Source organism: Kitasatospora sp. NPDC029367 (genome assembly GCF_055569135.1).
The window spans coordinates 56869-113636 of record NZ_JBVHYH010000012.1; the positions used below are offsets into that span (position 1 = coordinate 56869).

The following is a 56768-nucleotide window of genomic DNA, read 5'->3' on the forward strand; positions in this document are numbered from 1 at the left end:
CAGTTCGTGTCTGGCCGGTATCGCCGACTCCTGTCTACGAGAGAAACGTTAGACCCGCCCGTAAGGAATGTCTACTCCGGCGAGTATAGATTTTGCGGCATTCGGGTGTGAGGTAATCTGCCGCTGCGCGGCGGCGGCGACCCCCGAGCCGCCGCCGCGCAGCGGCAGAAGGACCCAGCGACACCGCGCAGGGAGGCGGGAATGGAAGAGCTGGTGCCCGCAGTACCGGAGTCGGCCCGGGACGGACAGGCGGACCTGATCGAGGCGATCATCGAGGCCGTGCACGACGGCGACGACCGAACCGTCCGCCGGCTGCTGGCCCGTTTCGCCGAACTGGCCACCATCGCCGACCTGTACGCCCTGCGCGACGCCCTCGACACCGCCCTCCCATCCAGCGTCCACGGGTAGAGGTGACTCCCACCAGAACGCACTCGCGACCCTGCCCGACCAGGCGTTCAGGTCGACCCTGCACCTGGCGTGGTGGCCGCTGCGAATGCGCGGTGCTGCCCGTTGGGCGACGCACGGTACTGGTGACGGCCATCGCCTGGTCCGAGTCAAGCCGCGGTGGCGTCGGCGCGGCCGAACAAGGGCGCGTAGCCGCGGGGAAGGTCGGCGAGGAGAGGTCGTGCTCCGCCGTCCGGTTCCGGCACGGGGGCCCATTCGCGCACCGCTGACAGCCGGGCAACCGCCGCCGAGGGCCTGCGGTTCGCTCTGAACCGGATCGCCGTCAGTACTCGGAGCCGCTTCGCAGGTAGGTGCCCGCGACCTGGAGCCACGCTCCGGGGCTGAAGCACGCCTCGATCCGGTGTGGCGTGTCCTCGAAGACCCGCAGGACGCGCAGTGCGCCGCTCGGGTGCAGGTCGTACTCGAAGGTGACGCCGTCGTCCGTGTGGTCCTCGTACTGCAGGTCCAGCGGCCCCTTCGACGGCTCCGCCGGTGCCCGGGCGTCGGCCGAGAGTTTCACGTAGACGGACATCTCTGCGTCCCGCCTTTCCTGTCTGCCCGAGGAGCCCGGCCCACGAGGCCGTCCCTCAGGACGCTTCGGCCGGTGGTTCGGGACCGGTGCCGGTGGCGATGAGGATCTGCCGCGCGGAGTCGGTTCCGTCGGCCTCGACCGCGCGGGCCATCGCGGCCAGGGCCGCTTCCTGGCTCGCCTGCGGGGGGACGACGAGCAGGCTGAAGTGATCGCGGTCGCCCCGCGTGATGATCACGGTGTCGTCGCCGACCGGGTACCGGTCGATGTGCACCGACCGGCCGTCGACGACCAGGCGGGCCGGGACGTCGTCCCAGGCTTCCGCGTCCAGCCCGACGCTCGCGATGGGCCCGAGGTGTTCGGTCAACGCCCTGACCAGACCGGGAAGTTCTGCGCGGATGTCCCGTGAATGGGGCCACCACGCGCCGTCGAGCGCACCTTCGCGTGACTGGGTGGTCTCCAGGCGCAGCAGGACCGTCCCCGGCTGCGCGGCCTGCCGGAACCGGTCCGGCAGAAGCCCGCGGTGCGAAGCACCGGTTTCGTCCGACATGGCTCGCCACCTGTCCGTGGACGCGGGCCGAGCCCGCTGAGCGAGACCCGCCCCTCAGGGCGCGGCGGCTCGGGCCGCCCCGACATCTCCACGGTACTCCGCCCGCGCCGGACCGATCCGGCCGCTCGGGAGAGCCGCGGCGGGGGTGCGGGCGTCTCAGCGCCACTCGATCAGGAACAGGGTCGCGTCGTCGCTCGTACGACCGCCCCGTTTTGACACCTCGGGTGCTCGGCGCCGCCGCTGTGCTACACGTGGAACGGGACGGTCGTGACGACGACCTTCGGCAGGGGGCGCAGCGCTCTCCGTAGCCTGGCCGCGAGACGGTTGTGCAGGAGGCGGTGGCGCCAGTGCCGTACGACGATCTCCGGGAGGATGACGGTCAAGGTGAGGTCCGGGCGCTGGTGGTGCAGCGACTCGATGTAGTTGACCAGCGGTGCGACGATCGCGCGATAGGGGGAGAGGACGATCTTCAGGGGTAGGTGGTCGCCCCACAGGTTCCAGTACGCGCGGAAGCGTTGGGCCTCGTCCGCGCTGGAGCTGATGTGGAGCGCGAGGACCGGCTGCTGGAGCGAGGCGGCGTAGGCGAGGGCCCGCATGCCGGCCTGGTCCAGGGTGGCGATCGGCACGATCGACAGGGGGTGGATCTCCTCGGGAGTCTCCTCGCTCTCGGCTTCAGCCGTGGTCTCGAACGTTGCTCCGGTCGCGGTGCCGGGTGTCCGTGCGGTGCCTCGTGCCGTGTGCTCCTCCGAACTCGGCGGTGTGACCGTACGGCTGGGGACTTCGACGGCATGCGGATGCAGGGCGGTCGCCGCGCCGACCGTGTCGTAGTGGTGCCGGATCCTTGTCGTCACGAGGACGAACAGTCCCACCGTGAGCACGGCGAACCAGGCGCCCTCGGTGAACTTGGTGATGCCGGCGGTGATGAGGACGACCGCCGAGAGCAGGGCGCCGGTGGCGTTGAAGGCCAGGCTCTTGCGCCAGTGGCGGTCGCGCAGGCGCCACCAGTGAACGACCATGCCGGCCTGCGACAGTGTGAAGGCGAGGAAGACGCCGACGGCATAGAGCGGGATCAGAGGGCCGGTCTTGCCGCCGAACGCCGCGTAGATGGCGGCCGCGGCGACCGAGAGCAGGATGATCCCGTTGCTGAAGGCCAGACGGTCGCCCAGTCGCAGGAAGATCCGCGGTGCCTGGCTGTCACGGGCCAGCAGGAACAGGACGCGGGGGAAGTCGTTGTAGGCGGTGTTGGCCGCGAGGAGCAGGATCGCGGCGGTGGAGGCCTGGGTGAACACGTAGCCGAAGCCCGAGCCGAAGGTGCGATGGGTGAGCTGCGACAGGACCGTCTCCCGTGAGTTCGGGACGATGCCGTCGAGGTGGACGAGTGTGACCGTGCCGGCGAACAGTGCGACGAGCAGGCCGACCATCCAGGTCAGTGTCGTGCGGGCATTGCGCCACTCGGTCGGCTGGAAGGCCGGCACCGCGTTGGAGATCGCCTCGATGCCAGTCATCGCCGTCGAACCCGAGGCGAAGGCACGCAGGACCAGAAGCAGGCTGACGCCCTCGGTCGCGGTCAGCTGTGGTGTCGCCGCCGGGTGGAAACCGCGGCCGGCCGCGTCGAACAGACCCACGGCGACGAGTGCCAGGACCGCGATCACGAAGGCGTACGTCGGTGCGGCGAACAGCGCACCCGCCTGCCGCACACCGCGCAGGTTCCCGGCGAGCAGCATAGCGATCACGGCGATGCCGATCGGCACGACGTCGCCTTGGAGCGAGGGGATCGCAGAGGTGACCGCCGCCATGCCGGAGGCGATCGAGACCGCGACCGTGAGAATGTAGTCGGTCATCAGACCGGCAGCGGCCGCCAACCCGGGAACGCGGCCCAGGTTGGCGGTGGCGACGATGTACGAACCACCGCCGTGCGGATAGGCACGGATCGTCTGACGGTACGACACCCCGACCGCGAGCATCAGGAACACGATCGTCACGGCGATCGGCACCGAGTACCGCAACCCGGCGGCACCAGCCAGGACGAGGACGCCCAGCATCGCCTCGGGCCCGTACGCGACCGAGGAGAGCGCGTCGGCGGAGAGCACCGGCAACGCCACCAGCTTGCGCATCCGCTCATGCGCGATCGCGGTGCTCCTCAGCGGAGCCCCGAGCACCACGTGCCGGACCCCGGTACCGACCCGGCCGAGCCGGGAAGTCCGGGTGTCCTCGCTGGTCGCCTCAACCGCAGGCGGTCCTCCGCCAACCGCGGCGACCCGCACGAAACGACCGAAGCCGACCGGCCGGATCTCCGAAGGAGCGGGATAACGACCGAGATCCGGATCCACCGGCAGCGCATGCCGCCATGCCTGCGGATCCCCGGCAACCCGACCCCACTCAAGCCCCACCCTGCGCAACACCCCGAGCTGCTCCGCATCGAGCGCCGACAGCAGGGCGTCGGGGCTCGGTGCGCCGCCCTCGCCACCTCGACTCGTATCCGACACGGCACACAGTGTTACGCATGGCGTCCCCTGCCGGGGGCAAGGCGCACGCAGGCTGTCTCGTGCTCGGAGCGCAGGGCTGTGCCTCGCTCGCCTCACCCGGTTCTGGACCGGCGGCCCCGACTCGGCGTGTCGCAGGCACCTACTGCGAAGCGGTTCCCCGTACTGGCGGACTACCGGCGGGTCTCAGCGGTTGGAGGAGCGGCCGCCGTGCCGGAACCGGACAGCGGAAATGGCCACGGCGATGATCAGTACGGCAATGCCGATGAACAGCAGGTAGATCAGGCCGTGGATGGCCACGCCGACGATGCCGAGCACGATCGCCAGGATGATCAGGAACAGCACCAGTGCCATCGTTCGGGCTCCTTCGATGCGTGCGCGGGTATCAGAGTGCCAGGCGGCGTTCACCGCTCGTGCCCGGCGCGTAGTCCAGCTTGTAGTGGGCGAAGATCGCCGCCTCGTGCTCGGCCGGCAGTACGCCGTCGATGCCGATCCCCGCGCCGTCTTGACCTGGCTCCTGGGCCAGACCCTGCAGATAGCCCGGGCCGACCCGCCCGTCGGCGAGAGGAACAAAGACCAGGCGGCGGCGTGTGGGCAGCCCGACCGTGACGGTAGCGAACGCCGGCCGATCCGTCGCGGTGTCGACGTAGACGGGTTCCAGCGTGCCGATCTTGTGGCGGTCGGCATCCACCGCGTCGAGGGCCGCGCCATTCCCGGATGTCAGCCGCTTCGAACATCGGCAACCACCGATGTCGGTGGGCACTTCCCATTCTCCCTCCGGCGTGTGCCGCCGCCATCTGCCCGGTGTGCCGGCAGGGCGACTCGGTACGGCCACCGGTCGGCGATCAGGGTCCGGGTCTGGGAGGGGCAGCACATGGTCGGCGAGCCCCAGGCCGGGACCGAGTGGTCACGCAAGTAGCCGGAGCAGCCCGCAGCCGGCCGGGGGAGGAGGGCCGGGGCCGACGATGGTCGGTGTGGTGTGTCCGTTGGTGAACGGAGTCACCCGTCTGCCCGCGGGTCTGCGGTCGGCGCGCCCGCGGCTGTCAGGAGGTCGGTGCCGGTGCGGGTGTTGGCCGGGTCGGACGCCGCTGTCATCAGCCACTCGGCGGCGGAGGCTTCGGCCTCGGGGGGAATCACCAGGAGCTCCAGGCGCAGAGGTGTGAAGGAGCACACGATCACCTCGTCCGCGTCCTGCTCCTGTTCGAACCACCCGACGTGGATGACGTGGCCTGCGACCTGGACGCGTCGGGGGATGACCGGCCAGTGCGTCGGATTCACGGTGACACGGGTGACCTTCCCCCACGTGGGGTCCAGTGCTGCCGCCAGCGGGGGCAGCTCGCGCAGGAGATCGTGCGAGCGCGGCCACCATGCTCCGTCCAGCCGGCCGCGCGTGGCGCCCTCGGGTGTCAGTGACAGGCGGACCGTCGGCCCTGGCCCAGGTGGCTGGGTGGCGGCGGGATCGGGGGTCGCGGTCATGTCGAGACACCTGCCTCGGCTCGTTCGTGGACGGCCTCGTGCTACCGCCAGGGCGCCGCAGAAGTCTGCAGCTCGTGGACGGTGCGCTCTTCCACCGTACTCCGGCCGCAGCCCCGCCCTCCGGGGTGAGCAGGGGTGGTCGATGGGCGGGGTGAGCAGGGGTGGTCGATGGGTCGCCGCTGGTCGACCTTCGTCTCGAACTCCGCCACGCACCCCGGTCTGCCCGTAGCGGTCCTCTCCGTCGGCCGACTTCATCGCCTGGGCCCACGCGGATCGGCGTACGACTCACCGGCACTTCGCGACACCTCGGCCAGGGTGGATCCTGCGACTGTGAGGCGAGGCGCAGGAAATCTCTCGAGTGGAATTTCTGGTCAAACGCCAAGCGGAGGAATTTTCAAAAATTAACTTATGTGCATGGTGGGATCGAATTCTCGCAGTAAGGAGTATCCTGGAAAGTACCGGAAGAAGTTACCGGTAGGACGATCGCGAGGAGGCGAATATGCAGATCACTAAGGCAGGATCCCTGGCTGTGCGACTCGTGATCGAAAAATTGTCCGCCTTTTCGGCGGGAAAGATCACAGAGTGAATGGGGGGAAGGGCGCAGATTCAGATCCTGCTGCCCCGGTCGGCGTTACGCTCATGCAGGCCGGAAGGCCGTTCCCCGCAGCGATGCGGGGAACGGCCTTTTTCTGCGGCGGGGCCGCGTGTCATGGTTCGGTGGAGGACCGCCTTTACCGGCGTCCGGCGGTGGCGAAGTTGGCGGCGCACATGGTGGCGACTGCTCTGCTGGCATCCCGGCCGGCAGGGTGTCCTCGGCCAGCACACCTACGCGTCCCACCGGCTGCGGTTCGCGATCAAGGGCGTGGAGAACCTGGCCGACTTCGAAACACGGATCGGGAAGGACGCACAGGCCGAGGCCGACGGCATGACCACCCCGGAAAGTTCGAGGGTGACAAGGCCTGGCTCGTCGGCTCCGAGAACCGCAACCGCGGCTCCCTGCCCGCCGACATCTGGCGCGGCACCGCGGCCGGACTCGCCGACTGCGGAGCCCTGGCGGTCTACCCGACCGGTGGTTGGTGGAAGTCCCACAACAGATCCGACCGCGTCGGCCAGCCAGCCTCCTACGACCTCCTCGTGTCCCTCACGACACCTGAGATCGAGACGGACCTCTACACACCGGCCACAGTACGGCTCGATGTGCCGATCCCGACCGACCTGGTCGCGCGAGTGGAGACGACCTCCGGAATCCCCGTGCAACTGCCCCTGACCTGGTAGACGACGGGAGATCGGTCGATCCCGTGCCCCAGACACCGCCGGGCAGCTCATGTCTACGCTGCCCGGCGCACTGGTGGGTCCCGTCCTGCTCACGCCGCCTGTCCGAAGTTGCGACCGACGGCGGGGTCCGTCTGGCGGGCTGCCTGGGCGTCCGCGTGGTCGAGGGCGGCGGAGAGCGCCTTGACGGCTTCGTCGGCGGAGTCCTTGAGGAGGTGGCCGTAGAGGTTGATGGTGATGGCGAGGGTGGAGTGGCGCATCGTCTTGGAGACGACGGCGACGGGGATGTCGGCGGCGATCATGATGCTGGCCGCGGTGTGCCTCAGGTCGTGCAGGCCGATCCTGGGGAGGCCGGCTTCGGCGGTGCGCTTGCGGAGCTGGTCGAGGACCCACTGAGGGCGCAGCGGCGTCCCGTCGGGGCGGGAGAAGACGAGCCCCTCCAGGCGCCGTTCGGGGTGGGCGGTCATCTGGAGGGCGGCCTGGCGGTGGAGGGTGGCCATCACTCTGGGGGAGAGGCTGATCCAGGCGCGGCTGGCCTCGGTCTTGGGCTCGCCGAAGTGGATCCCGTTGTTGTTGACGGCGGCGAGGGTCCAGCGGACGTAGAGCTTGCGGTCCATGAGGTGCACGTCGGACCAGTGCAGGGCGAGGATCTCGCCGCGGCGCATGCCGGTGCCGAGCATGACCTCGAACAGGTCGGTGAGCCGGTCGCCGTAGTGCTCCGAGTTGTGGCGCAGGAACGCCGCCGCCTCGTCCGGCGTCCAGCAGGTGCGCTCGACGGCGCGGGGCCTGGGCGGGACGGAGTGCTTGGCCGGGTTGTACCGCAGTCGCCACGAGCGCACCGCGTGGTTCAGGGCGTTGCGCAGCGTGGAAACGACCCGGTAGACGGTGACCCGGCCGCGGCCGGCCTTCTGCTGGGCGGTGACCCAGGCGTCGATCTGCTTGGGGCGCAGGTCGGGGAGCCGGTAGTGGCCGAAGGCGGGGATGAGGTCCCGCTCGACGCAGTCCTCGTAGCCGGCGTAGGTGTTCGGCGCGAGCACCTCCTTCTTCGCCGCCAGCCACTCCCGCAGGAAACTGGCGACGGTGGTGCGGCGGTCCTCGTAGACCCCGCGCAGCTCACCGTCCAGCACCACCTTCATCTCCCGCACCGCCTCCGCCCGGGAGGCGAAACCGCCCCGACGGCGAGTCCTGCGCTTCCCGTCCTCCCTGGCCAGGTCGACGCAGTACGTCCACCTCCCGTGATCCGCCTCCTCCAACAACCGCACACACCACGGACCCAACTGCTTCCCGTGCCCGTCCGAGCAGCCACACCGCCGGTAGACCCGGCCACGCTGCGCACGCTGTCCCATGAGCTTCCCTCTCTCGGATTGGGTGATCCCGGGACCAAGAGTCGCTGCCCTGTCGGGCGTGGCGGCAGAGCGTGTGGGAGGGGGCGCGAGGCACGTCAGAACCAATCGGCGATGACACGCTCAAGACGACACACCGCCTGGAAGATCACCATCCGTAGCCGATGGGTAGTCGACCTTGATTCGCCCTCTGCGAACCCGCTGGCCGGTGGCGTTGCTGGTGGATCGTGGGGTGCTACGACCCGCGGTTGCTGAAGGCCCGCCAGATTGGTGTCACTCGCCGTGACCGGAGCCCTGGGGACCGCTTGGGGACCACTTTGGGACCACGCGCAATGAGCGCCAATGAGCGCCCATGGGCGATAACGGACGCTTGTGCACGAAGTGAACGCTGACGGTGCCTCACTCCGCACGATCCCCTTCGATCGGTCGGGCATGTCTGAGACCTCCAACGCCCATTGAGAGCAAGGCAGTTGAGAAGCAGAGGAGCCAGGACCTTAAGGTCCTGGCTGGCGACACTACTTGAAGCACTTGACTGGGGGTCAAGGGGTCGCAGGTTCAAATCCTGTCGTCCCGACTGTGAAGTCGGTTGTGAGAGCGGGTACTTGGGAAACCAAGGGCTCGCTCTTACTGGTTTTCGGGGCCCGTTTTTGGTCCTGGGCGGGTCCCAAGATGGTCCCCAGGCTTGGCCGCTGGTGCGTCGCCACCCGTTGCTCCAGCGGCTCGTATGCGGGTTGTTCTTCGAATCAAGGTGAAGTGCGCCGGCCGCGGGTCAAGTAGGTCAAACTGGTTCATATCGGGTCATTTCTAAGGCCCTTCTGGCGCCTCTGCTTGCCGCGGAGTGACTCGGGCAGCCTCGGAGCGGCTTGTCAGCGGCCATTTCGAGGCGATGGCAGTAACGGTGTGTTACCAGCGGCGGGTGATCTGGCCGTCGCGTTGGAGCTTCTCGAGGTGATGGGTGAGGGCTTGGCCGGCTTCCAGGATCCGGAGCACGTCGGGGTGGAAGTAGCGCTGAGTGGTGGCGATGAGCCGGTGTCCCGCGATTTCCATGAGGATGTGCGGAAGGATGCCGGCGTCGGCCGTCCAGGTAAGGCCGGTGTGGCGCAGATCGTGGCGTCGTAGGTGTTCGTAGCGGAGGTTGCGGGTGACCTCGTTCCAGTTGGTAGCGTCGCGTAGGACGGCGGTGCTGATGCGGCCGCCGCGCGGGCCGGTGTAGAGGCGGGCGTCGGGGTCGCCGCGGGTGGCCTGCAACCGGCGGGCGATGAGCGGGCGCAGCGGCTCGATGATCGGGATGAAGCGGGCGATCCGGCCTTTGGTGTGTTTGTCGACCAGACCGCCGGGTGCGGGGGTGGTCTGCCGGCGGCAGGTCAGGAGCCACTTGCCGGTGTCGACGTCGCGGGCCCGAACTCCGGAGACTTCTCCGATGCGGGTGGCGGTGCAGGCACTGTGGACGACGACGTCGCCCCAGCCGCGATAGTGGTTGTACGAGGCTTCGACCAGAGCGTCGGCGAGTTCGGTGAGGGCGTCCCAGTCGCGCAGTGCGAGGGTGCGGGGGTCCCACAGATTGTCTTCGGCTTGCTGGAACTGGTGCTGCCAGCCGGTGATGTGGGCGGGGTTGCGTTCGAGGATGCCGTCCACGATGGCCTGCTCGAAGGTGCGGGAGAGCACGGCGAGGGGTGGAGCGGCTGCAGCCGTCGGCGATCCAGCCGAGGACTGCGGCGGTGATGAGGCCGGTGGTGATCAGGCGCAGGGGGAGGTGCCCGAGCTCGGGCTCGATCCGCAGACGCCAGCCGGCGAGGTAGGGAACATGCGTGGTGGTTTCCAGGCCGGTCAGGATTGCCGCGAGGCGCAGGTTGACGTAGTCGGCCAGCGGTATAGAGGCCAGGGGCGGGAGGACGGGACTGCCGGTGGCGTCGGCCAGGATGGTCAGCCAATGGGTGACCAGCGTCGGGTCGAGCCCGTTGCGGACGGCTTCCGCCAGGAAGTTGCCCAGGCCTGCGTTTGAGCGGGGGCGGCCTGGGTGGGCGGCTGGCCGTGGTTGATGGGTGGGCGTGCGGCCCGGCGGCGGGTGGTCGGCGGAGCTAGGTGGTCGGCGGCAGTGATCTTGTTGAACGGATCCGGGACGGGAGGCTTCCAGTAGGTGTTGAAGTACTCATGAGTCATCGTTGCGCCGGTCTGCCTTGACTCGATGATGCCGTCATGGTGTCATCGCCTCATGCTCTACGGTGTGCCCACGCTGCACCACATCGACCAGGCCGTTCTGGCGGAGATCGGAGAGATGCGGGACCGTCTGCGTCTGCATCTGCGCACCCCGCGCCGCTGGGAGGGGCAGCTGCGCCGTAACCTCACGGCGCGGGCGATCGCCGGCTCGAACACGATCGAGGGCTACGCGGCGAGCGTCTCGGACGTCGAGGACATCATGGTCGGCGAGGCGCCGATCGATGCGAACGACACCGTCACGGCCGAGATCGAGGGTTATCGGCAGGCGATGACCTACATCCAGCGCCTCGCCGACGCGGGCGACGACTTCGCCTACAGCAAGGGCCTGCTCAACGCACTGCACTTCATGATGCAGGGCCACCACCTGATCAAACGGCCCGGCTGGTGGCGTACCGGGCCGGTGTACGTCACCTCCGCCGAAGACCCGACCATCGCTGCCTACACCGCCCCTGATGCCCAACAGCTGGCGGGCCTGACCGGCGAGCTGGTCGAGTGGCTGAACGAGGGAGACCTCGACGCACCGGGTCTGGTGCGCGCATCGATGGCGCACCTGAATCTGGTGTCGATCCACCCGTGGTCGGACGGCAACGGGCGGATGTCCCGCGCCCTGCACACCCTTGTCCTGGCCCGCGAAGGGATCATGGCGCCGGAGTTCTCCAGCATCGAGGAATGGCTCGGCCGGGCCCGCAACACCTACCGCTACTACGACATTCTCGCCGACGTCGGCGGCCCGGTCTGGACCCCCGACCGCGACACCCTGCCCTGGATCCGGTTCTGCCTGCGCGCCCACCACCAGCAGGCCCAGAGCGTCGAGCGCCAGGTGACCACCACCCGCGAGGTCTGGACCGCCCTCGACGAAGCCGTCGAGCAACACGGCTGGCCCGACCGCATGCTCTACGCCCTCTACCCCGCGGCCATGGGCAACCGCCTGCGCCGCGCCACCTACCAGGCCGACGCCGAGCTCAGCGAACAGCAGGCCCAACGCGACATCCGCGAACTCGTCCGCGCCGGCTGGCTCGCCGCCAAAGGCGAGGCCCAGGGCCGCTACTACACCGCCGGCCCCGACCTGCCCGATGAGATCACGCGCGGGGTTCGTGCGCCCAGGCCACTGCGCGACCCCTACGCGTGATCCGGCAGGCGCGGGGACGCTCGATCTCACCAGCGTCGGCCTCGGGTCTTTCCGCTGCTCGGCCGGTACGCGTCCTTCACGATCTGCGCGAGGTCGTCCTCGCTGAACATTCGATGGCTGCCGATCTGCCGGTGTGGGACTCGACCGGCGGCGGATTCCGAACGCAGCCAGGCGACGCCGACGCCGAGGCGTTTCGCGGCTTCCGTGACGGAGTGCAGCAGGGGTTCGTCGCTCTTGGGCTTGTCGTCGCTCGAGCAACCTGTGGGCGTGTGCTGGGGCAGCCCGGTGGGCAGGTTGAGCGCCTTCGCGGCCTCCAAGGGGCTCAGGTGATCCAGTCTGTGCATGCGCTCGATCGGCGTTCCTGCGCCGTCCATGGGCAGCCCTCCGTAGTTGTCAGAGGATGTATCGTTCCCGCCACGCAATGCTGCTGTCCGGGGCTGACCGAGCTTGGTCGGCATATGCATGAGGGCGCCCGCTCATGGTTCCTGTTGGCTCGTTCTCCAGCGAACCCTATTCGTGGCTGGTCGTGGAGTGGTCAGTGGTGTACCTGCCCATGACGCACTGGCCGAGCGGTCACGTTCTGTGGTCGATGGGTGGTTGACGTGGATGGCGCTGCGATCGCTCCGCAGTGGCCTCTTGCCGTGCCACCACACCTGTTCGAAGCCCCATTGCCTACGGCCTCTCAACCTGGCGGAACCAAAGCTGACTTGATCGGAACGGCCCTCCGTAGCTACTCACGTGCCCGTGTGACCGGACGGTGCGCCCGTGTGCCGGGGCGCTTCCACCGGGGGCCCAGGTACAGTGGCGGTAGCACCTGGTCCGGACCGCCGGTAGCACCGGCGGAACCAGCTACGGGCTCACCGACTTCATCGCCGTCCGGGGGAACGTTCGCAGCGTGCCCACCAGCGGAACTCCAACGTCAGCGCACGCTTGCCGTGCTGTGCGCCTTCCTACATCGGAGCTTTCCGCATGCCCGACCACCAGGTCAACGCGGTTCCAGGAGACTTCTTCTGCGAACACACATCCAGCAAGAGCCGGGTCATGGCCCTCGTCAGCCACGCCACCGGACCCACCTCGCTCCAGGCTGTACTGACCTGCCGCGACAGCGATCTCGCGCACCGAGCAGCCCAGTTGCTGCGGAAGGCGCTCACCTCCGCCCCAAAGACCTGGCGGGCGGTGTCGATGGAGCAACTCTGCGCGCAGCTTCCGGACGCTCCGGCCGCCTCCCTCCGGCAGGCCGTCACGCACGCGCTCGCTCGGACCTGGCCCGCGGTTGCCGGATCGCTCATCGACTGGCGCGGGCTGTCCGAGGACACCGCGCAGGGCGCGGGAGACGAGGCCGACGACGGTGGGCACCAGGAACGGGAAGTCCGAACGCCGTACGACGCGCGCCTTCGCGAGCTTGCGGGCCCGGTCGTGCAGATCGTTACACTGCGCGAGTACCACGTTTACGACCCCGAATTGCTGGTGAGGACGGCTGCGGCGCAAGGCTGGGCGCCGTTGCCGGCGGAGGAACTGGATGACGACGACCCGAACGACGTAGTCGGCGCGGTCATGTGCCTCAGCAGTCGCGACGAGGTGATCGACGGCGCCGACAACGTCACCGACCAGAGCACCGGCCACCGGCTGCGGGCCGAGGACGGGGACGAGGTCGCCGACTGGAGCCCCAAGCCCGTGACCGCTGAGTTCGGCGCTGGCTGGCGACTCTCCACCCAGGAGGCCAAAGGCCGGACCATCAGCACAGAATGGGGGGAAGTCCCGGACTTCGCAGCGCTGTTCGCGGCGACCGAGCATGACTGCGACGACGAGGAGTGCGACGACTGCGCCTGGCGGCTCACCCCGCGTACCGCTGACCTCCTGCACAGCGCGCTGTGCGGCCTGGCCGACCAGGCATACGACGACGCGGAGGCATTTGGGGACGAGCCCGTCACGGTCGAGGACAAGGGCGACTGGGAGTTCTTCGCCCGGTTGCCCAAGCTCACCCACGGCTGCGACCTGCAGTGGCGCCGCCGCATGGCCAGGGCCCTGGACGACCTGACCGACGACCTCGAACACGGCCGCTGGCCCGAACCGACCTGCACCGCTGAGGAACTCGCCCTCCACCTGGCCCTCCGGGAGGCACCGAGTTACCTCGACGAGGTCGAGGACAATGAGGAGAGCCTGCACCGTAAGCTCCCCGTCCACGACGACGACTACGACTTCGACACCTGCAAGGACCTGTTCTTCCAGGACGCCGACGTGCTGATGCTCTACAGCCCCCGCTTCGACGGGATCGAGGACCCTGACGACGACGCGAACCGTCGACTCGGCATCGGAGACCTGCGCCCGGCAGCGTGGTTCGAGTCGTTCGACAACGTCGAGGCGCGCGACCCCGACCGCGGCTTCCGCCGCTGACCGGGGCCACCGCCACCTGTGGGCCGGAAGGGCGGCTGAGCCGTCGGTCCACAGGTGGTCACACTCCTGTGACTGGTGTGACAGTGGGCCTCATGGCCGGACCAGCGCAAGCCCGCTGGCTTCCAGCACGGCTGCCTGCCAGCGGGCAACAGCCTGCCCGGCGCACCTTGTCCTTGGCGGGAGTTGCGCGATTCAGAGCGATCGAGGCTCTGGGGTCGGTGGGACAGCCGCTGTCATCTGGGGAGCGGGCGGCAGGGCAGGTCTTCTCAGCCCGACCCTGGATTCGCGCCACTCTGGGGCCGCTGCCTCGTGCCGTGGTCGGGCTTCCGGCAGTCGAACAGCACGGGCCTGCCCGTGGTCGAAGACTGTGTATGCGTCGACATACCTGCCGTGCACAGGATTCGAACGACGGCGGGGACGCGCCGGCGGCAGGTCGGCGCTCCGGGAGGGCGGGATCCGGTCGATGTGCACGATCGGCTTGTGCGGCGTCACATTCCGTTCGCATCCTTTCGTGGCGCGGCCCATCGCGTGAGGCCGGACGAGAGGTGAGACATGGGTGCTGCCGAAATCGACGTGATGGACCTGGCGACACGGGCGTCCGAGGCGCTGGCCGTGGAGGTGGCACGGTCCGGGTGGGGTCTGGTCAAGGAGCGGATCGCTCGCTTCCTGACGCGCCATGAACCCGAGGCCGCGGAGCGGCAGCTGGCGGACCTCGATGCTGCCGCGGAGAAGGGCCCGGACGGCGACGGAGCACACGATGCGCTCCGGGCACAGTGCTTCTGGCAGCTTGGAGCCTGTCTGCAACGCAACCCCGACGCGGTTGAGGAACTGGAGCAGCTGCTCGTCGAGCTGGGGGACGGAGGCAGGACAACGGGCTCCGTGATGAACGCGAACGGCAACACCGGCAGCGTCGTCATCCAGGCAAGCGGCAACGTGAGCACGGGGCAAGGTTCCATCGCTGCCTCAACTTGGCCTAAGCGGTGACGGTGGAACAGCCCTTGAAGGAGCCGGGCCCTGGCACGCCCGGAGTCCAGCGCGCCGACGGCAATCACCGGTCGGTGATCGTCCAGGCCCAGGCCGCCAGCGGGGCCAGCGTGCTCGCCGTGGTCAACATCCATGAAAAGGAACTGCTTCCGGTTCACCCCGTCGATCCGTCGGTGATCTCTGCGGTGCGGCAGGCATGGGTCAGGACGAGCCGCGACGGCACGGAGGTGCTCGCCGCAGAGCAGACCCGTGATGTGCTCCTGCGCGAAGGCGGTCTGGCGGTCGTTGGCGGAGACGGCGGCGACGGGCGTTATGCCATCGCCGTCCGGTCCCTGGTCCTGCTGGAGAAGCCGCGCCGCAGCGAAGGAAGACCCTCGCTGCGGCTGTGGCAGATCACACCGGACTGGGATCCGCCGGACACCAGCCTGCTCCCGATCGAAGAGAACTGTGGGTACTTGCTGGACGTCTCTGCCGAGATCGCCGACTGGCCGAAGGAGATGCCCTCGAAGCTGGGCGACTACGGTCGCCGTCTCGCGCAGGTCGGTTCCTGCCTGGTCGTGATCGCAGGCCGTGACGGCTGGCCCACCATGGGCCCTGAATCCGCGGTGCTTGTGCGGGCACGGCCGCCGGCCCCTCTGGACCTGGTGAGATCGCACCTTGGGCTGTACCACCGCCGCCCGGAACTCCTCGAGCGGTTGCAGCCCGGACATGAGCCCCAGGAGCACGAGCAGGACCTCGCCCATCTCGTAACCAAGGGCATGCATCCGGCCGACGCTGCCGAACTCGCCCGGCTGCTCGCCGACGCGGTAGAAAGCGAGGAGAAGCTCTCAGCGGCCGTCGAACGGTTCACCGGCTGGAAGGACTACATCACAGGCTTCTTCGGCCGGACCGTCGAACGCCCGGAAGATCGCGCACTGCTCCTGGCCGCGGTACTCCTCGAAGGCGCCAGTCCCTCTCAGGTGCACCAGGCGGCCCGCGACCTGCTTGGGGACTCGGACAACAACAGCGTGCGCGACGCATTGTCGGGCCTGGACCTGGGGAGCCGCCTGCGTGAGGCAGGAGCCAACGTCAGCGACAACAAGGTCACCTTCACTCACCGGCCCGGCTACGGCTACGCGGTCCTCAAACACATCTGGACCGAACTCGCCAACACCCAGAGCCACATCAGGCAGTGGATCGCACGGATCACAGCCACGGGCGAGATCGGGGCCGACCGGCTCGGCACCATCGCCGACCTGCTGGCGAAGCTGGCGGCCGAGTACAACGACAGCAGCGTGCTGCCCAGCCCCACGACCCGGGGCGGCGGCGCCCCCGCCGCACTCAGCCGTGGTAGCGCCGCCGCCCTCATGCTGTCCTCCGCCGCCCGGCACCCTGTCCTCGGCGCGGGAGTGCGCAAACAGCTGCGCGAGAATTGGGCACCGAGCCGGGACCAAGAGGTCGCCAGGGTCGCCGCACTGGTGTGCCAGGGTGCCTTCGCCGAGCAGTTTCCTGGCCAGGCCCTGGTACGCCTCCGCCACGTCCTCGCTCGCGACGTGGAGGACCAGGCCAACGAGGAGGCCGGACAGGCCATTCGCGCCCTGGTGAGCGAGCACGGCAAGCTCGCTGTGACCTGGGCGGCGGTCAACGACTGGATCGGACCGCCGGACAGCAGCAGCCCCGCCAGGGCCGGCCGCTCGCGCGCCGGCCGGCGCGCGTTCCTCGCCTTGGCGGACCTGACCACCGACCCGAATCCCACGGAGCTCCTGCTCGCCGCAGCCCGCCATGACGAGTCCGTCACCGACGAGATCGTCGCGGCCTGGAATGCCACCCTGCCCGACTCGTCACTCGCACGCACCTGCGAGAGCAGCCTGACTGCTTGGGCCGAGGCCAGCATCGACGGACCCCTGCCGGCCGACCAAGTCCTCGAGCTCATCGAGCGGGTCGTCAGCGGCCGCATCAGCCTAGACCCGGTTGCCGCCGTCGTCATCGGCCGCGAGGTCAACACCGAGTCGAAGGCCATGCGCGAGTTCCGTCGGCGCCTGATCAGCCGCCGCTTCCCCGCCGCCCGACCAGAGCCGTCGTGAGAAGTGACCAGCCGACCCGCGCACAGCGGCGGGAACTACGGCGCGCGGTGACCGCATTCCCGGCCGTCCTGCCCACCCAGTACCCGGACATCGCTTTCACCGCCGAGATCACCGCCACCACCTACCCCGACCAGTTGCCGGGCCACGACACGGCGGGCCTCGCGCGGCTGGTCCGCACCACGCTCCGCCGCGCCGCCGTGGATGCCGCCGCCCGGCTGGACCCGGCCGACCTGCCAGGCGCCCAGGATGCGTTGGCCGAGCACCTGGCCGGTTGCCGCCCGCTGCCCGGGCACCCTGACGTCATCCTGCAGGCGCAGATCACCGCGGTCCTGGACCCCACGGCCACCGAGGCCACCGCCGTACTGATGCGCGCCCGCCGCAGCCAGGCACTGGAGGACACCGTCTTCCTCCAGGCGGCCAGAGCCCGTGCTCACGCACTCGCCGATCCGGCGATCCTGGCCGCCGCCCTGACCATGCCCGGCACGGGAACCTGGGCGGAGCACCTCAAGGACTTCAAGTTGACCGACGAGAGCGCCAGGACCAACTTCATCAAGGCCCTGACCAACCTGTCGCAACTGCTGGCGACCGCCCGGGCTCCGGCCACCGGTCCGGCCGACCTTCAGTTCCTGGAGATCCTGCGCACGTTCTTCTCCCGCTTCGAGCAGCTGCACCAGCGGCGCATGCTCCTCGCCTTCACCTCCGACTACATGCGCAAAGCAGGCCACCGCGACCTCGCGGACGGTCTCGACGCGCTCCTCGAGCCACCTGGCCCGGCCGACCCGGCGGAGGGATCTGGCCTGTCGGAACCGGCAGGATGAGAACCACCGTCCTGCGCTGGGTGCTTGCCCCGCGAACCAGCTGGTGCGCCTGGCGCCTCACACGGGCGGCCGGCGGACAGATCGACTTCGACACAGCCTGGAGGGCCGTCCGGGTCAGGCGGCACCCCGACGAGACCGAGTTCCGCGCTCATGGCCACCGGCCTCCCAAGAAGCCTCCGGATCCGTCTGCGCGGTCGGCCCGGCGGCGAAGCCTCGACTGACAACACCCGGCGCTCCTGTGCGAGAGGCCCGCAAGCACCATCGCGTACGAGAGGTCGGCAAACTCATTGGCGAGCGCGAACCACCAACCCCGTCACGGTGACGGGTCGGCATCGGCTGAGGAAAGGGGCGCCCTGGCCGAGCGGGGCACCGACTACGGCGTTCGTCGGCCGGCGGGTGGCACCGACCAGATACTGCCCGCTACGGCTCTCCATCATCGCTCGAATGAATGTGGACAGGTTAATAGTCGGGTGGAGAGCATTCGGGTCCCCTTGCCGCGCTCGCGACGACCGCTTGGGAGGTGTGTTCGGGCGGTCAGAAGCGGAAACCGAACAGGCCGCCGGCCGCGTGCTCGTCCGTGAGGACCGTGGTGTTCACGTAGGGGGCGGAGTCGAATCCGAGCCTGGTCGCCTTGTCGAGGTCGTCGGTGTTGAGGGTGACGATGTACTGCATGTTCTCTTCGCCGGCGACCTGGATGGCGAGTTCAAGTGCGGCCTTTACCTGGCGCGCGTCGACGCCGTCGTAGAGGTGGCTGTCGTGGATGAGGAAGTCAGGTCCTCGTCTGTGGTGGTGGGCGATGACGGCCAGAGTGAGGTCGAAGCAGAAGATCACCATGTTGCCGATGCCGCGGCTTCCGTCGCTGTCGATGCGCGGTGTGACGCTGATCTGGTTACGGGTCGCTTCGATGGCGAGGAAGGCGTCGTTCACGGCCTGGCGAAGCTGCCTGCGGGTCGCCTCGCGTGCGGCCAGTTGTCGGTAGCCATCAGCCAGGCGCCAATCGAGTCCGAGCAAGAAGGCGAGGTTGGTCGTGGCGTCGGCCGCGGACTGCTTGGAGTGGGTCCGGCCAGCCTCGTTGAAGCCGTGCGACGACACCCGGCGCGCTAGGTACGAGAGGAGGGTGCGGCCGCTGACCCCGGGGTGGTCCGGCCCCATGCCGAACAGGTTGCGGTCGATGAGCTGGTTCCACGCACCGTCAGCGGCTGGGTGATGCCTGGCCAGTCGAGGTCAAGCTGGAACGTGATCGACTTCAGGGGACGCTTGGCGAAGGGGCTGCGGGCATCAGCACGCGCACCGAGCAGGAAGTGGACGAGCTCGATGATGCTCGACTTGCCGGCGCTGTTGCGGCTGTCGGTCGTCGCCGAGGTGTTGGTCCTGTCCGCGAGGACGAGGTTCAGGCCCGGAGCGAACACTACCGTCTTGAACCGGGCGTCGTCAGCGCTCAGCCGGCGCAGCATGTGCACTCCTCGCGACGAGCAGGTCGTGGCGCAGCTCGACCACGCCCATTCCGTACAGCACGTCCAGGGCCAGGACGAACCAGCTGAACGACAGCGGCGAGTTGTGATCCTTCTCCTCGCGCCAGGCCTTGAGCCGTGCCCACGTCTGATTGACGGTTCTGGGTTCGTTGAGCTGGTCGGAGTGATCACCGGATTGCCCCTGTGAGTTCGGCCGGGCTCCAGCCTGCCGGTGGCGCCTCGAAGATGTCACAGCGGAAGAAGAAGTGCGCCAGCACGACCCATGCCGCGCGATGGCGGCTGGGTGGCTGGGCGGCGTTGCCGATCACGTACATCTCAAGCTGCCACAGCACGTCCTCCGGGTCGGCGCACTCCTGGCGAACCTGCTCGTAGTAGATGCGGAAGCCACGCGCGACCTCGTCCTGTTCCAGCTCGCGGATCCCGCCAGCGTAGAAGGCCTCTACCAGGTGGACGCTTCGCAGGCCGAGTTTGAGGCTTTCACGCGATTCTGAGTCGAGCTGGTTGTAGCTGAGCTTGTCCGCGTGCACTTGTGGAAGTTCCATGAGTGGATCGGCCTGGGCGCGCAGCTGGGTGAGGTGGTTCAGCAGGGGGACGAGGTCCTCCAGTCCGACGCCGTAGGCCATCGGTCTGACCGGGATCTCACACGCGAGCACGTCCTCGGCAACGACGACGTCGAGCTGCATCAGCTCCTGCCACAGCGCCCGGCTGCCCAGCTCCTCGAAACGCAAATCGGGGTGGTCGTTGCGGGCGGTAGCGACAAGAGTCGCCACCTCCGGATGCACGCCGCGCCGGTCGTTGTGTACGAAGACGAACGTGGTGAACTGGCCGGAGCGCTGTCTGCGTGCGCTTGCGAGGTCGTCCTTGAACTTCTTCTTGATGTCCTTCGCGCTCACTGTTTGCGGGCCGTAGCAGGCGTAGAGCCGGTTGCTGTTCAGCATCAGCCCATCTGAACCCTGATCGCCCACGTTGCCGTGCGTCCGTACGGCCAGGAATCCCGGGTACCGCCTGCATGACCTTTTGGAAGAAGGTCTCGAAGGCGGCGCCGTCGAGGTCGGCCATGAGGTCGAGGAACTTCAAACGGGCGTACATGCGCTGCTCGAAATTCACCGATCCCCCTCACATCAAGGTCGTCATCGTAGCTTCGCGGGATCACGCCAGGGAAGGGAAGCGCAGCCCCCAGACCCGGCAGGCCGCGCCGACCGCGGTACACAGCGAGCCACCAGCGCGGTCGCCCGTTCAAGCGAGCGCCCCTCCTCGTAGAACGGTGCTGGGGTTCTGGCCGGAAGGCCGGCCGTTGCCATCCAGCGGGGTTGTGAGGCGCTGAGGAGGTCTGGAGCGACAGCGACAGCCGCATTCTCTGGGGCACGCAGGCCAGGCCCGAGACAGCCGACCGTCTTGACCTGCGCACTCGGACCGGCGCGGTGTTGTCTACGGCCAGCCTGCTTCGGGGCGGCCCGGGGCTGTCATCGGGAGGTGGGCGGCTTTGGCCATGCTGATCCCTCTGCTGCGGCGGTGAGGATGTCGCCGAGGCGGAGCCAGGCGTTGGGGCCGGAGGGGCTGATCGGGCTGTCGGCGAGCCGTTGCCAGGCGTTGTCGTCGTTGCCGAGCGTGCCGACGACCAGGGCGACCACGGTGGGGTGGATGCTGTCGTAGTGGTTTCCCCTCGCTTTGAGCGCGGTCCAGGCGGGCATGGCGAGGACGGTTTCGTTGCGGCAGTCGGGCAGAGCGAGAACGTGCCGGGCCCAGGCTTCGCGGTTGGCGGGATTGCCGCCCAGCCTGCTCCGAAGTTCGTGGGTCAGGATGTGGACTGCCTGCTGCGGGTTCGTGTGGCGAGCGAGGACGTCGGGGAAGGAGCGGTTGTGCCCGTAGCCGCTGTGCGCGAACGACAGCAGTGCCTTCTCGACGAGTTCGTCGTCGGCATGCCGGTCGAGGTACTCGTCGAGGACGTCCGCCGTTACGGCGGAGAGGGCGCGGGGCGTTACCTGCGCGGGATCGCCGAGGGCCGCGCGTCGTGTGGCGGGTGTCTGGGGGAGCGGGTCGGCGACGATCCGGCTGATCGCGGTGATCAGTTCGGTGAACTGTCGATGGTCCTCCTGTGCCGTGTAGTCGTAGGACCTGGGACGGGCCTGGCCGCGGCGGGCTTCGTGGATCATCGACTGGACCGTCTTCTTGACGGCAGGTGTCACCTCGGGCAGGTGGAGCAGCATGGCGTGGACCCAGCGGAGGTCGGCCGCCCGGCTGACGCCGAGGGAGTCGTTCGGCTGCCAGGTGTGGAGCGCCTGTACGGCCACGTCGGCGAAGCGCCGTCCCAGTTCGGCGAGTTCATCCGCCGGCGTGAGCCAGGTGTAGGGATCGCCGTACGAGGGCTTGGCCTCTGCGGGGTTGAGCACCAGACGCCACGGCTCCTCGGCGGCGTGGGAAGCCCAGAATACGGCGGCGCGCACGCCCCACCGGGCCCGGCGACCACTGTCCTCGAGATAGTGCTCGATGTGCTCGCGGTCCTCCGCGCTGAGGGAGGCGAGTTCGGCGGCGAAGCGCTCCCGGGCTTCCTCCGGTGAGGACCCGTCCTGGACGGCGCGGCACACCCGGGCCGCCAACCTGGCCTGAGCGAAGCGGTCCAGGTCCTGCAGGGCGATCCGCTTGAGCAGGCCGGGCTCGACCATCCACGGCACGCTGCCGAGCAGCTGGTCCGTGATCACGGGATGGGCGTCGGTTCCTTCGGTGCCGACGACGAGTTGGGAGTGCCGGTCGGGGTGGCGCTCGAGGACCGCCAACCACATGGTTCCCCAGGCGGCGAACGCCTGCTTGAACCGCTTCCATCTGGCCTCGGAGCTCTCGTTGTCGTGATTGCTCTCGTCTGGTGCATCGGGGAGCAGAGAGATCGCGGTGTCGAACACGTCGTCGTGGAGGCGTTCCGTCCGCAGGACGAGCTGGGCCGGTGTCGGTTCCTTGAGCAGGGCCGGTGTGATGAACGGACGCTCAGGCACGCGCCTGCGCAGTTCAGCTGCGACGGCCCTGCACAGGACGGGCGGTCGGCGGGCGGTACCGAGCGAGCCGAGCTGGTTAGCCGTGCACTGTCGGAGTGCGCTGTCCCGAAGGGCATCCCCGCACGCGGGATGGGCAAGTGCGAGAGCCACCAGCTCGATCGCCGTCCCGACCATGTAGTCGGGCTCCGACTCTGCCTTCCGCAGGCCGTTCGTCACCGCTGCTTCCAGGAGCCAGTCAGGCGCCTCGCCCCGGAACGGTTTCGTGAGCAGTGCTTCGAGGAGGCGCGTGTACTGCCGGTCGTCCGCCAGCGCGCGGGCCTGCCCGGCAACCATCCGGGCCGCAGCCGACCCGGCGTCGGCACCGGCTGCGACGGCAACCAGGAAATCCACGGGCAGCCGTGAGCTGGTGGTGGCCATGCCGCACATCCCTCCTTGAGACACGAATGGTCAGGCTCATCCTGCTCCATGTCTCGGACAACCGGGTCAACAGGCTGGGGGTCAAGGGGTCGCAGGTTCAAGGCCTGTCGTCCCGACCGCGAGTTTTCGCAGGTCGGAGGGCGCTTCCATCAAAATGATGGGAGCGCCTTTTTGTGCGCGTCGCGGGGTGGTGGTCGTGGTCGCGCCCTGGCCGGTCTGGGAACGCAGCCTGATGGCAGGTGGCGGTGGACAACTCGCCGTAGCCAGGCTGGAGTTGGGGCCGGGTGGTCAAGCGTGGTGCTTCGCGGTCGGAGGAGCTCGGCCCTCCTGAGGGGGTGACCTGCTGTCGTCGGCTTGACGGGCGCCGTACGCGATCTTCCTCGGTGGCGACTGATTCGCACCGGTTAGTCCCGATTTCTGGGTCGGGATCCTCGCTTGAAGTCCTGTCGAGTGATCGTTGCGCTGCGACCACCACGCGATCACCAGAGGCCGGGCGTGGTTGCTGAGCTGCTGCTACCCCTTGAGAGCGCGACAAGGAGCTCACTTCGCCCGTCGCTGCGCCGAGGGCCGCTGGTAACCGCTCGGGTCGCGGCGGGTGAGGCGCGATTCGCTCTTCGTCTTTGTGCTTTTCGGTTGCCGCGATGCTGAACCCGGAAACGCGCAGGCTTCGGTTGGGTCAGATCTTTGCGGCCGATGTTCCGTTGGGGTTGTTCCAGGAGCTGCCGCTGTCCTGCTTCCGGTCGTCGTCCGGCCTGGGAAGGCTTCATGGCGGCGCGGATTGCGGGCAGCTGCGATCCGCGCCGGCGGTTCACCGTCTGGAGATGCCGCTGATGCTCGCGGTCGGGGAGTTGTGCACGCATTGCGCGTGGCCGCTTCCGGGTGAACATCCGCCAACCCCGCCGGATCCAGGGACCGATGGTGGGCCGGCTCTGGTCGGCCCGGGGCCCGGCGGTCCGTGGCTGGTGCAGGAGGCGTGGGCCTGCTGGCAACAGGAGTGTGCTGGCGGCTGGGACGGGCTTGAGGTGGGCAGGGCTGCGGTGATGGCGGTGGTCTACGAGGCGTTCGGGTCCCGCCGGCGGGGTCGCGGGGAGGCTCTCGATGCGCTGGATCGCCTCGTTGATGACTGGAATGCCCAGGCGCGTGCTCTGGCCGCGCAGCACGCGGCGGTTCCTCGCCGTTCGGTCACGGTCGATCTCCCGCCGCTCGACCGCGCCCACGGCGGGGAGGGGGAGGAGGACCGGCTTCCCCGGTGGGAGGCCGGTGTCCTCGCGGTGTATCAGGTGGCTGCGCACTGGTCGGCCGGCAGCGTTGATCTGCTGGTGCCGGGGCCTGTCGTTGATCAACTGCTTCGCAGCGGTTCCCTCGCTGTGGAGGCAGAAGATGGTGACTGCCTGGGCTCGTGATCACCGGATCGCGACCCCGTGCGAGCGGCACTCGCTCGGGCTTGGAGCTGACCGTGCCCGGTCCGGCTCCAAGCCCGGCATGCGAGAAGCCCTGGCGCCCGGAGCCCGGCACTTCGATTGCTAGGCAGCGCGTCCGAGGTGGTGAGGACGGCCGGAGTCGAGGTCGGCCTCGGCTTGTGCGAGGGCGTCGGCCAGGGCGTGGACCGCTTCGTCCGCGGCGTACTTGAGCAGGTGCCCGTAGATGTTGATGGTCGTGGCCAGGGTGGAGTGCCGCAGGGTCCTGGAGACCACCGCCATGGGCACATCAGAGGTGATCATGATGGTCGCCGCAGTGTGCCTCAGGTCATGCACCCCGATCCGGGGCAGCCCGATCTCGGCGGTGCGCCGCAGCTCATTCAGGACGTGCTGGGGCCGCAGCGGCGAGCCGTCCACCCCGGCGAAGACCAGTCCGTCCAACGGCGCGCCCGGCGGGAGCAGTGACTGCTGGTGGTCGGCCTGGCGCCGCAGGGCTTCCATGGCCCGGGCGTTGAGGCTGACCCAGTTCAGGCTCGCCTTGGTCTTCGGCGGTCCCAGGTGAAGTTCGTTGTTGTTGACCGCGGACAGGGTCCAGCGGACGTACACCTTGCGCTCCATGAAGTGCACGTCCGTCCAGTGCAGACCGAGTGCCTCACCGCGCCGAAGACCGGTTGCGAGGATCACCTCGAACAGGTCCCCGAGCTGATCCGCGCAATTCTGGGCGTTGTGGCTAAGGAACCGGCGGCCTGCAGCGAGGTCCAGCACAGCCGCTCGGGCGAGGCCGGCCGCGCCCTGATGGCGCGCCGGGCCGGGTTGTAGATCAAGCGCTTGCCGCGCACGGCCGGGCCGAGCGCGCTACGCAGCACGGAGCCGGCTCGGTACACGGCGACCGGGCCGCGTTCGGCGGAGAGTTGATCGGTGCTCCACTTCTCGATGTGTCGGGCTTTCAGTTCGACCAGCCGGATCCGCCCGAATGTGGGCAGCAGGTCCTTGTGGACGTACGCGTGGTAGTTCGCGTAGGTGGAGGCCTTGAGGGTCTTCTCCTTCAACGCCAGCCACTCGAGCAGATAGGCACCCACGGTGATCTTCGGGTCGTTCGAACACTCCGATCCGCTCCGCGTCCAGCACGATTTCCAGCGCGTGCCGCGCGTCCTGCTCCGAGCGGTAGCCGCTGCGGCGGCGGGTCTTGCGTCCCACCTCCGAAGACGGCACGTCTACCGTGTACGCCCAACTCCCGCGCCCTGCTTTGGTTTGCAGCGCCGGACACGAGGATCCCAACTGCCGTCGGCTCTCGTCACGGCAGCCACAGCGGCGGTAGACACGGCCACGGGTGGGACAGGTGCTCATCGTGTTCTCCCTGCGTCAGGTGATCGTGGTGAGACAAGTGCCCACCAGCCAACAACTCATGAGGAGAACGCGGCCGGCGCGCGAAGCACGGCGCGGCCCCCAGCGCGCAGATGGCGATCGTGTCGGGAGAGCGACATCGCTATCTGCTTCAAAGCGCTGGTTTGATCGGCCGAGAGGTCAGATGCCACCCGGCCGAGCCAGCTGGCATCGGGTTCCACTTTGGTGAGCCAGATCGACCAGCGGTGGGCCGCCGACCGGACGGGGAGCGGGGCGTGGGTGCCCCGCTACCGGGTGGTGCTCAGACGCGGACGTGCAGGCCCAGGGCGATCGCGATGGTGTTCATCGGCAGGGTGGAGCGCATGATGCTCTCGATGGTGAGCACGGCGCCGTCCGGGGTGCGGCGGGCGAACTCGACCAAATCGGCGGGGTGGAACGCGGACGCGCCGCCGCCGATGGCGACGTAGTTGAGGTTGAGCGGGCCGGTGTAGAGGTCGGCGCGGATCAGTCGTTCGACGATCTCCAGGCTGGGGCAGGTTGGCGAGCATGAAGTGCGGCTGGATGCCGTTGGCGGTCAGCCGCTTGAGGTGCTCGAGGTAGAAATCGGGGCCGGAGGGCGAGCGCGGTGACCGAGGCGCGCGCCATCGCCCGGCACCCTGCATCGTGGCGATTCGGCCGGTGCAGGAGATGCGCCAGCCTGCAGCCCACGTTCCGGGGGTCACCTCCTACGGCTCACCGCGCGTGACCTCCGAACTGCGGGAGGCCGGCGTTCGGGTCAACGAGAAGAAGATCGCCCGCGTGTCCCCTGTCCTTGTTCGGTGTGTGAACCGCGCCCTAGGGTTGACGGTCATGGAGCTCACCCCTCGCCTGCTGGAGCAGTTCGTGGTACTCGCCGAGGAGCAGCATTTCGGGCATGCCGCCCGGCGCTTGTCGATGAGTCAGCCACCACTCAGTCAGGCGATCCAGCGCCTGGAACGCGGCCTTGGAGTGCTGTTGCTCGAGCGCACCAGCAGGGGAGTGCGGCTGACGGTGGCCGGGGCGGCCTTCGCGGCCGACGCCAAGCGGATGCTGGAGGCGCAGGAGGCCGCGGTGGCTCGGGTCCGTCGGATATCCAAGGGCGTCGAGGGCACGGTTCGGCTCGGCTACGTGAGCAGCCTGGGGTACTGGCACCTGCCCCGGTTGCTCGCGATGGCCGCCCGGGAGTTGCCGGGCGTGCGGTTGGATGTCCGTCAGCGGTCGTCCGCCGAGCTGTGCGAGCAGGTCCGGCAAGGGGTGGCGGACCTGGCGCTGGTCCGGCTGCCGGTCTCCGACCTGGCGGGTCTGGAGGTGCGGGAGGCGGCCGAGGAGAGCACCGTGCTGGCCGTCCCGTGCGACCATCCACTCGCCGGGGCCGGGTCGGTGCCGCTCGCCCGGCTGCGGGACGAGGAGTTCGTGACCGCCGCGCAGCCGGCCATGCCCCGGATCCGGGCGCTGATCGAGGATGCCTGTCGCAAGGCCGGTTTCGAGTTGCGCACCCGTGCCCAGGCCGAGGACCTGACCAGCATGCTCGGCTACACCGCGGCCGGGGTGTGCGTCTGCTTCGTCCCGGAGCGGGTCGCGGCGCTCGGTCACCCGATGATCCGCTTCGTCGCGATCGAGGGCGGCGACCGGTTGGTGACCACGGTCGCGGCGCTGAGCCGTCCGAACGCCGATCCGGCCGTCGCCACTCTGCTGGAGCTGATGGAGCGCCACCGCCCCGAGATCGAGGGCCCCGCAACGGTGCGCCCGCAGGAGGAGGCCGACGCGCCGGACTGTGGTCACCAGATGAGCTCCGATGCGCCCAGCGGCTCGGCGGTGCGGGACAGGCGCGGTGCCAGCGTGGAGTAGCGCACCTGGGTCGGCAGGTAGCACACTTCTCCGAACGGTCCCCGCACGGTGACCAGTTCGGCCTGGTCGTGCGCCGGGTCGGGGGCGGGCAGCTCGACCACGCCCGCGCGCTGGAGCAGCCCGAGGTCCTGCACCCACATGCAGACCTTCGCCAGGTCGACGTGCACCCGGTAGCTGCCGCCCTCCCGGGCCCGGCGGCGCAGCGCTTCCAGCGCGCCCGCGGCCCCGAGCACTGCGGCTAGGTAGTCGTTCAGAAGGTAGGTCGGGGGCAGCCGGGGAGCGTCGACCGAGCCCTCCTCGGCTGCCAAACCCGTGGCAGCGGAGGCCAGTTGGTCGAAGCCGCCGCGTGCCGCCCACGGCCCTTCGGTTCCCCAGCCGAGGAAGTCCAGCACAACCAGTCCGGGCCGCTGCTCGGCCAGTGCCGCCGGGCCGAAGCCCTTGGCGTCCAGACCCAGGTAGTTGCAGACGTAGAGGTCGGTGCCGGCCAGCACGGACCGGAAGGCGGCGGCCTGAGCCGGGTCGAGCAGGTCGCAGAAGGCGGCCCGCTTGCCGATGCCGGTCTCGACGATCATCCCGGTCGGGTCCGGATGGTCGGGCGAGGACATGTGCAGCACGTCGGCGCCCAGTTCGGCGGCGATCCGCGCGCCGATCGGGCCGGCGATCACATGGGTGTTGTCCAACACCCGCACCCCGGCCAGCGGCAGGTCCCGGTCCGCCGCGCCGGACAGCTTCGGCGGGAACGCCGAGAACGGCTCCGGCGCGCTCTCCCCGATCTTCTCGATCCGGATCAGTGGGCCGTCCTGCAGCAGCCGCCCCTGTGGATGCCGCTGCCATTCCTCCCGGGTGCGCACTGCGATCGCGGTGCCGCCCAGGGTGCAGATGGCCTCCTCCAGTTCCAGCGCGTCCCACTGGGCGATGGCGGCGGTGATCCGCTCGCGGTCCGGCGGGCAGTCCAGTACCCGGCAGGCGGTGTCACGCAGGTGCGGGTAGGAGAGGAGCAGGTAGACGAACCGGCCGTCGGCTGCCCGGTAGAAGTCGCTGTTGCCGAGCAGGTTGGGGTCCTCCTGCAAGCGATGGACCGGCACGCCCCGCATCCGGGTGAAGAACACCGCCATCAGCTGGCGCACCGCCGCCGTCACCGAGACGGTCACGTCCTGCGCCGCGCCGCCGCGCTCCCGGTGGAGCGCGGCGGCCTCGGTGCCCAGGGCGGCCAGGGCAGCCGCCGCGGCGTCGCCGATCCGGTGCACCGATGGTGTCACCGGGTCAGCCCCCTGGATCCTCACGGTGCCGCCCGTGTCCGCCGCCGTGATCCCCAACTCGCGGTACAGGTCCTCCAGGGCCCGGTACGCCGCACTGGTCCGCTGCGCCTGATCGATTGCCATGTCCGACTCTCCTTCCGGAGATGACGAGCCGCGCGTGCCGCGGCGGCCGACCCGGTCGGGCGGCCTCCACCAGAACAGCCGGTCCGGCGCCGCACCGTCCAATACGGATTCCCCGAATCACCGATATCCGTGCCCATATGACCCGAGCCGGCGCCGCGTGAATATCCTCCGCCCTATCGATCCGGCGCCCAACTCGTATTGGACGGTGCCGATTCCCCGCGGGTTTCCTGGATTGCGGAACGAGGCGACGCGGCCCGGCCGCCCGCCCTTCACCCGACATTTCAGGAGGTACCAGCAGATGACCCAGGAGCCCAGCGGTCCGTCCGGGCGAGGACTCCTCGCCGGAGTCCGCGTCGTCGAACTGGCCAGCGTGATCATGGCCCCGTACGCCGCCCAGCAGCTCGGCGACCTGGGCGCGGACGTGATCAAGGTTGAGCCGCCGACCGGTGACATGACCCGCCACTACCCGCCGCTGCGCCACCCCGGTATGGGCGGCGCGGCGCTCAACCTGAACCGCAACAAGCGCAGCGTCGCCATCGACCTCAAGGCCCTGCACGGCCGCGACGCCCTGCTCGCCCTGCTGCGGACCGCCGACGTCTTCATCACCAACCTGCGCCCGCAGGCCCTGACCCGGCTGCGCCTGGACTACGCCGAGGTCGCGGCCGTCAATCCCGGCCTGATCTACGCCAACGCACAGGGCTTCCGCAGCGACAGCAGCCACGGCACCCACGCCGCCTACGACGACATCATCCAGGCGACCAGCGGTCTGGTCTGGCTCAACCACCAGGTCTCCGGCCAGCCGCATTACGTGCCGACCGTGCTGGCCGACAAGATCTGCGGCATGCAGATCGCCCAGTCGGTGCTGGCCGCGCTGCACTATCGGGACCACGGCGGCACCGGTCAGCACATCGAGGTCCCGATGGTCGACACCATGCTCGCCTTCAACCTGGTCGAGCACCTGGGCGCGGCCAGCCTGGAGCCCGACGGCGCGTTCGGCTCGACCCGCTCGCTCAGCCCCGAGCGCCGTGCCCAGCGCACTGCCGACGGCTGGATGTGCATCCTGCCGCAGAGCGACCGCAACTGGCGGGACTTCACCGCCTTCGTCGCCCGTCCCGAACTGGCCGACGACTCTCGCTTCGCGACCGGCCCCGACCGGGCCCACCACGCCGACGACCTCTACCGGCTGATGGCGGAACTGACGCCGAACCACACCAGCGCCCAATGGCAGGAGTTCTGCGATCAGGCCGGCATCGCCGCCGCCCCGGTGCTCGACCTGGAGTCCGCCGCCACCACCGCCTACGCCCGAGAGGGGGGCCTGCTCTACGAGGCCGACCACCCCACCGAGGGCCGCTACCGGGTCATCGGTCGCCCGGTCCGCTACTCGGCCGACCCCGAACCGCCGCTGCGGCCCTGCCCGGCCATCGGCCAGCACACCGACGAGGTCCTCGGCCAGGCCGGCTTCGACCCCGCGCTGCTGCACTCCGCCAACTGACCCGATCCACTGGATTTCCCGAGACCGAATCCCCATCGACCATTCCGGAGCGAACCATGCCCACAGCGACAATTTCCCCGCTCGGATTTCCCGAGGCCGTCCTGCCCGAATCGGCCCGGCAGCTGCGCCTCGATGTACGCGACTTCCTCGACGAGGAGCGTGCCCGGGGTACCGTGCTCGGCCGCCCCGACTCCTGGCTGGCCGGCTGGGACCCCGCGTTCACCCGCCGCCTCGCCGAACGCGGCTGGGTCGGCATGGCGCTGCCCACCGAGTACGGCGGTGCCGGGCGCGGTTTCCTGGAGCGCTACGTGGTGATCGAGGAACTCCTGGCCGCCGGCGCCCCGGTCAGCGCGCACTGGGTATCGGACCGGCAGGCCGGCCCGTCCATCCTGCAGCACGGCACCGAGGAGCAGCGCCGCTTCTTCCTGCCCCGGATCGCCGCCGGTAAGTGCTTCTTCTCCATCGGGATGAGCGAGAAGAACAGCGGCTCCGACCTCGCCTCCGTCCGCACCCGCGCCGAACGCACCGCAGGCGGGTGGCGGCTGACCGGCACCAAGATGTGGACCGGCGGCGCCCACGCCAACGACTACGCCATCGTGCTGGCCCGCACCGAGGAAGCCGAGGACAAGCACGCCGGCCTGAGCCAGTTCATCGTGGACCTGCGCGCCCCGGGCGTGCGGATCGAGCCGATCCACCTGATGAGCGGAGAGCACCGCTTCAACGCCTTCCACCTGGAGGGCGTCCACGTCCCGGAGGCCATGCTCCTCGGACAGCAGGGCGACGGCTGGAAGCAGGTCACCGGCGAACTCGCATTCGAACGCAGCGGGCCGGAGCGCTACCTGTCCACCTTCCCCCTGCTGGTCTCCCTGCTGCGCGAGCTCGACCGGCGCGCCATGACCGCCGAACAGCTCACCCAGGTCGGCATCCTGACCGCCCGCCTGCACAGCATCCGCCAGCTCTCCCTCGGCGTTGCCGCTGCACTGGACGCCGGCGCCTCGCTCGATACCCAGGCCGCCCTGGTCAAGGACCTCGGCACCCGCCTGGAGGGCGCGCTGGTCGATTCTGTCCGCAGCATCCTGCCCACCCCGGCCGACCCTCACGCCACCCCCGGCAGCCACGCCGAACTGCTCGCCTTCGCCCTGCTGCACAGCCCCGGCTACACCCTGCGTGGCGGCACCAACGAAATCCTTCGCGGCATCATCACTCGTGGACTGGAGCAGCACTGATGAACACCCACACCATCGACACCAGCGCCCCCGCCGTCCCCGCCGACGACTACGACACCACCGCCTTCTTCGCCGACCCGGACGCCATCGCCACCGTCACCAACACCGCCGACTCCCAGACCGTGCCCCTCCCCACCCCGGACGCCAGCACCGCCGAACTCCTCGCCGCCGTCCATGAAGCCGGCCGCCGCACCGTCCCCGCCCCGTTCGCCGAGACCGCCCTGGTCGCCCGCCCACTGCTGCGCCGTGCCGGCCTGTCGGTGCCCGAGGGCCCGCTCACCTACGCCATCGCCCCCCAGCTGACGATCCGCCACGCGCACCCGGCCGCCTCGGCCGTCGGCTCGGCCGGCAGCGCGGGCGAGGACGACACCCTGCTGGTCGCCGGGACCCTGCGCCGCGTCCCCTGGGCCCGCACCGCGACCGCCGTGGTGGTGCTCGCCAACGCCCCCTTCGGCCCGGTCCTGTTCACCCTCACCCCGGACCAGGCAGTCCTCGCCCCAGGCGCCAACTTGGCCGAGGAAGCGCGCGACGACCTGCACCTCGCCAGCGTCGAGATCCCCGCCGCGCAGGTCCGTCGGATTCCCCGCGAGATCCTCGAGGAGGCCGAGTTGCGGGCGGCACTGGCCCGGGCGGCCCTGATCGCCGGAGCCGGCCAGCGCTGCGTCGAGCTGACGGTCGCGCACACCACCGCGCGCACCCAGTTCGGCCGCCCGCTCAGCCGCTTCCAGGCCGTCAAGCAGGAGGAAGCGAAGCTGATCGAGGAAGCCGCGCTGGTCCGCGCCGCCGTCCAGGCCGCCGCCGTCCCGCTGGACGCCGGCCCCGCGGCTGCCCGGTTCGCCATCGCCGGCGCGAAGACCCAGGCATCCGCCTCGGCTGCCGAGATCGCCCGGATCGCCCACCAGTTGCACGGTGCCATCGGCATCACCAAGCTCCACCCGCTCCACCTCGCCACCACCCGCCTGTGGTCCTGGCGCGACGAGGACGGCGACGAGACCACCTGGGCCGCTGGTCTGGCCCGCACCCTCACCGCCGACACCCTCTGGGCCGCGCTCACCAGCACTCCCTGACCCGATGTCAGCGGCCGTATATCGCCGCGCCGGCGAGATGGACGGCGCCACCTGGCCCGGTCCGTCAAAGCCACCGCCCTCACCGCCGAGCCCTGCTCCCTCGTCCCATCGCCTCCGCCGCCGACCGGCCCGACCCGGTCGGTGACGGAGCAGCGCGGTATCCGTACGGTTCGACGTCCCGATCCCCAGTAGCCCTCGGAAGATAGGGTTCCGTCCATGGAGTTCCAGGTCCTCGGCCCCGTGTCGGTCAGTGGGAGCGATGGGCCGTTGCCGCTCGGGCCCGCCAAGCGGCGCAGCCTGCTCGCGATGCTGTTGCTGCGGGCCAATGTCGCGGTCTCCGTCGACACACTCACCGAGGCGCTGTGGGACGACGAACCCCCCCTGCACGCCCGCACCGTGATTCAAGGCCATGTCTCACGCTTGCGGGCACTGTTGGCGGGCGTCGACGCATCGGCGTACGGCGTCGAGCTGAGCACGCGCGGCTCCGCGTACCACCTGGAACTGCCGGAGACGCTGCTCGACGCCCACCGCTTCGAGGGTCTTGTGGCGCTCGCCCGTCGTGCCACCGACCCCGGTGACAGGGCCGCGCTGCTCACCGAGGCGCTCGACCTGTGGCAGGGCCCCGCGCTGGCCGGCGCCTACCCGTCACCGCTGCTTCGCTCCGCCGCGCACACCTTGGACGAGGCGCGGCTCGCAGCGGTCGAGCTGCTCGCCGACACGTACGTCGTGGGCGGTGAACACGAGCGCGCTGTCCAGCTGTTGCGGCCGGAGACCGGGGCCCATCCGCTGCGCGAGCCGCTGGCCGCCCGGCTGGTCGAGGCGCTGCACCATGCGGGGCGTTCCTCGGAGGCCCTGGACGCCTACCAACGCGCCCGCCAGGTCCTCTCCGACGAGCTCGGCGTCGCTCCGGGCGCCGAGCTGACCGCCGCCTTCACCCTCGCCCTCGGCCCCGACAGCGCCCCCGTGGCCCGGGCCGATGCGCCCCAACCGGCCCTGGAACCAGTTCAGTTCCGGCCCAACCTGCTGCCTCGTACCCCGCGCGGATTCCACGGCCGCACCGCCGAGAGCGCCGCGCTGACCGCGGCCGCGGCCGGACCTGACGGGCCGGTCGTCGTGGTCACCGGGCCCGCCGGGGTCGGCAAGACCGCACTGGCCGTGTGCTGGGCGGCCGGCCGGCACTCCGACTTCCCTGATGGGACGCTCTACGCCGATCTGCGCGGGTTCAGTGACACCTCGGACCCCGAACCGGCCGAGCTGCTGCGGGAGTTCCTCGTCGCTCTCGACGTTCCACCGCGCCGGATACCCGAGTCGGCGGACGCCGCCGGTGCCCTGTTCCGCTCGCTCACCGCCGAACTGCGTCTGCTCGTCGTCCTCGACAACGCCCGTACCTCCGCCCAGGTGCGCCCGCTGCTGCCCACGGGACCCGGCTGCGTCACCGTCGTCACCAGCCGTGCCCGCCTCGCCGGTCTCGTCGCCTCCGACGCCGCCCGCGTCCTCGCCCTCGACGTCCTCGCCACCGACGACAGCGTGGCCCTGCTCACCCGTCTCCTCGGCGAGCGCCGCACCGCCGCCGAGCCCCAAGCGGCTCGCCGTACGGCCGAGTTGTGCGGTGGGCTGCCGCTCGCGCTGCGGGTCGCCGCCGCTCGGCTCGTGGAACTCCCCGCCCTCGGCCTCGCCTCCCTCGCCGACCGGCTCGCCGACGAGCGCCAGCGGCTCGCGCTGCTCGCCGTCGAGGACATCGGCGTCGCCTCCGCGCTGCGGCTCACCACCGCCCACCTCCCCGTCGACGCAGCACAGCTGTTCACCGCGCTCGGCCATCACCCGGGCACACACGTCGACCGGTTCAGCGCCGCCGCGCTCGCCGGCACGACCCCGCCGGATGCGGCCCGCGCCCTCGACTGCCTGGTCGCCGCGCACCTGCTCACCGAGACCGCCCCCGGCTGCTACGTCCTGCACGATCTGGTCCGGCTCTACGCGCGTGGCCAGAGCCATGACCCGGCCGCCCGCACCGCGGCCCGGCTGCGCCTGTACGACCACTGCGTGGCGACCGCGCTGTCCGCGTCCGAGGCCGCGGAACCGGGCGGGGAGCCCGCCTTCATGCAGCCTCATGACTTTCAACAGCCGCCCGCAGTACGGGACTTCACCAGCCGCGAGGAGGCGCTCGGCTGGTTCGCCGCCGAACGCGACGACCTTGCTCTGATCGCCGCTGCGGCCCGCGCCGAGGACCGGCCCGAGCGGGCCTGGCGGATCGCCGTGACCCAGTGGCCGCTCGTGGTCTGGCGGGTCCTCGCCGACTGGGCGCCCACCCTGGAGGCCGCCCTCGCCGACGCCCGCGCCTGCGCCGACCCCTATGCAGAGGCCCGCGTCCTGACCCTGCTCGGCTGGGTGCTCGCCGAGGAGGGCCGCACCGCCGAGGCCGTCCGGCACCTGCGCGTCGCGCCCGAACTCGCGGCCCGCGCAGGCGACGTACTCGGCGAGGCCACCGCCCTGGTCAACCTCGCCGCGGCCCTCCCCGACGACGAACCCGGCGCCGCCGAAACTGCCTGCACCCGAGCCCTCGCCCTCGCCACCGAGGCCGACGACGCGCACACCCGGATGCTCGCGCTCCAGCACCTGGCCCGCATCCACCTCGGCGCGGGCCGCCACCGGCAGGCGTACGAGGCGGCCGAGGTGGCGCTCGGCCTCGGCCCCGAGCACGAGGCGGTCGCCCGGCGCGTGCTCCTGCGTACCTGGCAGGGCGAGGCGCTGGCCGGGCTCGGCGACACCGTGGCCGGGCGGCGCTGCCTTGCGCAGGCCGCGCTTGAGGCCGAGCAGACCGGCTACGACGCGGGCGCCGTCACCGCGCTCGATGCCCTGCTGCGCATCGCCGACCAGGACGAACTGCCCGAACTGCGGCGTCGGCACGCGGCGGCACACGCCAGGATCCGGGAGCGTTAGCCGGGCGTTAGCGCCGCCGCCGCGCTCGTTAGTGATCTGCCAGCGCGCCGCAACACCCTGGTTCGTGTAAGGGGAAACGACCTCGTGCAGGATCGCGACCCACGAACGAGAACCGGGGGAACCAGCCATGCGCACCACCACCCGTCCCGCCCTGCTCGCCGTCGGCGCCGTCGCGACGCTCGCCCTGTCCCTGACCGCCTGCAACGACGGCAGCGGCACGCAGGACAGCGCCGTCGGCACCAGCGCATCATCAGCCGCCCCGTCGGGTGCAACCTCGGCCCCGGCCGCGGGCTCGGCCCCGGCGCCGTCCGGGGGCTCGGCCTCGGCGCCGTCCGGGGGCAGGACGAGCACGAGCGGTGGTGGCAGCTCGTCCTCCCGCGCTGGCGGGGGCGGCGTCACCGCGGCCTGCACGACCAAGAACACCTCGGTGACGTTCCTCCAGTCCTCGGGCCACGCCAGTGACGCGCAGCCCGCCGCCGCGACCCTCAAGATCACCAACAGCTCGGGTGCCCCCTGCACCATCGTCGGCCCGACGACCGTGGTCGCCGCCGACGACCAGGGCAAGGCGAGCCCGGTCTCGGGGGACAACTCCAAGGACGGCTCGGGCGCGGTCGACGTCCCGGCGGGTGCCGCGGTGGTGGCGGACGTGCTGTACAACGACGTGAACAGCGAGGGCACCACGTCGGCCCGTTTCACCTGCCCGGTGCAGGCGTCCCACGTCAAGGTCGCGCTGCCCAAGGACGTGGGCACCACGGTGAACGTGATGAAGGCGAACGGCTCGCCGGGCGGCGTCTTCAGCGTCTGCGGCACCGACTTCAAGGTCGGCGCGTTCGCGGCACGGTAGTGTCCAGCAGGTGCGCTCTTCGGAGCGGGGCCTGGGCGGGACGGAGTACGTGGCGGGGTTGTAGCGCAGCCGCCACGAGCGGACAGCAGCGTTCAAGGCATTGCGCAGGGTCGAGACGGCCCGGTATACGGTGACTCGGCCCCGACCGGCCTTCTGCTGGGCGGTGATCTACGCGTCGATGTGCTTGGGACGCAGGTCCAGCAGTAGGTAGCGGCCGAAGGCGGGGATCAGGTCCCGCTCGACGCACGTCTCGTAGCCGGCGTAGGTGTTCGGTGCAAGTTCCAACTTCTTCGCGGCGAGCCATTCGCGCAGATAGTCGGCAACGGTGGCGCGGCGGTCCTCGTAGACACCGCGCAGCTCGCCGTCTAGACCCGTACTTCGCGCGGGTCACCGGTTCAGGTCTGTGGCCAGCGGGTTTGTGTGACTTCGACGCCGAGGAGTTGGAGGAGGTGGAGTTGGACGCCGCGGGTGATCTGCACGGTCGGCGGGTCGGTCACGTTCCCGATCCTCAGGTTGAGCTCGCCGAGGTGGCAGAGGACCATCCGGCCGGTGGGCCGGACCCGGCGGTTGTCCGGGTAGAGCCCGGCCATGGCCTGGGTCCGGCCCGAGAGCCTGTCTGACCTGGCGCTCGATCAGGCAGAAGACCAGCAGCGCCAGGCAGATCACCTGGACCAGGGCAGCGGCGCGGCGGTTGTGCTGGACGAACACCGGGGTGACCGCGAGCGGACCCTTGAAGTCCGCGTAGCGGCGCTCGACCGCGCCTGTCCCTTGTACTGAATCAGGACCTGGGCGGGGTCGGCCTGCTCGTTGGTAAGCGGGGTGATCAGGGCGTACCAGCCGTCGGCCTTCGCCTCGGCGTCGAGCACGTCCTGGTCGAAGCGCCACTCCAGCGACGGGACTCCGGCCTCGTCCTGGTGCACGTGCCAGCGCAGGCAGGCACTCACGCGGCGCTTGGCGGCAATGACCCCGGCGCGGGCCGCGATCTTCTCGGCCGTCTTGTAGTGCTTGCCGCCCGCGGCGCGGGCGAGCTTGTCCATGTCCTCGGCGGCCTTGGTGAGGCGCTTGACGCGGGCGGTGCGCTGGCCGGCCGCGTTCGCGGTGGAGTGGACCAGGATCCGCCGCAGGGTGAACACCGGATCGCGCTTGCGTGGGCCGGCGAGGGTGCGGACGTCCTCCAGCACCCGGTAGACCTCCCGCTCGGCCGCATCCTTGCCCGCGTCCCGCGCCGGAACCCAGTCCACGACCGCGGCCAGTTCCAGGTCGAGCGCCGCGTAGACACCGTCCTTGACCTGGGCGGCCGGGAGCGGAGCGACGAACGGCACCTTCGCCTCCAGCAGGGCGGAGATGTTCGGGTAGGACACCAGCTTGGCGTCCGCGACCATCAAGACCTCCTGCTGTCCGGCGAGCTTGCGCAGGTCCTTCATCGCTCCGACGACCTGGGATACCTCGGCGGCCCCGCCGTCGAAGACCCGCGCGTGGACGGGGATCCCGCCGTCGCCGGCCACTGCGAGACCGGCCTGGACCTGCTTCAGGTCGGTGCGGCGATCCTTGGGATGTCCGTACTTGATGACCGGGAACTGATCGTCCTGGTCCTCCTCCAGGTAGGCGCCGTGGACGGTCATGCTGGTCATGTCACAGTGCAGTCGACTCACGTCGATACCGAACTCGGCGATCGCCCGCGCGCCGACCGTGCCCGCGAGCTGTTCCAGGTGCGGTGCGATCGCGTCCAGGGCCCGGGCCAGCCGGTCCCCCTCCGGACGGGAGAGGTCGAATGACCACCGACAGCCGGCGGCGCCGCAACCGACGCCTCGCCGACGCCGCCGGGCTGATCGCCGCCGCCGTCATGGCCTTCCCCGTGTACTGGATGGTCCTGACGGCGTTCCGGCCCGCGAGCCAGATCCTGCACCTGCCACCGCAGTTCTGGCCCGGCCCGTTCACCCTGGACAACTTCCGCCGGGCGATCGGCTCGGACACCTTCTGGGCGAACGTTCGCTCCAGCGTGCTCATCGGCGCCGGAACGGTGGCGATCTCCCTGGTCATCGGCACCTTGGCGGCGTTCGCCGTCGCCCGCTTCGCCTTCGCCGGGCGCCGGGCGCTGATCCTCGTCCTGCTGTGCGTCCAGACCATCCCGCTGATCGCCCTCGTCATCCCCGTCTACCTGCTGCTCAACGACCTCTCCCTCACCGACACCCTGACCGGCGTCATCCTCACCTACCTCGCCTTCGCGCTCCCCTTCACGGTGTGGATGCTTCACGGCTTCATCGTCGCGATCCCCCGGGAACTGGAGGAGGCCGCGATGGTGGACGGCTGCGGCCACCTCGGCGCGTTCCGGCGCGTCACCCTGCCGCTGCTCGCCCCCGGCCTGGTCGCCACCTCGATCTTCGGCCTGGTGCAGGCCTGGAACGAGTACGTCCTCGCGTACGTCCTGCTCTCCAGCAACGACAAGCGCACCCTGCCCATCTGGCTGGTCTCCTTCCAGACCAGCTTCGGCACCGACTACGGAGGCCTCATGGCCGGTGCCACCCTGACCGCCCTGCCCGTGGTCGTCGCCTTCCTCCTCGTCCAGCGCCGGATCGCCGCCGGCCTCGCCACGGGAGCCGTCCGGGGCTGACGGCGGGTCAGCCGGACCGCCCACCGCCGACGTCCTTCGCGTCCTCTGCTTCGAGGGGAGGCGACAGTGGTGGTGCCGAGTGCACCGGGCGGGGCGAAGGCCGGTGCGCCGTGGCGTATCCAGGGGTGGCCCTGATCGTGACAGTGGAGCACCACGATCGACCGAGAAGGGCTATGGGATGCCGGAGTTGTCGACCGCGCAGCGAAGAGCGCGCGGAGTTGCCGCCCTGGGTGTGGGTGCAGTCGCCACCGTCATGATCCGACGCAGCGCCCGGAGGCGTGGCCGGCCCGGTGGTCGTCTCGCACGCGCCGGGCAGGAGACCGCGGGCGTGGCCGGGGCGATGGCTGCGCCGATGGTGGCTGCGCCGGTAGTGGCACCGGCTGCGAGGAGTCGGTGGGTGGTCTTCCTCGCCTACGGACTCCTGGCGGTCGCGACCCAGGCGCTCTTCGTGAACTACGCGCCGGTGACCCAGGACGCCGCGCGGCACTTCGGTGTCTCGGCGGCCGAGATCGGCTGGCTGTCCCAGGTCTTCCCGCTGGTCTACGTCCTGCTGGCGATCCCGGCCGGCCTGGCGCTCGACCGGTTCCTGCGTCCGGCGCTGGTGCTGGGTGCGGTGCTGCTCTGGTCGCTGCTGGGCGCCGACAGCGGCAGCGTCCTGTACGACCTGGCCTACTTCTTCGACGCGTTCTCCCGGTCGGTCGGCATCACGCTCGTCCTGATCATGGGCCTGATGAAGGTCACCCACCGCTACCGGCCGAGCCTCGTTGTCGACATCGGCGTGTTCGCCGTCGCGACGGCGGCCGGGCTGTTCCTGCGGCAGTTCCACGGCGCGGACCTGCACACCGACCACGTCGCGTTCGCGGTCTCCGTGTACTACGTCGTCGTCAACCTCCTCACGGCCGTCTTGCTCGGCTACTCCGTCAAGCGGCTGTGGAACGCGGGCGCCCGGGGGCCGGCGATCCGGACCGCACTGGTCACGGCCGCCGCGACCGCCATCGCGATCACCTACGACTTCTTCCCCCTGCCGTTCGACGACGCCAACCGCACGATCTTCTACACCGCCGCGCTGGCGACCTGGGGCACCCAGGGATTCGTCTACTTCCGCATGCCGTCCGGCAAGGTCTTCCTCAGCACGGCGCACACCACCGCCGACATCGAGGCGACGGCCGAGGCCCTCGTCCGGCTCCTGAGGAAGCTGTGACATCCGGCCCGGTCCCGGCGGTCTGCCGGGCCCGGGCGGTGTGGGTGCGTCCCGGCGGGGGTGGGTCAGGAGAGCAGGCCGTTGTAGTCGGGGAGCTTGAAGGTCTTCTCGGCGTGGCCGCCGTTCAGGTCGGTCCAGTTGTTGCCGACGCTGGCGATGATCGTGTAGCCCTCGTTCTCGACCTTGGTCCGCTCGTCCGTCTTGTACTGCTGGACCGGCTTGAAGAGGTCGCCCAGGTCGCGCCCGTGCAGCTCGTCCACGGTGTAGCCGGCCTTCTCCAGGCTGTAGCGGGTGACGGGTTCGATGAAGTCCACGCGCGCGGTGACGAAGATGATCGCGACCCCGCGCGAGTGGGCGTACTGCGCCAGCTCCACGACCGGCGCCATGCCCGGCATCGTGAACGGGTGGAAGTGCGTCGCGAGGGTGGTGTTGTCGATGTCGAAGACGATCGCGGGCTTCTCGTCCGAGGGCTCGGCCGTGCGCTGCTCGAGGTAGGCGCGGGCGGGCGCGACCGCGGCGGTGACGTCGGCCAGCCACTGCTGCTCGGTCACCGCACCGCCGGCCGCCGGGGCCGCCGCGACCACGGGGGCGGCCGGGGCGGCCGGGGCGGCGACGGCGGGGGTGGCGAGACCGGCGGTGATCGCGGTCGTCAGGGCTGCGGTGGCGACGAGCTTTGCCTTGATGCTCATATCGGTGAATCAGCTTTCGAGTTGAGGGTCGGTCGGTCAGGTGGCCGGTGTGGCGCTCGGGGTCGTGCTGCCGTGGTGCGACCAGGCCACGATGGGCCATTGCTGGTGGTAGATCGGGAACGGCACGTCCTTCTCGATCAGCGGGGTGCCGAGGATGGCGATCCTCCCGAGCACCGCCCCGTCCACGTCGAGCCCGTCGTAGAGGCCGGCGCTGCCGTCGACGGTCGGCTTGGCGCCGCTGCCGTCGACCGTGACCGTGACGGTGCCCTGCACCTGGGCCCGCAGGTACGGGCTGACGGTCGCCTTGACGCCCAGCGCGTCGTAGAGGGCGACCGACCCTTCGGCGACCAGGGCGCTGCGTACGGTGGCGGAGCCGGTGAAGGTGGCCTTGACCGGGGTCACGGTGGTGCTGACCGGGTTGGTGACGCTGTGCCAGCCGGCGGCCTTGGTGTAGTCGGCGTGGACGGCCCAGGTGCCGTCGATGGTCTGCCCGACGTCGACGCTGACGGTGCCGTCGGCGCTGACCTCGGCGTAGACCGTGAGGTTGAGGGTGATCACGACCGGCAGCGCGCCGACCATCACGGTGGGGGTGGCGGTGAGGGTGGCGACCGGGATCCTGACCGGGCCGGTGGAGCCGGTGAGGGCCGCGGTGAGGTGCCAGTCGGCGTGCGCGCCCAGATCAAAGCCGACCTCGGCCTGCTCGGGAGCGAGGATGCCGTGGCTGCCCTGGTAGGAGAAGACGACGCTCGGGTCGAGTTCGAGCGAACGCGTCAGTGCCGCCTTGGAGCCGCCGGGCAGCGGGACGGTGTCGTTCGCGTCGAGCTTCAACACGGCCGAGGCCGAGCCGCTGCCCCCGTCGGGCTTCGGCACGTAGGAGACCTTGAGGTCCTTGACCTGGGGGGTGACCTGGATCTTGTGCGGATCCAGCGCGGTCTTGATCTTCGCCCAGGTCTGGCCGAGCAGTTCGGAGATGGTGGCCGGGCGGGTGTCGACCTGCACCTTCCCCGTGCCGGCCGGCTTGACGGCCGTGATCGCCAGCAGCGCGCCCTGCGGCGCGGCGGCCGACGGCGGGCTGTCGATCAGCCGGCCGGTCTGCACGGCGGTGGTGGCCGCGGCGGTGGCGGACGGGCTCGGGACTCCCTTGCCGTCGTCGGCGACCACGGCAAGCTCGGCCTTGCCGGTCTGCCGGTCGTACTTGGTCAGTTGGAGGTCCGCAGCCCCGGCCGCGACGGTCGGTGTCCCGGACGGGGCCGGGGTGGCGGCCGGAGTGCCCGGGACGATCGGGGCCACCGCCTGGGTGACCGACGAAGCGACAGCTGGCGGCGGCGGCGTGCTGGACGGTGTGCGGTCGGCGGCCGGGACCACCAGGGCCACCGCGCGGTTGCCGGGGGCCGGGGGCACCGGCGTGGTCCCGTCGGGCGGAGCCGGTACGGCCTGGGCGGCGGCGCCGTGGTCGGCGGGCTGGGCTGTCGGGCTCGTCGGGTCGCAGGCGCTGAGCGAGAGCACCACGGAGACGACGAGCGCCGGCAGCGCGAGGGTGCGCATGGACATGCGGAGGGTCACCTTCGGCGTAAGGCGGGCAGGGAAGCCGTCGGTATGCGATCAACAAGGTGTCAAGGGCATGCCAGACGGTGAGGTCGGCAAGGTCCACCGCAGGAGGAAGTCCGGGTGGCTACCGGTGCATCGAGGGGGCACGTGGGAGGTGGCCGAAGTCCGCCGTCGGCCGGTGCCGCGAAGGCGCGTCGGCCTTCGCGACCGTGGCCTGGCGCCACAGGGGAAGACGCCAGGCCCAGCCACGGGCAATCCCTAAAACTAGAACCAGTAGTTTTGCCTGGGCGAGAACGTACACTAGTCCGCGGCAACGCCACTACCCGGGGGTAACCGCCAGCGGACGAGAGGACCAACAGATGGGCAGGCCGTCACGGCCACTGCTGACCCGGGACGGAATCATGCGGGCAGCCCTTGCGCTGGTCGACGAGGAGGGCGCCGCCGCGCTGTCGACCACCCGCATCGCGGCCCGGCTGGGCGTGAAGGGGCCCTCGCTCTACAACTACGTCTCCAGCCGCGACGAGATCATCGCCGGAGTCAGCGACCTCATCGTCGCCGAGATGGACCTCGACCCGACCGTCCAGCCGTGGACCGCCGCCCTCGACGCCTGGGCCCGCTCCTACCGCGCCGCCCTCGCCCGCCACCCGAACATGGTGCCGCTGCTCTCCGCCCGGCCGACCCGGTCCGCCGCGGCCCTGCAGGCCTACGCCTGCGCGTTCGCCATGCTGCGGGAGGCGGGCTGGCCCGAGGAGCAGGTGCTCCCGGTGGTCCAGTCCATCGAGTACCTGCTGATCGGCTCCGCACTCCACCTCAACAGCCCGCACGAGGCGGCCTGGACGGACGAGGCGCTCCCGCCCGGGCTCGGGCCCCTGTGCAACGCGCCGCCCGACTTCCGCGAGCAGGCCTTCGAGACCGGCCTCACCGCGCTGATCCGCAGCTTCCAGGAGACCCTGGACGGCCTTCGGGCCCGCCACGACGACTGACGCGGCGACTGGGTCGTAGCCCCCGGAGTCGACAACGATCAGGCAGGGGAGATGGGCTTGCCGGCTTCCGGCAGGGTCGGGGTGTCAGAGGGGCCGAGCAGCCGCCCTTGCGAGCGGGGCGGCAAGCTCGGCGCCGATCACTCGCACGGCCGTTTGCGGTCCTCGGCCAGTGATTCCGCCGCCGTGCGGGCGAGCTCGCCGAAGAACTCCGCCAGGGCCTGCGGCACCTCGGGGCGCAGGCGGTAGTACGTGAAGCGGCCGTGCGGCTCCGGCTCCACGATGCCGGCCTCGCGCAGCACCCGCAGATGGTTGGACAGCGCGGTCTGCCGCGCACCCGTCTCCTGGATCAGGTGGTTGGTGCACAGGGCCGACTGCGCGAGCAGCGTCACGATGCGCAGGCGCAGTGGTTCACCCAGTACCCGAATGAGGTCGCCCTGCGTCGGCGTCGCCGTGTCGGTACCTGATGTCAGCATGCCTCGATTATCACACATCACTCGATCGTGATACCACTCTTGCCTGATATCACCATGCCGTGATACGTTGCAGGTGTTCCGGTCGCTCCCGCCCCAGGGATCGGCCGGACGCCCGCCGCACGGCCCCGCAACGGCGCGGCCGGGTCCGGCGTGGAGAACCGTCGCCGCGAGCTACCAGGTCGCCGCGAGCTATCAGGAGGCAACCGCCTTGAGCACCCCCATCCGTAACGTGATCATCATCGGTTCCGGCCCGGCCGGGTACACGGCCGCGCTCTACACGGCCCGTGCCTCCCTCGAACCGCTGGTCTTCGAGGGAGCCGTCACCGCCGGTGGTGCGCTCATGAACACCACCGAGGTCGAGAACTTCCCCGGCTTCCGGGACGGCATCATGGGCCCCGAGCTGATGGACAACATGCGGGCCCAGGCGGAGCGCTTCGGCGCCGAGCTGATCCCGGACGACATCGTCGCGGTGGACCTCACCGGTGAGGTCAAGACCGTCACCGACTCCGAGGGCAACGTGCACAAGGCCCGCGCCGTGATCGTCACCACCGGCTCCCAGCACCGCAAGCTCGGCCTGCCCAACGAGGACAAGCTCTCCGGCCGTGGCGTCTCCTGGTGCGCGACCTGCGACGGCTTCTTCTTCCGCGACCAGGACATCGCGGTGGTCGGCGGCGGCGACACCGCCCTGGAGGAGGCGACCTTCCTCTCCCGCTTCGCCAGGAGCGTCACGATCATCCACCGCCGGGACAGCCTGCGCGCCTCCAAGGCGATGCAGGAGCGCGCCTTCGCCGACCCGAAGATCCGCTTCGAGTGGGACAGCGCCGTCGACGCCATCCACGGCGACCCCAAGCTGACCGGCGTCACGCTGCGCACGGTGTCGAAGGACGGGGGCACCACCGGCGAGACCCGCGAGCTGGCCGTCACCGGCCTGTTCATCGCGATCGGCCACGACCCGCGCACCGAGCTGTTCAAGGGCCAGCTCGACCTCGACGCCGAGGGCTACCTCAAGGTCGACGCCCCCTCGACCCGGACCAACATCGAGGGCGTGTTCGGCGCCGGCGACGTCGTCGACCACACCTACCGCCAGGCCATCACCGCCGCCGGCACCGGCGCCTCCGCCGCACTGGACGCCGAGCGCTACCTGGCCGCGCTGGACGACGTGGAGGCCCTGGCCGCCACCGCCGTCCCCGTCGCCGCCGCCGTCTGACCGGGCCCGGCCCCACCACCACCCCTCACCGCTCACCCCGAGCCACCCGACTCACCCCGACTCGCCCCGAGTCACCAACAGATCAAGGACAACTCCCATGGCCGGCACCACCATCACCGCGACCGACAGCAACTTCGAGGAGCTCGTGTTCCAGAGCGACAAGCCCGTCCTGGTCGACTTCTGGGCCACCTGGTGCCCCCCGTGCCGGATGATCGCTCCCACCCTGGACCAGATCGCCGCCGAGCACGGCGACCGCCTGACGGTCGTGAAGGTCGACATCGACAAGAACCCCGCCCTGGCCACCCAGTACGGGATCATGTCCATCCCGACCTTGAAGGTCTTCGCCGGCGGCAAGGCCGTCAAGACGATCGTCGGCGCCCTGCCGAAGGACGAACTCAAGCGGAACCTCGCCGACTTCATCGGCTGACCGCCTCGCACGCGGGGGCCGGGTCGCACCGGCTCCCGGTCGTCAACCCACTCCGCCGGCCGCGGCGCCCATCACCCGCACCGGCCTGCACAACCGCACGGCAAGCAGGAACCTCAGACAGGACACGAGGGCGAGGATGCGCATCGAGATCTGGGCGGACGTGGTCTGCCCCTGGGCCTACATCGGCAAACGCCGACTGGAGGCAGCCCTCGCCGACTCGGCGTGGTCCGCCCGCGACACCGATGTCGTCTGGCGCCCCTACCGGATCGACCCGACGGCCCCGGCCCAGGCCGTCCCGGTGGAACCGGACCGGCGCGACCCGATGATCGACGCCGCCGCAGCCCGGTGCGCGGTGGACCCATCGACCACGCAGAGCCGGGCGACCGCAGCCGACCGGGTACCGATCTCCCGAATCGCAGCCGCCGAAGGACTCGGACCGAACTGGGGCCCGGCCTGGCGGTCCAGCAGCCACGACGCCCACCGTCTCCTGGCCCTCGCCCACGAGCACGGCGGCAGCACGCTGCAGGACACCGTGGCCGAGCATCTGATGCGGGCACACTTCGTCGAGGGCCACGACATCAGCGCGCGTGACACGCTCCGGACCATCGCGGCCACCGCCGGATTCGCCGAAGCCGCTGCTCTGCTCGACACCGACGCGGCCGACCGCACCGTCCGCGAGCTCCGTCTGATCGGCAAGGCGCGGGGCATCAGGACCTCCCCGACGATCGTCGTCGGAGACCGGGCCCTGGCCGGCGCCCAACCACCCGACGTCATCGCCGAGTTCCTCGCCACCGCAGGACCGGAACGCGATCTCCCCGAAGAGGTCGGACGCCTTCGGTACGCCGAGTCGCTCCTGGACCTACGCGACCCGCTCGGAGCGCTCACCCTGCTCCGGCCGCTGCTCGACGACCACGGCGACGACCTCAACGTACGGCGCCTCGCCGCCCGCGCCTACTTCACCTCCGCCCAGCTCGGCCGCGCCCGGCAGACCCTGGAACAGCTGGTGGCCGAAGTGCCGGACGACTCCTACCTCCGGCTCATGCTCGGGCGCACCCTCCAGCGCCTGCACCTTGACGACCAGGCCGCTCCACACCTGAAGATCGCTGCCGCCATGACACCGGAGTTCGCCTGACCGGACTTGCCCGGCGCCGAACTGACGCTCAGTCAACCTACTTGATCACCAGCGGAGTTCGAAGATTCCGGTTGGGGACGACCTCCACAAATGGCTTGTTCTGCTCCTGTAGCCGCCCGGACGCGGACTGTAGCGTCGGCGCCTCCAAGCACCTGGAAGGGACGATGGCATGGCCTTACCGCACGACTCCGCGCAGCACTCGGCAGGATCGGCAACGGACGTGTACGTCTTCGGCTACTCGCTGGTGACGATGGAGCTGACCCGTCGGCTGCAGACGAACACCGTCAAGGTGGGTTCGACGCAGGCGCCGCCGAACCAGCTCCTCCAGTACTCCGCGCCACCCACGCCCGAGATGAGGGACGTGGTCCGACCGAACGTCGACACGCTCTACACCCAGGCGTGGCTGGACCTGAGGGCCGAGCCGATGGTGCTCGAGGTGCCGGTCATGGACGAGGGCCGCTACTGGCTCATGGAGCTCCTGGACGCGTGGACGAACGTCGTCGGAGACCCGAACAGCATCAAGCCGCTCGCGACGCCGGTCACCGACCCGGCCACCGGCGCCGAGGTCTACTGCTACGCGCTGACCGGACCCGACTGGCAGGGTGAACTCCCCAGCGGTGTCCATCGGTTGCGGATGCCGACCGACACGATCTGGCTGCTCGGCCGCACGGAGATCCACAACACCGGCGAGGAGGAGATCCAGACCGTCACCGGCTACCAGAACCTGATGCGGCTGCTGCCGCTGAGCGCGTGGCCCAACAACGGCAGCTACGTTCCTCCGGACGGCGTCTACAACCCCGACGTCCCCAGCACGCCGCCCTCCGAGCTGGTCAATGTGACGATGACCGGCCCCGAGTTCTTCGAGGAGCTCGCCGCCCTGCTGACCCGCACACCGCTCAACCCGCCGGACGCGGCGATGTCCGCCGTGCTCGAGGAGTTGGGCGTCCACCCGTACGACCGCTCCAAGCTCCCCACCGACGCCCAGCTGGGGCTGGCGAAGCACCTCGGCCTGTCCAGGATCAGTCGGCACAAGGCCTCTGAGCCGGTCAACGGCTGGACCTTCACCAGAACCGACATCGGTTACTACGGCACCGACTACACCCAGCGCGCCTACATCACCGCGATCGGACTCGGGGCCAACCTCCCCGAGGACGCCCTCTACCCGAGCATCGCCGGCGCGGCGACCGACGACACCGGGGCGCCGCTCCGCTACACCCTCACCTTCCCCGCCGGCCAGCTGCCGCCCGTCAACGGGTTCTGGTCGCTGACCGCCTACGACTCCGACAGCTTCCTCATCGCCAACCCCGCCGACATCTACGCGGTCGGCCACTACGTCGCCCCCGTGGCCGACCCGGACACGGGCGCGACCACCTTGTACATCCAGGCCGACCCGATCGCCGACCCCGAGCTGCGGGCGACCAACTGGCTCCCCATCGACACCGAGGGGAACTTCTCCGTCACCCTGCGGCTGTACGCGCCGCGCACCGATGACATCCCCGCGAGCTGGCCGCCGCCCCTGGTACAGGAGAGGGGCCACCAGCTCGGCCTCACCGACGACGGCCCGGCGCCGGCCTGACCCGGCGCGAGAGCCTCGCCCGAGGCCCGCGTTCGAGACCCCTCCAAGGCGCTGGGCGCTGGGCGGCGGACCGGAGGCCGACCCGCAGCCCGCCGGTTGAGGGGTCAGTGCGGGCCGGCGCTGAGGATGCTGGGGAGGACCATGTCCAGGACGCGCTGGAGTTCCAGCCGCAGGTCCAGGTCCTTGAGGTCGTTCCGGCGCAGCCGGAACAGGGCGCCGAGGTAGGCGTCGCGGAGGAGGTGGCCGACCTGGAGGGGATCGGTGCCGGTGCGGATCTGGCCCTTCGCGATGCCGGTCCGGATCACGTCCGCGAACATCTCGGCGGTGTAGGGGTGTTCGGTGATCGGCAGGCCCGCCCGGACCCAGCACATCAGCATGACCTGGTTGAGTTCGGCCGACTCCTCGTCGTTGATGTCGACGAGCGCCGTCATGCACCGCCCGAGGGCTCTGCTCACGTCCACCTCGGCGAGCGCCTCCTGCTGGAGCTTCTCCTCCAGCAGCTCTCTGCGCCGGTTGCTCCAGGTGGTGATGAGCTCTTCCTTGTGCTGGAAGTGGTTGAAGAAGGTGCCCCGGGCGACGTCGGCGCGTTCCGTGATGTCGTCGATCGTGGTCTGCTCGAACCCCTTCTCGGCGAAGAGGCTCAGGGCGGCCGAGAAGATACGTTCCCTCATCCGCTGCTTGTTGCGCTCCCGGCGGCCCGTCGGGACAAGTGCGACGGCGGCTTCGTCGGCCATGCGTACTCCTGTGGTGAGGGTGTCAGGTCCTGAGGTCCTGCTCCACGGGGTGGGAGCTCCCCGGTCACCGGCGCGGCGTCCGAACGAGCCCGTGGAGGGCTGGGTCAGCCCTTGCATAACTTATACTAGGATTTAAGTTTAGAGTCACATGCCAGGTTCATGTTCATGTTCATGTGGGTCAGGGTCGCGGCGTCGCGCACTTTCTGACGGGGAGACGTCAATCACAGTGCGGCGATGGACAGCTGGGGCAAACTACAGTCCGTACGAGCGATCCTTTCTCGACCCCATCGCCGATCGGAGCCGCACCCATGGGTGAGCAGACCCAGACGCAGACCATGCCGCGTACCGTGGCGATCCCGCCTGAGGTCCTCAGCCGTTTCGCCGACGGCGGCGTCGACCTGGAGGCGATGTTCGCCTCCGGGCACCTCGGCAACCGCATGGGCATCGTGCTCGTCGAGGCCACCGCCGACCGGGTCGTGGCGACCATGCCGGTCGAGGGCAACACCCAGCCGTACGGCCTGCTGCACGGCGGCGCCTCGGCCGTCCTGGCGGAGCACGTGGGCTCGATCGGCGCGACCCTCCACGCCGGTCCCGAGCGGGTCGCGGTCGGGGTGGAGCTGAGCTGCACCCACCACCGGGGGATGCGCGAGGGGACGGTCACGGGCACCGCGACCCCGGTCCACCGCGGCCGCACCACGGCGACCTACGAGATCGTCATCACCGACGACCAGGGCCGCCGGGTCTGCACCTCGCGCCTGACCTGCCTGATCCGGGACGTGGCCAAGGGCGCTGCGGGCGCGTCGCACTGACGATCCGTCACAGCTGTGCCGCCGAACTCGAAGGCGCCGCCCGGTGATCGGGCGGCGCCTTCGAGTTCGTGCGTGGGTCCGCGCACCAGGGGGGTCGGCCGCGACGGCTACTTCCGGCTCCCGGCGACGGGGCTGTCGTCGACGATGCTGGGCAGCAGGAAGTCCACGATGCGCTGCAGCTCCGCGGCCAGGCCGTCACCCTTCAAGTCGCCGCGGCACCACCGGAACAGCGCGCCCAGGTAGGCGTCCCGCAGCAGGTACCCCACCTGCATGGGATCGACGCCGGGCCTGATCCGGCCCTCCGCCAGTCCGGCCCGGATCACGTTGGCGAACACCTCGGCCGTGCGCGGCGGTTCGGTGATCGGCAGGCCGGCCCGGACCCACGAGGTGAGCATGACCCGGTTGAACTCCGGCTCCTCCTCCTCGTTGATCTCGACGAGTGCCGTCATGCACCGTCCGAGGGCGACGCACAGGTCGTCGTTCGAGGGCGTCCTCTGCCGCATCTTCTCCTCGAATCTCGATTGCCGCTGGCTGCTCCAGGTGGTGACGAGCTCTTCCTTGTGCTGGAAGTGGTTGAAGAACGTGCCGCGCGCGACGTCGGCGCGCTCCGTGATGTCGTCGACCTTCGTCTGCTCGAAGCCCTTCTCGGCGAAGAGGCTCAGGGCGGCGGAGAAGATTCGTTCCCTCATCCGCTGCTTGTTGCGTTCGCGGCGGCCCATGACAACGGGCGCGAGAGGGGGGTCAGCAGTATGCATACGTTCTCCAGCGACAAGGGAGTGGACCTTGTAACCATCTGTTGCACGGCCCGTACGGCCGGGCCCGGTCCTCCTCTGCGGAGTTATACCAGAAGTTAACTTTGATGCGTAGTATTCGTTTAAACCTCAGTCGATTCCAGGAGTCGGCCGATGGTCTCCTGGCCGAGCAGGCGCCCCACGGGCAGGTCGATGCCCGTCGCGGTCCGGATGCGCTGCCGTAGCCGGACGGCCGTGATGGAGTCGAGGCCCAGCTCGCGCAACGGCCTACGGCGGTCGAGGCGTTCGGGGGTCGTGCCGAGCAGCGCCGCGGCGTGCGTCAGCACGGCCGCCTCGCGGTCGCCGGCCCGCGCGGTCGCGGGTGCGGCCGCGGGCGCCGCTACGGGCGCGGGTGCGGCGGCGGGCGCAGCGGCGGCGTCGGGTGCGGCCGCGCGCACGGGCGCTGGCCCCGGTCCGGCCTCCGTCGCTACCGGGCCGGTCAGTCGCAGGAGTTGGACCCCGTGCAGCTCCGCCAGCACATGGTCCCCGTCGTCCGTGTGGAGCACGACGTCCGCGCGGACGACGGAGTCACCCGACGCCGTGCCCTCCGCCACCGGCCGGAGCACGGCCGAGCTCCACACCGGCTTCGCCAGGTCCGTCGCGTCACCGTGCACCGTCACGGTGTCGACGCCGACGGCCAGGTAGCTGTGGCTCGTGCCGTCCGGCCCGCCGTGGGGCAGCACGGCGAGCAGCGGCTGCAACGGCACCTCCCAGGCCGCGGGGTGCCCGGGGGCCGGCAGGTGCATCCGGGCCACCGCGAGGCCCGTCCGCCGCCAGAGCCGTCGGACGCCCGCGAGTTCGTCGGGGACGTCGTAGCCGTACCCGCGGACCTCGTCGTAGAAGTCCGGCCCGGGCAGGTACTCGCCGCACTGCGCCAGCAGCGCGTCCAGGCTCCGGGGTGAGGCGCCGCCCCGGGGCGGGGTGGAGGTGACCCGGGCCGTCAGGCAGGTCAGCGCCGGCTCGCTGCCCGAGCCGGGGGTGACGACCTGGACGGTCGCGAGGTGGTCGGCACCCTCGGGGCGCAGCCTGACCCGGAGGGAGGCGCCGAGAGCCTGTCTGCGGTTGACCAGTTCCCCGGTCAGGGTGACGTCCTCCAGGCGGTGCTGCCCGCCGAGTTCGGCGCGCGCCGCGCTCAGTACGGCGTCGACGTACACCATCGGCGGTACGACGGCCGTGCCGCGGAACGACGCCCCCAACGCCTCGATGTCCAGCGGCCGCTCAAAGGTGAAGCCGGTGGCGGCCGGAGGGGCGGCCGGTACCCGCAGGTGCTCGTCGTCCCAGGGGTAGCGGGGCAGCGGCACGGGGCGGGCCGTGCCCCGGAACCACCGGGTGAAGTCGATCCCGGCGCCCGCGGCGTGCAGGCGGCCGGCCGCGCGGGCGAGTTCGGCGCCCTCGTGCTCCCTGCGGCGCAGCGAGGCGACGGTGAAGGCCGGGGCGCCGAGCGCCTCCAGGGTCTCCTCCACGGCCGAGGTCAGCAGCGGGTGCGGGCTGATCTCCAGGAAGACGCTCTCCTCCTGCTTCGCCAACTGCGCCACGGCACCGGCGAACCGCACCGGGCGCCGCAGGTTGTCCATCCAGTACCGGGCGTCCAGGGCCGTTCCGGGGACGGGCTCGGCGCGCACGGTGGAGTGCAGCGGCAGCGACGTCCCGCGCGGTTCGAGGCCGGTGAGGGCGTCGAGCAGCTCGGGCCGCAGGGCGTCCATGTCGGGGGAGTGGGAGGCCACGTCGACCTTGACGAACCGGGCCAGCCGGCCGCGCTCCGTCAGGCCCTCGGCGAGCCGGGCGAGGCTCTCCGGATCCCCGGCGAGGACGGTGGAGCGCGGTGAGTTCTCCACCGCGACGCACAGCGCGTCGGGGTACCGGGCGGCGACCAGCTCGGCCTCGTCCGGGGACAGGTCGGTGGCCAGCATCCGCCCCCGGCCGCCGAGTCGGGCCATCAGCCGGCTGCGGCGGCAGATGACGGCGGCGGCGTCGCGCACCGACAGGGCGCCGGTGATCACGGCGGCGGCCGCCTCGCCCATGCTGTGCCCGACGCACACGGAGGGGCTGACGCCGAGGTCCTGCCAGAGGGCGGCCAGCGAGACCTCCATCGCCCACAGGGCCGGCTGGACGACGTCGATCCCGGTGGGGAACTCCTCCTGCTCGCGGTTCAGCAGGTCGACGACGGACCAGCCCAGTTCGGCCCGGATCGCCGTGTCGCACTCGGCCATCCGGTCGCGGAAGGCGGGGAAAGCCGCCAGCAGCCGGCGCCCCATGCCCGCCCACTGCGCGCCCTGCCCGGGGAGGACGAACACCGTCCGGCGCTGCGGGCCGAAGCCGGCCTCGCCGCGTCCGCCGTCGGCGATCTCCCGGCCGGCCGCCAGCGCCTCCAGCCGGTCGGCGAGCTGCTCGTGGCTGTCGCCGATCGCCCACATCCGGTACGGGTGGTGGTCGCGGCGCAGCGCGGCCGCGGCGCAGATGTCGTGCAGGGGCTCCCGGTGGCCCGCGCCGCCGGGGCGCAGGTGGCGGGCGTAGGCGGTCGCGAGCCGTTCCAGGGAGCGCTGCGAGCGGGCGCTGATCACCAGCAGCTCGGGGCGCCCGTCCGTCGCGGCGTCCGACGCGCCGCCCGATGCGGTGTCCTTGGGGGCGGCCTCGGCGGGGTACGGGCTCAGCACGACATGGGCGTTGGTCCCCGACAGGCCGAAGGAGCTGACGCCGAGGTAGCTGGACTCGCCGTCCCCGAGCGGCTCGTTCTCGGTGACCACGCGGAGCGGGGAGTCCGGGGCGGCGATCAGCGGGTGCGGACTGTCCAGGTGGAGCGAGGCGGGGATGACGCCGTGGTGGGCGATCAGGACGGTCTTGATCAGTCCCGCCATGCCGGCGGCCGCCTCGGCGTGGCCGATGTTGGACTTCACCGAGCCGGTCCGCAGCGGCCGGCCCGGGGCGCGGCCTTGGCCGGCCGCCGCCGCCAGCGCGGACAGTTCCACCGTGTCGCCGACGGCGGTGCCGGTGCCGTGCGCTTCCACGTAGCCGAGGTCGGCCGGGGATATCCCGGCGCTGCGGCAGGCCTCCCGGACCATCTCGGCCTGGCCCGGGACGGAGGGCTTGACCAGCAGTCCGCTGCTGCGCCCGTCGTTGTTCACGGCGCTGCCGGCCAGCACCGCCAGGACCGGGTCGCCGTCGCGCCGGGCGTCCGCGAGGCGCTTGAGCAGTACCACGCCGACGCCGTCACTGCGCACGAACCCGTCGGCGTCGGCGTCGCCGAACGCGCAGTGCCCCTCCGGCGAGAGCATGCCCGCCTGCGAGTAGGCGATGGCGTCCCGGGGGGAGAGGACGATGTTGACGCCGCCGACGACGGCGAGGTCGCTCTCCCCGGTGAGCAGGCTCTGCCGGGCCATGTGCACCGCGACCAGGGAGGAGGAGCAGGCGGTGTCCAGCACGATGCTGGGGCCGCGCAGGTCCAGCGCGTACGAGATGCGCCCGGAGGCCATCGACCGCAGCTGGCTGCCGACGGTGCGCCAGATGTCCTGGTCGGTCAGCGGCCGGTGCTCGTCGCCGTACTCGGCGGTGGCCTGGCCGACGAAGACGCCGGTCCGGCTGCCGGCCAGGGTGGAGGGGCGGAGGCCGGCGTCCTCCAGCGCCTCCCAGACGACCTGGAGCAGGACGCGGTGCTGGGGGTCGATGGTGCGGGCCTCGGCGGGCGAGATGCCGAAGAAGCCGGGGTCGAAGGCGAAGGGGTCGCCGATGAACCCGCCCTTCGCCGACACGGACTTGCCCGGGGTGGCCGGGTCGGGGGAGTGGTGGGCGGCCGCGTCGTACCGGTCGCCGGGAACCGCCGTGACGCTGTCGGCATTGCCGATCAGGTGCTCCCAGAACTCGTCGGGGTTCGAGGCGCCGGGGAATCTGCATCCCAGGCCGATGACGGCGATCGCGCGGTCGGACGCTACCTCGGGCTGATCCATGGGGCGTACCTGCCTTCATGTACGAGCGAAGCATCGGTGCTACAGGAGTGATAGTCGTTCAATCATTGATGCAAGGTCAAGATTGAACTCGCGCTGCCTAGTTGCATCGCTGGCCACCGAATGTGCCCCTCACCTGCACCGCTCCGCCGTCGGGCGGTCGAGCGGTGGCTCCGGGTGTGGCCCAGATCGCTCTCGTACTTGGCTCTCAGTTAAAAGTGATACTTGCATCCAACCTCGACTCATGGTCCCATCTTGTCCGGTAGTCGACCAATCCTGAGGAGGCACCAGACATGCCGAGTGCGGGGATACGGATCAGCGGCGGCGACGCCGACGTGGCGTACAGCATCGAAGGCAGCGGTCCGGCTCTGGTCCTGGTGCACGGCACCGGAACCCGCGGCGCCGCTTGGGCCCAGCAAGTCGAGGAGCTGAAAGGGAAGTTCACCGTCGTCACCCCGGACCTGTCCGGTTCCGGTGACACGGTCGACCACGGCGGGCCGCTGACCCTGGGCGACCTGGTCGCGGAGGTGCTGGCGGTGGCCGACCACGCCGGCCTCGACACCTTCCACCTCGCCGGCCACTCCCTCGGCGGCGTGGTGGCGCTGCGCCTCGCGGCCGAGCACCCCGAGCGGGTGCGCTCGGTCGTCTCGCACGCCGGGTGGGCCTACACCGACGAGCGGATGACGGCCGACTTCCGCTACTCGCTCGACCTGCTGCGCACCGACGCGGAGTTGGGCACCGCGCTCGTTCCGCAGATGTTCCCGCTGGCCACCCTCGGCCCCCGCTACTGGGAGGCGACCAACGAGGCGGAGCACGGGAAGCTCGTCCGGCAGATCGCCGACAACTTCCAGCCCGGCACCGCGCGGCAGTTCGAGGTCGGCCTCACCGTCGACCTGCGTCCGCTGCTCGGCCGCATCACCGCGCCGGCGCTGGTGTTCGCCAGCGCGCACGACCGCGTCTGCGGGGCGAACCAGCAGCAGCTGCTGCGCGAGGGCATACCCGGTGCCGCCTACGCGGAGATCGACACGGGCCACAACGCGCTGGCGGAGGACCCCGCGGGGTTCGCCGCGGTGCTCGGCCCGTTCCTCGCGCAGCACACCGGCAGCTGAGAACCACACCCGCTGGTCCCGGCCCGCAGGGCCGCCGCAACACACCGAAAGTTGGAGGAAGTTCATGTCCGTTTGGCTGATCACCGGCAGCTCCCGTGGCCTCGGCCTGCACATCGCCCGGGAGGCGCTGGCCAGCGGTCACCAGGTCGTCGCGACGGCGCGTGACACGGAGGTCGTGCGCGCGGCGCTCGGCGACGCCGGCGGCGAGGTGCTGTACCTGCCGCTCGACGTGACCGACGAGCAGCAGGCCCAGGAGGTCGCGCGGGCCGCGTACGAGCGCTTCGGCCGGATCGACGTCCTGGTGAACAACGCCGGCCGCGGCCTGCTCGGCGCCGTCGAGGAGGCCACGGACGCCGAGGCGCGCGCGGTCTACGACATCAACGTGTTCGGCCTGCTCGCCGTCACCCGGGCGGTGCTGCCGTACATGCGCCGGGAGCGGTCCGGCCGGATCCTCAACATCAGCTCCGTCGGCGGGTTCACGGCCGGCTCGGGCTGGGGGATCTACAACAGCACCAAGTTCGCCGTCGAGGGCCTCAGCGAGGCCCTGCGGGCCGACCTCGCCCCGCTCGGCATCCACGTCACGATCATCGAGCCCGGGGTCTTCCGCACCGACTTCCTGGACGGCTCCTCGCTGCACAGCACCACCCCGATCGACGACTACGCGCAGACCGTCGGCAAGACCCGCGAGTGGGCGGTGGACAACAACCACCAGCAGCCCGGCGACCCGGTCAAGGCCGCCCGCGCGATCGTCACCGTGGCCGCCTCGGACGCGCCCCCGGTGCGCCTGCCGCTCGGCGCGGACTGCGTCGCCCGGGTCGAGGCCAAGCTCGAGACCGTCGCCAAGGAGCTCGACACCTGGCGGGAGCTCGCGCTGGACACCGCCATCTGACCGACCGTCTCCGGAGAAGGAGGACCCCGATGAGCTCGGCGAGTTCGGCGGGGCGGGTGGACCCTCGGGTCTGGCTGCTCGCGCTGGGAACGTTCGCAACCGGTACCGACCTGTTCATCGTCGCCGGCCTGCTGCCGGCGGTGGGACGGGACCTGCACCTATCGACGGCACTCGCGGGCCAGACGTCCACCGCGTTCGCCGCCACCTACGCGGTGGGAGCGCCGATCCTGGCCGGGCTCACCGCCAAGTTCCGGCGCAAGCCGCTGCTCATCGGGGTCATGCTCGTCTTCGGCCTCGGCAACCTCCTGTCGGCCGTCTCGGCGAACTTCACCGTGCTGCTGATCAGCCGGGTGATCACCGGCGCGGGCGCCGCCCTGTACTCGGCCAACGCCTCCGCGGTGGCCGCCCGGATCAGCCCGCCCGAGGTGCGCGGCCGGGCGCTGGCCATCGTCTACGCGGGCATGACCAGCGCCATCGCCTTCGGAGTGCCGATCGGC

50 protein-coding genes and 1 pseudogene (1 of these 51 running past the window's edge) are annotated in these 56768 nt (G+C 70.4%); 24 read left to right on the forward strand and 27 right to left on the reverse strand.

Annotated elements, in window-relative coordinates; genetic code table 11:
• Nucleotides 1-201: 201 nt before the first annotated feature.
• Nucleotides 202-408 (forward strand): hypothetical protein, encoded by a 207-nt coding sequence (locus tag ACZ4W5_RS09510; RefSeq protein ID WP_360238253.1) that lies wholly within the window; start codon nt 202-204, stop codon nt 406-408.
• Nucleotides 409-727: 319 nt separating this feature from the next.
• Here the strand turns inward: ACZ4W5_RS09510 and ACZ4W5_RS09515 are convergent, their stop codons facing one another.
• The 8 genes and pseudogenes from ACZ4W5_RS09515 to ACZ4W5_RS09550 all read right to left on the reverse strand — a co-directional run bounded on the left by ACZ4W5_RS09515 (nt 728) and on the right by ACZ4W5_RS09550 (nt 9762).
• The gene (locus tag ACZ4W5_RS09515) at nt 728-976 is read right to left on the reverse strand and encodes a hypothetical protein (RefSeq protein ID WP_097239207.1); all 249 of its coding nucleotides are present in this window, start codon (nt 974-976) and stop codon (nt 728-730) included.
• A 55-nt stretch (nt 977-1031) separates the two neighbouring features.
• Nucleotides 1032-1523, reverse strand: coding sequence for a DUF5994 family protein (locus ACZ4W5_RS09520; protein WP_465653731.1), 492 nt, complete (start codon nt 1521-1523; stop codon nt 1032-1034).
• A 245-nt stretch (nt 1524-1768) separates the two neighbouring features.
• Nucleotides 1769-3637, reverse strand: coding sequence for an APC family permease (locus tag ACZ4W5_RS09525; RefSeq protein ID WP_465653783.1), 1869 nt, complete (start codon nt 3635-3637; stop codon nt 1769-1771).
• A 555-nt stretch (nt 3638-4192) separates the two neighbouring features.
• Nucleotides 4193-4360, reverse strand: coding sequence for a DUF2207 domain-containing protein (locus ACZ4W5_RS09530; protein WP_143685857.1), 168 nt, complete (start codon nt 4358-4360; stop codon nt 4193-4195).
• Between the two features lie 31 nt (nt 4361-4391).
• Nucleotides 4392-4743, reverse strand: a pseudogene (locus ACZ4W5_RS09535) (PRC-barrel domain-containing protein).
• A 262-nt stretch (nt 4744-5005) separates the two neighbouring features.
• Nucleotides 5006-5482 carry a DUF5994 family protein gene (locus ACZ4W5_RS09540; protein ID WP_046386302.1) on the reverse strand — a complete coding sequence of 159 codons (477 nt, stop codon included), beginning with the start codon at nt 5480-5482 and terminating at the stop codon, nt 5006-5008.
• A gap of 1364 nt (nt 5483-6846) precedes the next feature.
• Entirely contained in the window at nt 6847-8007 is a 1161-nt protein-coding gene (locus tag ACZ4W5_RS09545; RefSeq protein WP_465653732.1) for a tyrosine-type recombinase/integrase, read from the reverse strand.
• A gap of 993 nt (nt 8008-9000) precedes the next feature.
• Nucleotides 9001-9762 (reverse strand): tyrosine-type recombinase/integrase, encoded by a 762-nt coding sequence (locus ACZ4W5_RS09550; protein ID WP_465653733.1) that lies wholly within the window; start codon nt 9760-9762, stop codon nt 9001-9003.
• A gap of 559 nt (nt 9763-10321) precedes the next feature.
• On the opposite strand from ACZ4W5_RS09550, the gene ACZ4W5_RS09555 reads away from it, so the two are divergent.
• Nucleotides 10322-11443 (forward strand): Fic family protein, encoded by a 1122-nt coding sequence (locus ACZ4W5_RS09555; RefSeq protein WP_465653734.1) that lies wholly within the window; start codon nt 10322-10324, stop codon nt 11441-11443.
• A gap of 26 nt (nt 11444-11469) precedes the next feature.
• Here ACZ4W5_RS09555 and ACZ4W5_RS09560 read toward each other — a convergent pair whose 3' ends face one another.
• Nucleotides 11470-11817 carry a helix-turn-helix domain-containing protein gene (locus ACZ4W5_RS09560; RefSeq protein WP_465653735.1) on the reverse strand — a complete coding sequence of 116 codons (348 nt, stop codon included), beginning with the start codon at nt 11815-11817 and terminating at the stop codon, nt 11470-11472.
• 595 nt (nt 11818-12412) lie between these two features.
• Here ACZ4W5_RS09560 and ACZ4W5_RS09565 point away from each other — a divergent pair.
• The 4 genes from ACZ4W5_RS09565 to ACZ4W5_RS09580 all read left to right on the forward strand — a co-directional run bounded on the left by ACZ4W5_RS09565 (nt 12413) and on the right by ACZ4W5_RS09580 (nt 17702).
• Nucleotides 12413-13837, forward strand: coding sequence for a hypothetical protein (locus ACZ4W5_RS09565; protein ID WP_465653736.1), 1425 nt, complete (start codon nt 12413-12415; stop codon nt 13835-13837).
• Nucleotides 13838-14389: 552 nt separating this feature from the next.
• The gene (locus tag ACZ4W5_RS09570) at nt 14390-14821 is read left to right on the forward strand and encodes a hypothetical protein (protein ID WP_360238271.1); all 432 of its coding nucleotides are present in this window, start codon (nt 14390-14392) and stop codon (nt 14819-14821) included.
• Nucleotides 14818-16884 carry a hypothetical protein gene (locus ACZ4W5_RS09575; protein ID WP_465653737.1) on the forward strand — a complete coding sequence of 689 codons (2067 nt, stop codon included), beginning with the start codon at nt 14818-14820 and terminating at the stop codon, nt 16882-16884. The genes ACZ4W5_RS09570 and ACZ4W5_RS09575 overlap by 4 nt, the downstream gene beginning before the upstream one ends.
• Before the next feature lie 47 nt (nt 16885-16931).
• The gene (locus ACZ4W5_RS09580) at nt 16932-17702 is read left to right on the forward strand and encodes a hypothetical protein (protein WP_360238275.1); all 771 of its coding nucleotides are present in this window, start codon (nt 16932-16934) and stop codon (nt 17700-17702) included.
• A gap of 534 nt (nt 17703-18236) precedes the next feature.
• Here the strand turns inward: ACZ4W5_RS09580 and ACZ4W5_RS09585 are convergent.
• From ACZ4W5_RS09585 to ACZ4W5_RS09605, 5 genes are all read right to left on the reverse strand, one after another.
• On the reverse strand, nt 18237-18854 hold the full coding sequence (locus ACZ4W5_RS09585; protein WP_465653738.1) for a DUF2326 domain-containing protein: 618 nt from the start codon (nt 18852-18854) through the stop codon (nt 18237-18239).
• Complete coding sequence (locus ACZ4W5_RS09590) at nt 18803-19156, reverse strand: hypothetical protein (protein ID WP_360238279.1); 354 nt, start codon at nt 19154-19156, stop codon at nt 18803-18805. Before ACZ4W5_RS09590 ends, ACZ4W5_RS09585 begins: the two co-directional genes overlap by 52 nt.
• Nucleotides 19134-19406, reverse strand: coding sequence for an ABC-three component system middle component 6 (locus ACZ4W5_RS09595; protein ID WP_360238281.1), 273 nt, complete (start codon nt 19404-19406; stop codon nt 19134-19136). The genes ACZ4W5_RS09590 and ACZ4W5_RS09595 overlap by 23 nt, the downstream gene beginning before the upstream one ends.
• Nucleotides 19342-20112: an ABC-three component system protein gene (locus ACZ4W5_RS09600; RefSeq protein WP_465653739.1), complete on the reverse strand. Its 771-nt coding sequence runs from the start codon at nt 20110-20112 to the stop codon at nt 19342-19344. Before ACZ4W5_RS09600 ends, ACZ4W5_RS09595 begins: the two co-directional genes overlap by 65 nt.
• 525 nt (nt 20113-20637) lie before the next feature.
• The gene (locus tag ACZ4W5_RS09605; protein ID WP_465653740.1) at nt 20638-22578 is read right to left on the reverse strand and encodes a hypothetical protein; all 1941 of its coding nucleotides are present in this window, start codon (nt 22576-22578) and stop codon (nt 20638-20640) included.
• A gap of 641 nt (nt 22579-23219) precedes the next feature.
• Here ACZ4W5_RS09605 and ACZ4W5_RS09610 point away from each other — a divergent pair.
• Nucleotides 23220-23981, forward strand: coding sequence for a hypothetical protein (locus ACZ4W5_RS09610; protein WP_465653741.1), 762 nt, complete (start codon nt 23220-23222; stop codon nt 23979-23981).
• Nucleotides 23982-24101: 120 nt separating this feature from the next.
• On the opposite strand, the gene ACZ4W5_RS09615 is transcribed toward ACZ4W5_RS09610, so the two are convergent.
• From ACZ4W5_RS09615 to ACZ4W5_RS09625, 3 genes are all read right to left on the reverse strand, one after another.
• Nucleotides 24102-24680, reverse strand: coding sequence for a site-specific integrase (locus tag ACZ4W5_RS09615; protein ID WP_465653742.1), 579 nt, complete (start codon nt 24678-24680; stop codon nt 24102-24104).
• The gene (locus ACZ4W5_RS09620; RefSeq protein WP_465653743.1) at nt 24677-25075 is read right to left on the reverse strand and encodes an N-terminal phage integrase SAM-like domain-containing protein; all 399 of its coding nucleotides are present in this window, start codon (nt 25073-25075) and stop codon (nt 24677-24679) included. Before ACZ4W5_RS09620 ends, ACZ4W5_RS09615 begins: the two co-directional genes overlap by 4 nt.
• A 566-nt stretch (nt 25076-25641) precedes the next feature.
• Entirely contained in the window at nt 25642-25866 is a 225-nt protein-coding gene (locus ACZ4W5_RS09625; protein WP_465653784.1) for a 3-keto-5-aminohexanoate cleavage protein, read from the reverse strand.
• A gap of 323 nt (nt 25867-26189) precedes the next feature.
• Between ACZ4W5_RS09625 and ACZ4W5_RS09630 the strand changes: the two genes are divergently transcribed.
• A complete protein-coding gene (locus ACZ4W5_RS09630) occupies nt 26190-27206 on the forward strand; it encodes a LysR family transcriptional regulator (RefSeq protein ID WP_465653744.1) in 1017 nt (338 codons plus the stop codon).
• On the opposite strand, the gene ACZ4W5_RS09635 is transcribed toward ACZ4W5_RS09630, so the two are convergent.
• On the reverse strand, nt 27137-28588 hold the full coding sequence (locus ACZ4W5_RS09635) for a CoA transferase (protein ID WP_465653745.1): 1452 nt from the start codon (nt 28586-28588) through the stop codon (nt 27137-27139). The genes ACZ4W5_RS09630 and ACZ4W5_RS09635 overlap by 70 nt on opposite strands.
• Nucleotides 28589-28886: 298 nt before the next feature.
• On the opposite strand from ACZ4W5_RS09635, the gene ACZ4W5_RS09640 reads away from it, so the two are divergent.
• The 5 genes from ACZ4W5_RS09640 to ACZ4W5_RS09660 all read left to right on the forward strand — a co-directional run bounded on the left by ACZ4W5_RS09640 (nt 28887) and on the right by ACZ4W5_RS09660 (nt 36154).
• Nucleotides 28887-30080 carry a CaiB/BaiF CoA transferase family protein gene (locus ACZ4W5_RS09640; RefSeq protein WP_465653746.1) on the forward strand — a complete coding sequence of 398 codons (1194 nt, stop codon included), beginning with the start codon at nt 28887-28889 and terminating at the stop codon, nt 30078-30080.
• 56 nt (nt 30081-30136) lie between these two features.
• Entirely contained in the window at nt 30137-31306 is a 1170-nt protein-coding gene (locus tag ACZ4W5_RS09645) for an acyl-CoA dehydrogenase family protein (protein WP_360238299.1), read from the forward strand.
• Nucleotides 31306-32373 carry an acyl-CoA dehydrogenase family protein gene (locus tag ACZ4W5_RS09650; RefSeq protein ID WP_465653747.1) on the forward strand — a complete coding sequence of 356 codons (1068 nt, stop codon included), beginning with the start codon at nt 31306-31308 and terminating at the stop codon, nt 32371-32373. The genes ACZ4W5_RS09645 and ACZ4W5_RS09650 overlap by 1 nt, the downstream gene beginning before the upstream one ends.
• Nucleotides 32374-32589: 216 nt before the next feature.
• On the forward strand, nt 32590-35310 hold the full coding sequence (locus ACZ4W5_RS09655; RefSeq protein WP_465653748.1) for an AfsR/SARP family transcriptional regulator: 2721 nt from the start codon (nt 32590-32592) through the stop codon (nt 35308-35310).
• 127 nt (nt 35311-35437) lie between these two features.
• Nucleotides 35438-36154, forward strand: coding sequence for a DUF4232 domain-containing protein (locus tag ACZ4W5_RS09660; protein ID WP_465653749.1), 717 nt, complete (start codon nt 35438-35440; stop codon nt 36152-36154).
• Nucleotides 36155-36322: 168 nt separating this feature from the next.
• Here the strand turns inward: ACZ4W5_RS09660 and ACZ4W5_RS09665 are convergent, their stop codons facing one another.
• From ACZ4W5_RS09665 to ACZ4W5_RS09675, 3 genes are all read right to left on the reverse strand, one after another.
• Complete coding sequence (locus tag ACZ4W5_RS09665) at nt 36323-36511, reverse strand: tyrosine-type recombinase/integrase (protein WP_465653785.1); 189 nt, start codon at nt 36509-36511, stop codon at nt 36323-36325.
• A 38-nt stretch (nt 36512-36549) separates the two neighbouring features.
• Nucleotides 36550-36744, reverse strand: coding sequence for a hypothetical protein (locus ACZ4W5_RS09670; RefSeq protein WP_465653750.1), 195 nt, complete (start codon nt 36742-36744; stop codon nt 36550-36552).
• A gap of 72 nt (nt 36745-36816) precedes the next feature.
• Entirely contained in the window at nt 36817-37896 is a 1080-nt protein-coding gene (locus ACZ4W5_RS09675) for an IS1634 family transposase (RefSeq protein ID WP_465653786.1), read from the reverse strand.
• Between the two features lie 29 nt (nt 37897-37925).
• On the opposite strand from ACZ4W5_RS09675, the gene ACZ4W5_RS09680 reads away from it, so the two are divergent.
• A complete protein-coding gene (locus ACZ4W5_RS09680; protein ID WP_465653751.1) occupies nt 37926-38765 on the forward strand; it encodes a carbohydrate ABC transporter permease in 840 nt (279 codons plus the stop codon).
• A 397-nt stretch (nt 38766-39162) separates the two neighbouring features.
• Entirely contained in the window at nt 39163-39966 is an 804-nt protein-coding gene (locus ACZ4W5_RS09685) for a hypothetical protein (protein WP_465653752.1), read from the forward strand.
• Between the two features lie 65 nt (nt 39967-40031).
• Here ACZ4W5_RS09685 and ACZ4W5_RS09690 read toward each other — a convergent pair whose 3' ends face one another.
• Nucleotides 40032-40655 (reverse strand): HAD family acid phosphatase, encoded by a 624-nt coding sequence (locus ACZ4W5_RS09690; protein WP_465653753.1) that lies wholly within the window; start codon nt 40653-40655, stop codon nt 40032-40034.
• A gap of 36 nt (nt 40656-40691) precedes the next feature.
• Nucleotides 40692-42206: a hypothetical protein gene (locus ACZ4W5_RS09695; RefSeq protein WP_465653754.1), complete on the reverse strand. Its 1515-nt coding sequence runs from the start codon at nt 42204-42206 to the stop codon at nt 40692-40694.
• A 398-nt stretch (nt 42207-42604) separates the two neighbouring features.
• On the opposite strand from ACZ4W5_RS09695, the gene ACZ4W5_RS09700 reads away from it, so the two are divergent.
• Nucleotides 42605-43186 (forward strand): TetR/AcrR family transcriptional regulator C-terminal domain-containing protein, encoded by a 582-nt coding sequence (locus tag ACZ4W5_RS09700; RefSeq protein ID WP_465653755.1) that lies wholly within the window; start codon nt 42605-42607, stop codon nt 43184-43186.
• A gap of 137 nt (nt 43187-43323) precedes the next feature.
• On the opposite strand, the gene ACZ4W5_RS09705 is transcribed toward ACZ4W5_RS09700, so the two are convergent.
• Nucleotides 43324-43659, reverse strand: coding sequence for an ArsR/SmtB family transcription factor (locus tag ACZ4W5_RS09705; RefSeq protein WP_360238328.1), 336 nt, complete (start codon nt 43657-43659; stop codon nt 43324-43326).
• Nucleotides 43660-43867: 208 nt separating this feature from the next.
• Here ACZ4W5_RS09705 and trxB point away from each other — a divergent pair, with 208 nt between their 5' ends.
• The 4 genes from trxB (at nt 43868) to ACZ4W5_RS09725 (ending at nt 48001) form a co-directional block, all read left to right on the forward strand.
• Nucleotides 43868-44866, forward strand: coding sequence for a thioredoxin-disulfide reductase (gene trxB / locus ACZ4W5_RS09710; RefSeq protein WP_465653756.1), 999 nt, complete (start codon nt 43868-43870; stop codon nt 44864-44866).
• A gap of 97 nt (nt 44867-44963) precedes the next feature.
• Nucleotides 44964-45293, forward strand: coding sequence for a thioredoxin (trxA, locus tag ACZ4W5_RS09715; RefSeq protein ID WP_360237804.1), 330 nt, complete (start codon nt 44964-44966; stop codon nt 45291-45293).
• Nucleotides 45294-45429: 136 nt separating this feature from the next.
• On the forward strand, nt 45430-46425 hold the full coding sequence (locus ACZ4W5_RS09720; RefSeq protein WP_465653757.1) for a DsbA family protein: 996 nt from the start codon (nt 45430-45432) through the stop codon (nt 46423-46425).
• A gap of 169 nt (nt 46426-46594) precedes the next feature.
• Nucleotides 46595-48001, forward strand: a complete 1407-nt coding sequence (locus ACZ4W5_RS09725) for a DUF1254 domain-containing protein (protein ID WP_465653758.1) — start codon at nt 46595-46597, stop codon at nt 47999-48001.
• 104 nt (nt 48002-48105) lie between these two features.
• On the opposite strand, the gene ACZ4W5_RS09730 is transcribed toward ACZ4W5_RS09725, so the two are convergent.
• On the reverse strand, nt 48106-48735 hold the full coding sequence (locus tag ACZ4W5_RS09730; RefSeq protein ID WP_360237796.1) for a TetR/AcrR family transcriptional regulator: 630 nt from the start codon (nt 48733-48735) through the stop codon (nt 48106-48108).
• A 308-nt stretch (nt 48736-49043) separates the two neighbouring features.
• Here ACZ4W5_RS09730 and ACZ4W5_RS09735 point away from each other — a divergent pair, with 308 nt between their 5' ends.
• On the forward strand, nt 49044-49544 hold the full coding sequence (locus ACZ4W5_RS09735) for a PaaI family thioesterase (protein ID WP_465653759.1): 501 nt from the start codon (nt 49044-49046) through the stop codon (nt 49542-49544).
• 107 nt (nt 49545-49651) lie between these two features.
• Here ACZ4W5_RS09735 and ACZ4W5_RS09740 read toward each other — a convergent pair whose 3' ends face one another.
• Both ACZ4W5_RS09740 and ACZ4W5_RS09745 read right to left on the reverse strand, forming a co-directional pair.
• Complete coding sequence (locus ACZ4W5_RS09740; RefSeq protein ID WP_360237792.1) at nt 49652-50233, reverse strand: TetR/AcrR family transcriptional regulator; 582 nt, start codon at nt 50231-50233, stop codon at nt 49652-49654.
• A gap of 185 nt (nt 50234-50418) precedes the next feature.
• The gene (locus ACZ4W5_RS09745; protein ID WP_465653760.1) at nt 50419-54276 is read right to left on the reverse strand and encodes a type I polyketide synthase; all 3858 of its coding nucleotides are present in this window, start codon (nt 54274-54276) and stop codon (nt 50419-50421) included.
• A 290-nt stretch (nt 54277-54566) separates the two neighbouring features.
• Here ACZ4W5_RS09745 and ACZ4W5_RS09750 point away from each other — a divergent pair, with 290 nt between their 5' ends.
• The 3 genes from ACZ4W5_RS09750 to ACZ4W5_RS09760 form a co-directional block, all read left to right on the forward strand.
• Nucleotides 54567-55382, forward strand: coding sequence for an alpha/beta fold hydrolase (locus ACZ4W5_RS09750; RefSeq protein ID WP_402478813.1), 816 nt, complete (start codon nt 54567-54569; stop codon nt 55380-55382).
• A 64-nt stretch (nt 55383-55446) separates the two neighbouring features.
• Nucleotides 55447-56271, forward strand: a complete 825-nt coding sequence (locus ACZ4W5_RS09755) for an oxidoreductase (protein WP_465653761.1) — start codon at nt 55447-55449, stop codon at nt 56269-56271.
• Between the two features lie 29 nt (nt 56272-56300).
• On the forward strand, nt 56301-56768 hold the 5' portion of the coding sequence (locus ACZ4W5_RS09760; protein WP_465653762.1) for an MFS transporter. The gene runs 774 nt beyond the window's last position; 468 of the gene's 1242 nt are visible here — the first part of the coding sequence; the start codon lies at nt 56301-56303; the stop codon falls past the right edge of the window.

Coding starts and splice junctions, on each gene's coding strand:
- ACZ4W5_RS09740 (WP_360237792.1), bottom strand. CDS start 50,233: ATGAGGGAACGAATCTTCTCCGCCGCCCTGAGCCTCTTCGCCGAGAAG.
- ACZ4W5_RS09645 (WP_360238299.1), top strand. CDS start 30,137: ATGCCCACAGCGACAATTTCCCCGCTCGGATTTCCCGAGGCCGTCCTG.
- ACZ4W5_RS09520 (WP_465653731.1), bottom strand. CDS start 1,523: ATGTCGGACGAAACCGGTGCTTCGCACCGCGGGCTTCTGCCGGACCGG.
- ACZ4W5_RS09540 (WP_046386302.1), bottom strand. CDS start 5,482: ATGACCGCGACCCCCGATCCCGCCGCCACCCAGCCACCTGGGCCAGGG.
- ACZ4W5_RS09515 (WP_097239207.1), bottom strand. CDS start 976: ATGTCCGTCTACGTGAAACTCTCGGCCGACGCCCGGGCACCGGCGGAG.
- ACZ4W5_RS09680 (WP_465653751.1), top strand. CDS start 37,926: ATGACCACCGACAGCCGGCGGCGCCGCAACCGACGCCTCGCCGACGCC.
- ACZ4W5_RS09635 (WP_465653745.1), bottom strand. CDS start 28,588: ATGGCAATCGATCAGGCGCAGCGGACCAGTGCGGCGTACCGGGCCCTG.
- ACZ4W5_RS09590 (WP_360238279.1), bottom strand. CDS start 19,156: ATGCTGCGCCGGCTGAGCGCTGACGACGCCCGGTTCAAGACGGTAGTG.
- ACZ4W5_RS09690 (WP_465653753.1), bottom strand. CDS start 40,655: ATGAGCATCAAGGCAAAGCTCGTCGCCACCGCAGCCCTGACGACCGCG.
- ACZ4W5_RS09670 (WP_465653750.1), bottom strand. CDS start 36,744: ATGGCCGGGCTCTACCCGGACAACCGCCGGGTCCGGCCCACCGGCCGG.
- ACZ4W5_RS09560 (WP_465653735.1), bottom strand. CDS start 11,817: ATGGACGGCGCAGGAACGCCGATCGAGCGCATGCACAGACTGGATCAC.
- ACZ4W5_RS09510 (WP_360238253.1), top strand. CDS start 202: ATGGAAGAGCTGGTGCCCGCAGTACCGGAGTCGGCCCGGGACGGACAG.
- trxA (WP_360237804.1), top strand. CDS start 44,964: ATGGCCGGCACCACCATCACCGCGACCGACAGCAACTTCGAGGAGCTC.
- ACZ4W5_RS09725 (WP_465653758.1), top strand. CDS start 46,595: ATGGCCTTACCGCACGACTCCGCGCAGCACTCGGCAGGATCGGCAACG.
- ACZ4W5_RS09565 (WP_465653736.1), top strand. CDS start 12,413: ATGCCCGACCACCAGGTCAACGCGGTTCCAGGAGACTTCTTCTGCGAA.
- ACZ4W5_RS09605 (WP_465653740.1), bottom strand. CDS start 22,578: ATGGCCACCACCAGCTCACGGCTGCCCGTGGATTTCCTGGTTGCCGTC.
- ACZ4W5_RS09730 (WP_360237796.1), bottom strand. CDS start 48,735: ATGGCCGACGAAGCCGCCGTCGCACTTGTCCCGACGGGCCGCCGGGAG.
- ACZ4W5_RS09750 (WP_402478813.1), top strand. CDS start 54,567: ATGCCGAGTGCGGGGATACGGATCAGCGGCGGCGACGCCGACGTGGCG.
- ACZ4W5_RS09630 (WP_465653744.1), top strand. CDS start 26,190: ATGGAGCTCACCCCTCGCCTGCTGGAGCAGTTCGTGGTACTCGCCGAG.
- ACZ4W5_RS09570 (WP_360238271.1), top strand. CDS start 14,390: ATGGGTGCTGCCGAAATCGACGTGATGGACCTGGCGACACGGGCGTCC.
- ACZ4W5_RS09705 (WP_360238328.1), bottom strand. CDS start 43,659: ATGCTGACATCAGGTACCGACACGGCGACGCCGACGCAGGGCGACCTC.
- ACZ4W5_RS09600 (WP_465653739.1), bottom strand. CDS start 20,112: ATGCTGAACAGCAACCGGCTCTACGCCTGCTACGGCCCGCAAACAGTG.
- ACZ4W5_RS09640 (WP_465653746.1), top strand. CDS start 28,887: ATGACCCAGGAGCCCAGCGGTCCGTCCGGGCGAGGACTCCTCGCCGGA.
- ACZ4W5_RS09525 (WP_465653783.1), bottom strand. CDS start 3,637: ATGCGCAAGCTGGTGGCGTTGCCGGTGCTCTCCGCCGACGCGCTCTCC.
- ACZ4W5_RS09695 (WP_465653754.1), bottom strand. CDS start 42,206: ATGTCCATGCGCACCCTCGCGCTGCCGGCGCTCGTCGTCTCCGTGGTG.
- ACZ4W5_RS09755 (WP_465653761.1), top strand. CDS start 55,447: ATGTCCGTTTGGCTGATCACCGGCAGCTCCCGTGGCCTCGGCCTGCAC.
- ACZ4W5_RS09610 (WP_465653741.1), top strand. CDS start 23,220: ATGCTGAACCCGGAAACGCGCAGGCTTCGGTTGGGTCAGATCTTTGCG.
- ACZ4W5_RS09655 (WP_465653748.1), top strand. CDS start 32,590: ATGGAGTTCCAGGTCCTCGGCCCCGTGTCGGTCAGTGGGAGCGATGGG.
- ACZ4W5_RS09745 (WP_465653760.1), bottom strand. CDS start 54,276: ATGGATCAGCCCGAGGTAGCGTCCGACCGCGCGATCGCCGTCATCGGC.
- ACZ4W5_RS09660 (WP_465653749.1), top strand. CDS start 35,438: ATGCGCACCACCACCCGTCCCGCCCTGCTCGCCGTCGGCGCCGTCGCG.
- ACZ4W5_RS09650 (WP_465653747.1), top strand. CDS start 31,306: ATGAACACCCACACCATCGACACCAGCGCCCCCGCCGTCCCCGCCGAC.
- ACZ4W5_RS09585 (WP_465653738.1), bottom strand. CDS start 18,854: ATGGGGCCGGACCACCCCGGGGTCAGCGGCCGCACCCTCCTCTCGTAC.
- ACZ4W5_RS09720 (WP_465653757.1), top strand. CDS start 45,430: ATGCGCATCGAGATCTGGGCGGACGTGGTCTGCCCCTGGGCCTACATC.
- ACZ4W5_RS09735 (WP_465653759.1), top strand. CDS start 49,044: ATGGGTGAGCAGACCCAGACGCAGACCATGCCGCGTACCGTGGCGATC.
- ACZ4W5_RS09530 (WP_143685857.1), bottom strand. CDS start 4,360: ATGGCACTGGTGCTGTTCCTGATCATCCTGGCGATCGTGCTCGGCATC.
- ACZ4W5_RS09700 (WP_465653755.1), top strand. CDS start 42,605: ATGCGGGCAGCCCTTGCGCTGGTCGACGAGGAGGGCGCCGCCGCGCTG.